Origin of the sequence: Tractidigestivibacter sp. (genome assembly GCF_050946515.1) — a bacterium.
GTDB lineage: Bacteria > Actinomycetota > Coriobacteriia > Coriobacteriales > Atopobiaceae > Tractidigestivibacter.
In genome coordinates this window covers 1-57492 of record NZ_JBMNUX010000009.1, presented here as the reverse complement: position 1 = coordinate 57492, position 57492 = coordinate 1, and the positions used below count along the sequence as shown (strand labels likewise).

General features: G+C 58.6%; 50 protein-coding genes, 3 tRNA genes and 1 pseudogene (1 of these 54 only partly in view). 37 read left to right on the top strand and 17 right to left on the bottom strand.

Going from position 1 to position 57492, the window contains the following annotated elements; genetic code table 11:
- On the top strand, positions 1 to 794 hold the 3' portion of the coding sequence (gene serS, locus ACOYJL_RS06925) for a serine--tRNA ligase (protein WP_433569491.1). 490 nt of this gene lie to the left of the window's left edge; 794 of the gene's 1284 nt are visible here — the last part of the coding sequence; its start codon lies beyond the left edge, outside the window; its stop codon occupies positions 792 to 794.
- Between the two features lie 146 nt (positions 795 to 940).
- On the opposite strand, the gene ACOYJL_RS06920 is transcribed toward serS, so the two are convergent.
- Complete coding sequence (locus tag ACOYJL_RS06920; RefSeq protein WP_433569490.1) at positions 941 to 1906, bottom strand: patatin-like phospholipase family protein; 966 nt, start codon at positions 1904 to 1906, stop codon at positions 941 to 943.
- 246 nt (positions 1907 to 2152) lie between these two features.
- Here ACOYJL_RS06920 and ACOYJL_RS06915 point away from each other — a divergent pair, with 246 nt between their 5' ends.
- Complete coding sequence (locus tag ACOYJL_RS06915) at positions 2153 to 2467, top strand: hypothetical protein (protein WP_433569489.1); 315 nt, start codon at positions 2153 to 2155, stop codon at positions 2465 to 2467.
- Positions 2468 to 2540: 73 nt separating this feature from the next.
- Here ACOYJL_RS06915 and ACOYJL_RS06910 read toward each other — a convergent pair.
- From ACOYJL_RS06910 to ACOYJL_RS06895, 4 genes are all read right to left on the bottom strand, one after another.
- Positions 2541 to 2617, bottom strand: a tRNA-Arg gene (locus tag ACOYJL_RS06910).
- Positions 2618 to 2830: 213 nt separating this feature from the next.
- A tRNA-Ser gene (locus tag ACOYJL_RS06905) sits at positions 2831 to 2922 on the bottom strand.
- Positions 2923 to 2969: 47 nt separating this feature from the next.
- Entirely contained in the window at positions 2970 to 4001 is a 1032-nt protein-coding gene (gluQRS, locus tag ACOYJL_RS06900; RefSeq protein WP_433569488.1) for a tRNA glutamyl-Q(34) synthetase GluQRS, read from the bottom strand.
- 1 nt (position 4002) lies between these two features.
- Positions 4003 to 4614 (bottom strand): hypothetical protein, encoded by a 612-nt coding sequence (locus ACOYJL_RS06895; RefSeq protein ID WP_433569487.1) that lies wholly within the window; start codon positions 4612 to 4614, stop codon positions 4003 to 4005.
- A gap of 239 nt (positions 4615 to 4853) precedes the next feature.
- Here ACOYJL_RS06895 and ACOYJL_RS06890 point away from each other — a divergent pair, with 239 nt between their 5' ends.
- The 6 genes from ACOYJL_RS06890 (at position 4854) to ACOYJL_RS06865 (ending at position 13581) form a co-directional block, all read left to right on the top strand.
- Entirely contained in the window at positions 4854 to 5570 is a 717-nt protein-coding gene (locus ACOYJL_RS06890) for a hypothetical protein (RefSeq protein ID WP_433569486.1), read from the top strand.
- Between the two features lie 262 nt (positions 5571 to 5832).
- A complete protein-coding gene (nifJ, locus tag ACOYJL_RS06885) occupies positions 5833 to 9369 on the top strand; it encodes a pyruvate:ferredoxin (flavodoxin) oxidoreductase (protein WP_433569485.1) in 3537 nt (1178 codons plus the stop codon).
- A 373-nt stretch (positions 9370 to 9742) separates the two neighbouring features.
- Positions 9743 to 10966 carry a glycosyltransferase family 2 protein gene (locus ACOYJL_RS06880; protein ID WP_433569484.1) on the top strand — a complete coding sequence of 408 codons (1224 nt, stop codon included), beginning with the start codon at positions 9743 to 9745 and terminating at the stop codon, positions 10964 to 10966.
- A complete protein-coding gene (locus ACOYJL_RS06875; protein WP_433569483.1) occupies positions 10963 to 12309 on the top strand; it encodes a sensor histidine kinase in 1347 nt (448 codons plus the stop codon). The genes ACOYJL_RS06880 and ACOYJL_RS06875 overlap by 4 nt, the downstream gene beginning before the upstream one ends.
- Positions 12310 to 12377: 68 nt before the next feature.
- Positions 12378 to 13097, top strand: coding sequence for a LytR/AlgR family response regulator transcription factor (locus ACOYJL_RS06870; RefSeq protein ID WP_433569482.1), 720 nt, complete (start codon positions 12378 to 12380; stop codon positions 13095 to 13097).
- A gap of 13 nt (positions 13098 to 13110) precedes the next feature.
- Positions 13111 to 13581 (top strand): metallophosphoesterase family protein, encoded by a 471-nt coding sequence (locus ACOYJL_RS06865; RefSeq protein ID WP_433569481.1) that lies wholly within the window; start codon positions 13111 to 13113, stop codon positions 13579 to 13581.
- Here ACOYJL_RS06865 and ACOYJL_RS06860 read toward each other — a convergent pair.
- Both ACOYJL_RS06860 and trxA read right to left on the bottom strand, forming a co-directional pair.
- Positions 13578 to 14351, bottom strand: coding sequence for a phosphatase PAP2 family protein (locus tag ACOYJL_RS06860; RefSeq protein WP_433569480.1), 774 nt, complete (start codon positions 14349 to 14351; stop codon positions 13578 to 13580). The genes ACOYJL_RS06865 and ACOYJL_RS06860 overlap by 4 nt on opposite strands.
- A 39-nt stretch (positions 14352 to 14390) precedes the next feature.
- Entirely contained in the window at positions 14391 to 14711 is a 321-nt protein-coding gene (trxA, locus tag ACOYJL_RS06855; protein WP_433569479.1) for a thioredoxin, read from the bottom strand.
- A 130-nt stretch (positions 14712 to 14841) separates the two neighbouring features.
- On the opposite strand from trxA, the gene ACOYJL_RS06850 reads away from it, so the two are divergent.
- Together ACOYJL_RS06850 and pgi are read left to right on the top strand one after the other, a co-directional pair.
- Positions 14842 to 15405 carry a hypothetical protein gene (locus ACOYJL_RS06850; protein ID WP_433569478.1) on the top strand — a complete coding sequence of 188 codons (564 nt, stop codon included), beginning with the start codon at positions 14842 to 14844 and terminating at the stop codon, positions 15403 to 15405.
- Positions 15406 to 15493: 88 nt separating this feature from the next.
- Positions 15494 to 17188 carry a glucose-6-phosphate isomerase gene (pgi, locus tag ACOYJL_RS06845; RefSeq protein WP_433569517.1) on the top strand — a complete coding sequence of 565 codons (1695 nt, stop codon included), beginning with the start codon at positions 15494 to 15496 and terminating at the stop codon, positions 17186 to 17188.
- 166 nt (positions 17189 to 17354) lie between these two features.
- On the opposite strand, the gene ACOYJL_RS06840 is transcribed toward pgi, so the two are convergent.
- Both ACOYJL_RS06840 and ACOYJL_RS06835 read right to left on the bottom strand, forming a co-directional pair.
- Positions 17355 to 17903 carry a LemA family protein gene (locus ACOYJL_RS06840; protein ID WP_433569477.1) on the bottom strand — a complete coding sequence of 183 codons (549 nt, stop codon included), beginning with the start codon at positions 17901 to 17903 and terminating at the stop codon, positions 17355 to 17357.
- Between the two features lie 33 nt (positions 17904 to 17936).
- A tRNA-Ser gene (locus ACOYJL_RS06835) sits at positions 17937 to 18025 on the bottom strand.
- A 58-nt stretch (positions 18026 to 18083) separates the two neighbouring features.
- On the opposite strand from ACOYJL_RS06835, the gene tadA reads away from it, so the two are divergent.
- Positions 18084 to 18590, top strand: a complete 507-nt coding sequence (tadA, locus tag ACOYJL_RS06830; protein ID WP_433569476.1) for a tRNA adenosine(34) deaminase TadA — start codon at positions 18084 to 18086, stop codon at positions 18588 to 18590.
- A 65-nt stretch (positions 18591 to 18655) separates the two neighbouring features.
- On the opposite strand, the gene ACOYJL_RS06825 is transcribed toward tadA, so the two are convergent.
- Positions 18656 to 19942: a class I SAM-dependent rRNA methyltransferase gene (locus tag ACOYJL_RS06825; RefSeq protein WP_433569475.1), complete on the bottom strand. Its 1287-nt coding sequence runs from the start codon at positions 19940 to 19942 to the stop codon at positions 18656 to 18658.
- Between the two features lie 181 nt (positions 19943 to 20123).
- Between ACOYJL_RS06825 and deoC the strand changes: the two genes are divergently transcribed.
- The 3 genes from deoC to ACOYJL_RS06810 are packed head-to-tail and all read left to right on the top strand — an operon-like array spanning position 20124 to position 22897.
- The gene (gene deoC / locus ACOYJL_RS06820) at positions 20124 to 20819 is read left to right on the top strand and encodes a deoxyribose-phosphate aldolase (RefSeq protein ID WP_433569474.1); all 696 of its coding nucleotides are present in this window, start codon (positions 20124 to 20126) and stop codon (positions 20817 to 20819) included.
- Between the two features lie 10 nt (positions 20820 to 20829).
- Positions 20830 to 21858, top strand: a complete 1029-nt coding sequence (locus tag ACOYJL_RS06815; RefSeq protein ID WP_433569473.1) for a Gfo/Idh/MocA family oxidoreductase — start codon at positions 20830 to 20832, stop codon at positions 21856 to 21858.
- A gap of 1 nt (position 21859) precedes the next feature.
- A complete protein-coding gene (locus ACOYJL_RS06810) occupies positions 21860 to 22897 on the top strand; it encodes an alcohol dehydrogenase catalytic domain-containing protein (RefSeq protein ID WP_433569472.1) in 1038 nt (345 codons plus the stop codon).
- A gap of 71 nt (positions 22898 to 22968) precedes the next feature.
- On the opposite strand, the gene ACOYJL_RS06805 is transcribed toward ACOYJL_RS06810, so the two are convergent.
- On the bottom strand, positions 22969 to 23706 hold the full coding sequence (locus ACOYJL_RS06805; RefSeq protein WP_433569471.1) for a DeoR/GlpR family DNA-binding transcription regulator: 738 nt from the start codon (positions 23704 to 23706) through the stop codon (positions 22969 to 22971).
- 378 nt (positions 23707 to 24084) lie between these two features.
- Here ACOYJL_RS06805 and ACOYJL_RS06800 point away from each other — a divergent pair, with 378 nt between their 5' ends.
- The 6 genes from ACOYJL_RS06800 to ACOYJL_RS06775 all read left to right on the top strand — a co-directional run bounded on the left by ACOYJL_RS06800 (position 24085) and on the right by ACOYJL_RS06775 (position 30602).
- A complete protein-coding gene (locus tag ACOYJL_RS06800) occupies positions 24085 to 25164 on the top strand; it encodes an ABC transporter ATP-binding protein (protein WP_433569470.1) in 1080 nt (359 codons plus the stop codon).
- Positions 25161 to 26060, top strand: coding sequence for a carbohydrate ABC transporter permease (locus tag ACOYJL_RS06795; RefSeq protein WP_433569469.1), 900 nt, complete (start codon positions 25161 to 25163; stop codon positions 26058 to 26060). The genes ACOYJL_RS06800 and ACOYJL_RS06795 overlap by 4 nt, the downstream gene beginning before the upstream one ends.
- A 15-nt stretch (positions 26061 to 26075) precedes the next feature.
- On the top strand, positions 26076 to 26912 hold the full coding sequence (locus tag ACOYJL_RS06790; RefSeq protein WP_433569468.1) for a carbohydrate ABC transporter permease: 837 nt from the start codon (positions 26076 to 26078) through the stop codon (positions 26910 to 26912).
- A 69-nt stretch (positions 26913 to 26981) separates the two neighbouring features.
- Positions 26982 to 28310: an ABC transporter substrate-binding protein gene (locus ACOYJL_RS06785; RefSeq protein ID WP_433569467.1), complete on the top strand. Its 1329-nt coding sequence runs from the start codon at positions 26982 to 26984 to the stop codon at positions 28308 to 28310.
- Between the two features lie 108 nt (positions 28311 to 28418).
- Complete coding sequence (locus tag ACOYJL_RS06780; RefSeq protein WP_433569466.1) at positions 28419 to 29246, top strand: metallophosphoesterase family protein; 828 nt, start codon at positions 28419 to 28421, stop codon at positions 29244 to 29246.
- Positions 29247 to 29333: 87 nt separating this feature from the next.
- Entirely contained in the window at positions 29334 to 30602 is a 1269-nt protein-coding gene (locus ACOYJL_RS06775) for an ABC transporter substrate-binding protein (RefSeq protein WP_433569465.1), read from the top strand.
- Between the two features lie 94 nt (positions 30603 to 30696).
- On the opposite strand, the gene ACOYJL_RS06770 is transcribed toward ACOYJL_RS06775, so the two are convergent.
- The gene (locus ACOYJL_RS06770) at positions 30697 to 31977 is read right to left on the bottom strand and encodes a DEAD/DEAH box helicase (protein WP_433569464.1); all 1281 of its coding nucleotides are present in this window, start codon (positions 31975 to 31977) and stop codon (positions 30697 to 30699) included.
- Between the two features lie 342 nt (positions 31978 to 32319).
- Here ACOYJL_RS06770 and ACOYJL_RS06765 point away from each other — a divergent pair, with 342 nt between their 5' ends.
- From ACOYJL_RS06765 to ACOYJL_RS06740, 6 genes are all read left to right on the top strand, one after another.
- Entirely contained in the window at positions 32320 to 33285 is a 966-nt protein-coding gene (locus ACOYJL_RS06765) for a homoserine O-succinyltransferase (protein ID WP_433569463.1), read from the top strand.
- Between the two features lie 62 nt (positions 33286 to 33347).
- Entirely contained in the window at positions 33348 to 33818 is a 471-nt protein-coding gene (locus tag ACOYJL_RS06760; protein WP_433569462.1) for an XRE family transcriptional regulator, read from the top strand.
- 76 nt (positions 33819 to 33894) lie between these two features.
- Entirely contained in the window at positions 33895 to 35058 is a 1164-nt protein-coding gene (locus ACOYJL_RS06755; RefSeq protein ID WP_433569461.1) for a serine/threonine protein kinase, read from the top strand.
- A 74-nt stretch (positions 35059 to 35132) separates the two neighbouring features.
- On the top strand, positions 35133 to 35546 hold the full coding sequence (locus tag ACOYJL_RS06750) for a hypothetical protein (RefSeq protein WP_433569460.1): 414 nt from the start codon (positions 35133 to 35135) through the stop codon (positions 35544 to 35546).
- A gap of 101 nt (positions 35547 to 35647) precedes the next feature.
- Entirely contained in the window at positions 35648 to 36319 is a 672-nt protein-coding gene (locus ACOYJL_RS06745; RefSeq protein WP_433569459.1) for an Ltp family lipoprotein, read from the top strand.
- Between the two features lie 59 nt (positions 36320 to 36378).
- The gene (locus ACOYJL_RS06740; protein ID WP_433569458.1) at positions 36379 to 36726 is read left to right on the top strand and encodes a hypothetical protein; all 348 of its coding nucleotides are present in this window, start codon (positions 36379 to 36381) and stop codon (positions 36724 to 36726) included.
- Between the two features lie 85 nt (positions 36727 to 36811).
- On the opposite strand, the gene ACOYJL_RS06735 is transcribed toward ACOYJL_RS06740, so the two are convergent.
- Genes ACOYJL_RS06735 through ACOYJL_RS06720 form a run of 4 tightly spaced genes read right to left on the bottom strand, consistent with a single transcriptional unit; the run spans position 36812 to position 40124 of the window.
- Positions 36812 to 37423, bottom strand: coding sequence for a pentapeptide repeat-containing protein (locus ACOYJL_RS06735; protein WP_433569457.1), 612 nt, complete (start codon positions 37421 to 37423; stop codon positions 36812 to 36814).
- A gap of 3 nt (positions 37424 to 37426) precedes the next feature.
- Positions 37427 to 37987, bottom strand: coding sequence for a phosphodiesterase (gene yfcE, locus ACOYJL_RS06730; RefSeq protein ID WP_433569456.1), 561 nt, complete (start codon positions 37985 to 37987; stop codon positions 37427 to 37429).
- Positions 37988 to 38043: 56 nt separating this feature from the next.
- A complete protein-coding gene (locus ACOYJL_RS06725) occupies positions 38044 to 39420 on the bottom strand; it encodes a GHKL domain-containing protein (RefSeq protein ID WP_433569455.1) in 1377 nt (458 codons plus the stop codon).
- Complete coding sequence (locus ACOYJL_RS06720; protein WP_433569454.1) at positions 39417 to 40124, bottom strand: LytR/AlgR family response regulator transcription factor; 708 nt, start codon at positions 40122 to 40124, stop codon at positions 39417 to 39419. The genes ACOYJL_RS06725 and ACOYJL_RS06720 overlap by 4 nt, the downstream gene beginning before the upstream one ends.
- Positions 40125 to 40320: 196 nt before the next feature.
- On the opposite strand from ACOYJL_RS06720, the gene ACOYJL_RS06715 reads away from it, so the two are divergent.
- From ACOYJL_RS06715 to ACOYJL_RS06665, 11 genes are all read left to right on the top strand, one after another.
- On the top strand, positions 40321 to 40590 hold the full coding sequence (locus tag ACOYJL_RS06715) for a hypothetical protein (protein WP_433569453.1): 270 nt from the start codon (positions 40321 to 40323) through the stop codon (positions 40588 to 40590).
- A 1-nt stretch (position 40591) separates the two neighbouring features.
- The gene (locus ACOYJL_RS06710; protein WP_433569452.1) at positions 40592 to 43648 is read left to right on the top strand and encodes a glycoside hydrolase family 3 N-terminal domain-containing protein; all 3057 of its coding nucleotides are present in this window, start codon (positions 40592 to 40594) and stop codon (positions 43646 to 43648) included.
- Between the two features lie 583 nt (positions 43649 to 44231).
- Entirely contained in the window at positions 44232 to 46154 is a 1923-nt protein-coding gene (dnaK, locus tag ACOYJL_RS06705) for a molecular chaperone DnaK (protein ID WP_433569451.1), read from the top strand.
- Between the two features lie 41 nt (positions 46155 to 46195).
- Positions 46196 to 47077, top strand: coding sequence for a nucleotide exchange factor GrpE (gene grpE, locus ACOYJL_RS06700; protein WP_433569450.1), 882 nt, complete (start codon positions 46196 to 46198; stop codon positions 47075 to 47077).
- A gap of 75 nt (positions 47078 to 47152) precedes the next feature.
- Positions 47153 to 48097: a DnaJ C-terminal domain-containing protein gene (locus tag ACOYJL_RS06695; RefSeq protein ID WP_433569449.1), complete on the top strand. Its 945-nt coding sequence runs from the start codon at positions 47153 to 47155 to the stop codon at positions 48095 to 48097.
- Complete coding sequence (locus ACOYJL_RS06690; protein ID WP_433569448.1) at positions 48087 to 48545, top strand: heat shock protein transcriptional repressor HspR; 459 nt, start codon at positions 48087 to 48089, stop codon at positions 48543 to 48545. The genes ACOYJL_RS06695 and ACOYJL_RS06690 overlap by 11 nt, the downstream gene beginning before the upstream one ends.
- Positions 48546 to 48749: 204 nt before the next feature.
- On the top strand, positions 48750 to 49811 hold the full coding sequence (locus tag ACOYJL_RS06685; RefSeq protein ID WP_433569447.1) for a helix-turn-helix transcriptional regulator: 1062 nt from the start codon (positions 48750 to 48752) through the stop codon (positions 49809 to 49811).
- A 294-nt stretch (positions 49812 to 50105) separates the two neighbouring features.
- Positions 50106 to 51128: an SPFH domain-containing protein gene (locus ACOYJL_RS06680; protein ID WP_433569446.1), complete on the top strand. Its 1023-nt coding sequence runs from the start codon at positions 50106 to 50108 to the stop codon at positions 51126 to 51128.
- Positions 51129 to 51524: 396 nt separating this feature from the next.
- On the top strand, positions 51525 to 52559 hold the full coding sequence (locus ACOYJL_RS06675) for a lysostaphin resistance A-like protein (RefSeq protein WP_433569445.1): 1035 nt from the start codon (positions 51525 to 51527) through the stop codon (positions 52557 to 52559).
- A gap of 199 nt (positions 52560 to 52758) precedes the next feature.
- On the top strand, positions 52759 to 55458 hold the full coding sequence (gene clpB / locus ACOYJL_RS06670; RefSeq protein WP_433569444.1) for an ATP-dependent chaperone ClpB: 2700 nt from the start codon (positions 52759 to 52761) through the stop codon (positions 55456 to 55458).
- Between the two features lie 456 nt (positions 55459 to 55914).
- Complete coding sequence (locus tag ACOYJL_RS06665) at positions 55915 to 57321, top strand: IS3 family transposase (RefSeq protein WP_433569443.1); 1407 nt, start codon at positions 55915 to 55917, stop codon at positions 57319 to 57321.
- On the opposite strand, the pseudogene ACOYJL_RS06660 reads toward ACOYJL_RS06665, so the two are convergent.
- Positions 57258 to 57492, bottom strand: a pseudogene (locus tag ACOYJL_RS06660) (hypothetical protein); the annotation flags it as partial. The gene ACOYJL_RS06665 and the pseudogene ACOYJL_RS06660 sit on opposite strands and share 64 nt — an antisense overlap.

Sequence of the window (57492 nt, the reverse complement as noted above, 5' to 3'; positions counted from 1 at the left end):
GCTTCTATCTGCTTGGTGGCGCAGGCGCCCTTATGGAGCGCGCCCTCATCAACTTCTTTATCGACACGCACGTGAAGGCCGGGTTCAAGGAGTGGTGGCCGCCTGTCATCACCAACTACGAAAGCCTCTTTGGCACTGGCCAGCTGCCTAAGTTTGACGAAGACCTCTATCATGTCAGCGGTGGAATGTACCTGATTCCCACGGCCGAGGTCATGCTCACCAACATCCATCGCGACGAGATTCTCGATGGCTCGCAGCTGCCGCTTTGGTACTGCGCCTACACGCCATGCTTCCGCGAGGAGGCCGGTTCTGCCGGCCGTGACACGCGAGGCATCATCCGCGTTCATGAGTTCGACAAGGTCGAGATGGTAAAGTTTGCCACCCCCGAGGACTCCATGAACCAGCTCGAGAGCATGGTTGCCGAGGCTGAGAGGTGCCTGCAGCTGCTCGGGCTGCCCTATCACGTGGTAACGCTGTGCACTGGCGATATCGGCTTCTCTGCCACCAAGTGCTACGACCTCGAGGTGTGGCTCCCGAGCTACAACAACTACAAGGAGATCTCTTCCTGCTCCAACTGCTGGGATTTCCAGGCCCGTCGTGCGAACATCCGCTACAAGGACCCCTCGTTCAAGGGTACGCGCTTCGTGCACACACTCAACGGCTCCGGTCTTGCCGTTGGTCGAACCATGGCCGCCATCATGGAGAACTACCAGAACGCTGATGGCTCCATCACGGTGCCCGAGGTTCTTCGCCCCTACATGCGCGACATGGAGGTCATAAAGCCCATCAAGTAGCACTGGCTCACTGGCTAGCTCCTTGAGCGGAGCACAGCGTCTACAGCTTCTTCGATTGGTTTTGCAATTGCCGCGGGTGGCCAGCGATTTCGCTGACCGCCCGCTTTTCTTGTCCGGCTGTCGCCGTATGCCGGCACAAGCTCTGGTTAGAACGAGCGACCACTCGGGCCCTCGCCCTCAAGCACGGGGCGAAGCATCTTTGAGAAGGCATCGATGGCCGCGCGTCGGACGGCGCCAAGTGGCGTGGGCTTAGCCACAGACCAATCTATGGGGTGCTCACGCAGCATCTCTCGCGCTTCCGCGATGACCTGCTGACCAGTTCCCGCCTGGAAGGCGTCCTCTCCCGAAACGGGAAGGTTGACATAAACGTCGGCCACTTGCGAATAGATCCGATCGAGCTGATTGGCGCCACAGTTCATCGTGCGGTGAGCGATGGCGAGTGGCGTCACGTCCGGAAGAGGCTCCATTGAGCGGATCATTCCCACGCCTACGACGGCATCAACCGAGGAGCGATCAAAGAGCGCGGTTGGCAGGTTCATGCGGCTCCCGCCATCCATAAAGGTGCGACCGCGATACGTGGTGGGCGAGATAACCAGCGGATAGGAAGCGGATGCGACCACGCATTTTGCAACGTCAAGGTCATCGCCGACAATGCAGTCCCAGCCACCATTGGAGTTCCCAAAGAGATCGGGGTCATTCGTAAAAACGCAGAGGTCGCCAGAGATAAGGTCGACGGCGACAAAGGCTGCGGGCATCACAAGGTCCCCGAACGTTTTTACGCCCACGTCTTCGAGGACGTTTCTTGCGTACTTCTCGAGAATTGACGAATCGAGAATGCCGTTGCCGGTCAGCATGTTGATGACCTTGAGGCGTAGGTTCTTGAGGGTGCCGTCCTCTACAACTTGGCGGTCAAGCTTGATGAGCTCCTCACAGATCTTTGATGCGGAGACTCCAGAGGCAACGAGCGCAGCCACCATTGAGCCCATCGACGTGCCCGCCGTGGCCCCAACCTTGATGTCGTTTTTCTCCATGTCCTCAATAACGGCAACTTCGGCATACGATCGAAATCCTCCGCCGCAGAAGGCAACGCCCACTCCGTTAACCTTGCTCATGGCTCCTCCGTTCAAAAGGTCGCGTGCAGTCATTAGAGTAACGCGCTTCCGGTCCGAGGCAATTGTCTCTGGCCCTGCCGTTTGCCGACTTGCCGAACCGTTTGGGGAAAAACAGAACATATGTTCTATACCATGGGCAATGAGCTGTATCCTGTAGCTGAATAAAATCATCGGTCAGGGAGGTGCGCAATCATGACAGTGCTTAGTCGTCGGGTTATCCGTCGTGAAGAAGGCGGTAATGATGTATTGGTGCTCACCGCATGGGATGAGGGCGACGGTTCCCATACTGTTTGCGAGGAGGTGGAGGGTCCGTCGGCGGAGCTTGCCTACGAAGAGCCCAGCCATTCTCTCTGCGTTACGTTTCCCAGCCAGACGGCAGAGCTCATGGCAAAGCATCTTGACCGCGACAATAAGATGACCTGGGGGTTGCCGTGGGCTGAAGCGCTTCTCGGAAATGGCGACTATTGCCTGGCAGATCTTATGGATTTCTGCGATGCGGCGGAGCTTTCGTACTCCTACAAGTCTGAAGGGCCAAAGTCTGGCTTGAGCTATCGTCCGTAAGGCAGATGGGGAGGGAGAGAAGCCCGTTTTATAGCAAAACAGCCCAGACATAAGTCTAGGCTGTGATCTTGCGTGGTGCGGCGTATAGGATTCGAACCTATGACGCCCTGATTCGTAGTCAGGTCCTCTATCCAGCTGAGGTAACGCCGCATTGCGACAATCCATAATACTCATCAGAACGGAAGAGTCAAGGAAAAATTGCCTTCACGATTTCGTCATATTCTGCGACGCTAGCGGATTGACGCGGCCAGTCCTGTCCATGCCTGCAGGACAAAATGAGGGGCGAACATCGGATAACTCCGAGCTCGCCCCTCTCATTTCCACGCGACCGCCGCGGGATAACCTGGGCAGTGCGGAACAATCTGGCGGAGAGCTGGGGATTCGAACCCCAGATAGAGCTTGCGCCCTATACTCGCTTAGCAGGCGAGCACCTTCGGCCTCTCGGTCAGCTCTCCGAACGTCATGCCAGAGCATCATACTCCACAATGTCGGTCCGTCACAACTATGCTTTTTCTCTTACTGCAGAAAAACTTCCGTAAAGGCCATTTCTTCTCAACAGCCCATCATCAACAACTATGTCATCGAGGTTAGATCGAATCTTGCTCCATGAGAATCGCTCTACGAGTTCGTCGGGAGATGCGTTCTCTCCTGGTTCGGCAAGCCCAACAAGAGAGGCCAGCATGCCAATTATTCTCTGGGGACTGACTCCTCGTTCTCGAATGACGCCAAGGTCAAGGTCGCTATCCCGCTTTGAGAGGCGCCTTCCGTCTGGCGCCATCAGGAGGGGGACGTGCCCGTATGTAGGGGAGGGATATCCAAGCAGTCGCTGCAAATACATCTGCCGAGCAACCGATCCCAAGAGGTCGCGACCGCGAACAACCTGCGTCACGCCCATGAGGGCGTCATCCACAACCACGGCAAGCTGGTAGGCGACGACGCCATCGCTTCTGCGTACCAGAAAGTCCCCGCACTCCTTGGCAAGCACCTCGCGCCGCTCGCCAAAGGCAAGATCGACGAAGCTGATAGCCCCTGCCGGGTCGTCGGCATCTGGCACCATCAGGCGAGTGGCTGGAGGTCGCACGGCAGAGCGTCGACGTATCTCTTCCGCTGAAAGTCCACGGCAGGTGCCTGCATACACGTAGGTTCCGTCCGAGGCGTGCGGCGCCGTAGCCGCATGCAGCTCTGAGCGGGTGCAGAAGCAGGGGTACGTAAGTCCAAGGTCGCTCAGATGCTTGATGGCGTCGGAATAGATTTCGCCACGCTTGCTCTGGTAATACGGACCCTCGGCCCATCCAAGACCCAGCCAATCCAGGTCGCTCATCAGGAGGTCGGAGGCAGCGGGGTTTTGCGCGCGAGGATCGAGGTCCTCAATGCGCAACACTATGCGGCCCCCTTCGCTCTGGGCAGAGAGCCAGGCGAGAAGGGCGGAAAAAACGTTGCCTAGGTGCATGCGTCCGGACGGGGTGGGGGCAAAGCGTCCTGTCGGGGGGCGCTTGTCGCCTGCACCAAACGAGGGGGTGGGGGTGCCGGCCATGTTAGAAGCGCTCCGAATAGATATAGACGTTGAACCTACCGTTTGCTCCGCCGCGCGTCGCAAGGGCGTGCGTCGCGGCGCGCGCAAGGCCCTTATGGTCGTAGAACGAGTAGTCGCAGTCGTCGTCGGTTAGCAGGAAATAGCCGCGCGCGCCCAAGCTGCGCAAGTACGTGCGATCCATCTCGAGCATGCGCCCACCGGCTCCCTGGCCTTGCGTGGCAGGATCGAGCGCCAGGAGCTTGATGACCGCGTCGGTCTCGGGCCGGCCGGATTCCAAATACTCGGCGGTCAAGCGCTCCTCAGCTTGGGTAACGCCGCCGTCGCCTGGGTTGGTGCCCGTCGCAACGCGAAGCTTTTTCTGACGCTTGCGCCATGTCGCCGCATCGGAAGGCTCGTTCCCCGACATGCCGCAAAGTGTTGCGCCGACAAGCGTTCCGTCCTTCTCGGCGACGATGCGGTAGCTTGCTTCGGCAAGGTAGCCTGCAAGATCTGCCGCCGCGGCGGCCGCGCACACCTCCGGCGTGCCCATGCGATACCAAAGCGATTGCGAGAGCCGCGCCAGCGGTTCGAAATCGCTTGTCATGAACGGGCGAAACGTGATTGCGCTTGCCAAGGAACTGTCCTTTCATGCTTGCTTGCGGGTACGAACTGATAAGCCACGGACGGGCGTGCTTCTAGGCACCGTAGCACTAGCCTCAAAGCGTTTTGCCGGTCTGCCATCGTATGTGAACCTCAGGTGAACGCGCTTTAGAGCGCAGCCGCTCGCGGCAATTTGCCTACCGTTCGCGAATTGATTTTTTCAGACTGAGGAAGGATACAATTGTTGGCCCAAGAACCACGGAAGGGGAGAGCATGAGCCGGAATGAAAACGGCGCAAAGCCCAGCGAGGGCGAGGATGCCAAGGGTGAGAACACGGGCAAGAAGGAAGAGTTTGTTCTGGGGAATCCCGAGCTCGTGTTGCGCTGGCGTTTGGCCTCGAAGACGCTTCCCCTTGAAAACCGCCACCTACGCGCGCTTTCTCGGAGAACAGTGATGGGTCGTCCCGTGACGTCGCAGCTCATCGGCTGGGCGAAGCAGCATATTGAGTGGACGCTCTTTGACGGTGCGGCCGAGAATCCCGACGGGGTCCTCATGATTGTTCTGGACGACAAGGGCCAAGCAGTCATGACGGTGGGTCCTTATGAGCCGATTGAGCAGCCAACGCTTGCCGTTTTGGCTGCTCGTGCGCAGGATGCGCTCTCGGAGGCGAGAAAGACGGGCGTTGCTCCCGAGACGCTTTGTGTTTCTCGCGATAATCATCTGGTGATGGGCATCGACCGAGACGCGAATGTCTCTGGTGCCGCGAGCCTCATCAGCGACCTTGCCTCGACGGTCGGCCTTTCCGTTGAATATGACGGGGAGCTGGTGAGCCGGGCTCTTACGGGTGCTATCGATTTTGATGAAGCGTTTCTCGTTTCCGACGAGCACGGAGTCGTGTGTGCGAGCGACGCGGGCGGGCAGCTTGGAGAGCGCTTCGCCCAGGGCTACCAAAAGCTTCTTGACTCGGTCGACAAGCGTCATCGCAGGTAGGCGGCGAGAGTCATCGAGTGGGGATCCTTGTCTGGGAACGATTCCAATAAACCCTAGCTAGAAGGGGGTATTTTCGCTTACTTTCTAGCCAGAGAATGGCGCATGCAATTGTTTTGAAAGAAGGCAGTTGCGGTATTATGACTTCGATTGGGTATGCGCAAGGCGCGTATCCATCGTTTGGTCCCCAAGGCTAGTCTTGGGGATGCAAGTTCTCGGCATTACCGGTTCTATTGGTGAACCGCATCGCTAAGAAGGAGAGGATATGGCGAGAAAGTTCAAGTCAATGGACGGCAACGAGGCCGCGGCATACGTGTCGTACGCCTTCACTGAGGTGGCGGGCATTTACCCGATCACGCCGTCCAGCCCTATGGCCGACCACGTCGACCAGTGGGCAGCGCAGGGCATGAAGAACATCTTCGGATCGCCCGTCAAGGTGGTTGAGATGGAGTCCGAGGGCGGCGCCTCTGGTACCGTTCACGGCTCGCTTGGTGCTGGTGCCCTTACCACCACCTACACCGCTTCTCAGGGCCTGCTCCTTATGATCCCGAACATGTACAAGATTGCGGCAGAGGGTCTGCCCGCAGTCTTCCATGTGAGCGCCCGTACGGTTGCTACCCAGGCGCTGAACATCTTCGGTGATCACTCTGACGTCATGGCCTGCCGCCAGACCGGCTTCGCCATGCTCGCCGAGGGCAACGTCCAGGAGGTCATGGACCTCGCCCCCGTTGCTCACCTTTCTGCTATTGAGGGCAAGGTGCCGTTCCTGAACTTCTTCGACGGCTTCCGTACCTCTCACGAGATTCAGAAGGTCGCCGTCTGGGACTTCAAGGATCTTGCCGACATGCTCGACATGGACGCTGTCCAGGCGTTCCGCGACCATGCGCTCAACCCTGAGCACCCGCATGCCCGCGGCTCTCACGAGAACGGAGACGTCTTCTTCCAGCACCGCGAGGCCTGCAACAAGGCGTACGAGGCGCTGCCTGCCGTCGTCCAGGGCTACATGGACAAGATCAACGCCAAGCTTGGCACCAGCTATCACCTGTTTGACTACTATGGCGCCGACGACGCTGACCGCGTGGTCGTCTGCATGGGCTCCTTCTGCGACACCCTCGAGGAGGTCATCGACTACCTGAACGCTCACGGCGAGAAGGTCGGCCTCGTCAAGGTCCGCCTGTATCGCCCGTTCTCCGTCAAGGACTTTGTTGCTGCTCTTCCTGCTTCCGTCAAGAAGATCGCCGTCCTCGACCGCACCAAGGAGCCGGGCTCCATCGGCGAGCCTCTCTACGAGGACGTCGTTGCCGCTCTGTACGAGGCCGGTCGCTCTGACCTCATCGTCACCGGCGGTCGTTATGGCCTCGGCTCGAAGGACGAGCCGCCCGCGGCTGCGTTCTCCGTTTACGAGGAGCTCAAGAAGGACGAGCCCAAGCGCGAGTTCACCATCGGCATCGTGGACGACGTTACTGGCCTCTCCCTGCCCATGGACCCCGATGCGCCCAACACCTCTGCGGAGGGCACTATCGAGTGCAAGTTCTGGGGTCTCGGCGGCGACGGCACGGTTGGCGCCAACAAGAACTCCATCAAGATCATCGGCGACCACACCGACAAGTACGTTCAGGCATACTTCCAGTACGACTCCAAGAAGACTGGCGGCGTGACGATCTCTCACCTGCGCTTCGGCGATAAGCCCATCCGCTCGCCCTACTACGTCACCAAGGCCGACTTTGTCGCTTGCCACAACCCCAGCTACATCATCAAGGGCTTCAAGATGGTCCGCGACGTCAAGCCGGGCGGCACCTTCCTCGTGAACTGCCAGTGGTCTGACGAAGAGTTCTCCGAGCACATGCCCGCGAGCGCAAAGCGCTACATCGCCAAGAACAACATCAACGTCTACCTGATTGACGCTATCGACCTTGCCGCAAAGGTGGGCATGGGCAAGCGCACCAACACCGTGCTTCAGTCCGCCTTCTTTGCGCTCGCCAAGGTCCTGCCCGAGGCTGACGCTATCCAGTACATGAAGGACGCCGCCACCAAGTCCTACATGAAGAAGGGCCAGGCAATCGTCGACGCCAACCACAAGGCAATCGACGCTGGCGCCACCGCGTTCCGCAAGTTTGACGTTCCTGCCGACTGGGCTACCGCCGAGGATGCCCCCAAGCAGATTTCCATCGAGGGCCGCGAGGCCATCGTCAAGCAGGTCAAGGAGCTCCTCAACCCCATCGACATGATGGACGGCGACTCCCTGCCCGTCTCTGCCTTCATGGATCACGCTGACGGTCAGTGGGAGCTCGGCGCCTCTGCTTACGAGAAGCGCGGCGTCGCCGTTATGGTGCCGCACTGGGACGAGACCAAGTGCATCCAGTGCAACCAGTGCGCGTTCGTGTGCCCGCACGCCACGATTCGCCCGATCGTTATGAACGCTGACGAGCAGGCTGCCGCTCCTGCCAACATGCGCCGCATCAAGGCCATGGGCAAGGGCATGGATGGCCTCACCTTTACGATGGCCGTCTCCCCGCTCGACTGCATGGGCTGCACCAACTGCGTGAAGGTCTGCCCGAAGGGCGCCCTCACCATGGTTCCTCAGGCCGACGAGTCCGACCAGGCCGAGGTCTGGGACTACGCCGTCAACAAGGTCTCCGAGAAGAAGGAGCTCGTTGGCGCCAACGTTAAGGCCAGCCAGTTCGCCAAGCCGCTGCTCGAGTTCTCCGGCTCCTGCGCCGGCTGCGCCGAGACCAGCTATGCTCGCCTCGTGACGCAGGTCTGCGGCGACCGCATGTTCATCTCTAACGCCACCGGCTGCTCCTCCATCTGGGGCAACCCCGCTGCCACCTCGCCCTACACGGTCAACGCCGAGGGCCATGGTCCCGCGTGGAACAACTCCCTGTTCGAGGACAACGCCGAGCACGGCCTTGGCCTCGCCCTTGGCTATCAGGCAGTCCAGAACAACCTCGTCGAGCGTACCGAGGCCATGCTTGAGGCCGGAAACGTCTCCGACGACTTCAAGGCTGCCGCTGAGAAGTGGATTGAGTCCCGCAAGGATCCTGAGGCCAGCAAGCTCGCCGCTGCCGAGTTTGTTGCCGAGCTCGAGAAGAACGGCTCCGACGAGGCCAAGGCAATCCTGGCCAACAAGAGCTACCTCACCAAGAAGAGCTTCTGGATCTTCGGCGGCGACGGCTGGGCCTACGACATCGGCTTCGGCGGCCTTGACCACGTCCTCGCTTCTGGCAACGACGTGAACGTCTTCGTCTTCGACACCGAGGTCTACTCCAACACCGGCGGCCAGGCCTCAAAGGCTTCTAACATCGGCCAGGTTGCCCAGTTTGCTGCAGCTGGCAAGACCACCAAGAAGAAGAGCCTTGCCGAGATTGAGATGAGCTACGGCTACGTCTACGTGGCGCAGGTTGCCATGGGCGCCAACCCGCAGCAGACCCTCAAGGCCATCCACGAGGCCGAGGCCTACGATGGTCCTTCGCTGATCATCGGCTACAGCCCCTGCGAGATGCACTCCATCAAGAAGGGCGGTATGCAGAACTGCCAGATGGAGATGAAGCGTGCCGTGGATTGCGGCTACTGGAACCTCTTCCGCTTCAACCCCGCTGCTGGCGATGGCAAGAAGTTCACGCTCGACTCCAAGGAGCCGAAGGGCGGCTATCAGGACTTCCTGATGAACGAGGCTCGCTACGCGTCCCTCACCCGCTCGTTCCCCGAGCGTGCAAAGACGCTCTTCGCCGAGAACGAGGAGGCCGCAATGGCTCGCTATGCGCACCTGCTCAAGCTCAAGGATATGTACGCCTCTGAGTAAGCTTCTGCTGCACAGGTAGCACTACAGAAGGGCTCCGACTTTGGTCGGGGCCCTTTTTCTGACGCCCGATTCTAGGCTCCATATGCTCAACTGACCAGTGGGCTTCAACATCCGGGAAAGTGCAACGTTTTATTAGTGGGGTCGCTGCTGGGGGTTGCCTTATCGACAGAATGCCCAACTCTTCGAACCGACATATCCAATGCCACAGAACCTTGCCCCTAGTGAGTTAGTATGTATTGAGATTGAGGGCCGCACATTGGTGCGTGGGTATTGGGAGGTCATCGTGTCTGCCAGCAATTTGCGCTTTTCCTGCAAGTCGCCGATTCTCTGTTTGACTCTCCCCATTTGCAGGCGCTAGGCGATTGGTGCACCAATGAACCCAGTCATCGTAATTCCCTCGTATTGGACCGACGGGGCAGACAAAAAGGACCCTCGCGCGCCGGGGGCGTACGACTATGCAACGCCGGTCACCAAGCCCCTTCCAGAGCTCGAGAATTGTCTGAGCTCGCTTGAGAATGTTCGTGGCGTGCTGCGTGTCATCGTGCTTGTCGTTGCTCCCCACTCTTGCGAGGATTCTGCGCGGGCGCGCGTAAACAGCATTTGTCGCTCGCATCCAGCACTCAATGCAATGGCAATCGGCAGCCTTGAGGGCGAGTGCGTCGTTCGACAGATTGCGCGGATTTCTGGCAAGGGGGGCGGAGACACCACGTCTATGCGTGGCTATGGCGCCATCCGCAATATGGGTCTTGCGCTTGCCTGCATATTCGGGCATGACTCCATCGTCTTTATGGACGACGATGAGGTTGCCCTTTCTCCGGATTTTCTTATTGACGCAATATATGGTCTTGGGGCCTACACGCGCCAGGACCTGCGCATTCTCGCAAAGAGCGGCTATTACGTACGTCCAGACGGCTCTCCTTATGCGAAGGTCGACACGTCGTGGAGCGAGCGTCACTGGACCAAGCATGAAAGTTTTAACGACCTGATGCGCCGCTACCTGACGGCGCCGACGCGCATCGTTCGTTCCAACTACCTCTGTGGGGGATGCTGCGCGCTTCATGCTGCGGCATTCACCAAGGTGCCGTTTGACCCCTACATCACGCGCGGAGAAGACCTCGACTATCTTCTCAATCTGCGCTACCACGGGCTTGACGTCTGGTTTGACAACGTGCTCTCCGTGCGCATGCAGCCTCCCGAGGAGATGGCGCCGACGCCCTCAATCTTCATGCAGGACGTCTATCGCTGGTTTTATGAATATCGCAAGCTCGAATTTATGAACACCCGCCGCGAGCTGCGCCAAGTCACCCCTGAATCGCTGATGCCCTATCCAGGACCATGGCTCTCTAGTCGGGCTCGCTCCAACGTGCGCAGCACTGCATTCCGGCGCTTCCTGGCCACAGACGAGCACGGCGAGTACTTCTCGATACTAACCAGGGGAATTGGCTCAGCCGATGCCTATGCGAAGGCAAACGCTTCTCGTTATTTGTCGTTTGCGGCTTCCTGGGAGGATGTCGCGGCGGGGCTCTGGGACGATCGCTATTTGCAGTCCGAGATACTGAAGTCTGCCTCCGTTGCCCTCAGGAGGTCGAACGCATGAGCATCAAGCAGCAAATCAGACCCGTGCTGAATCGTACGAACGTCATTCTCGGCATCTTTGCCGTGCTGCTCTTGATGCTGCTGGCATGGGGCATCGTAACAGGTAATATCGTGGCGGCAACTCTGTCCGGCGCGGGGCTGGCGCTTGTGATTGTTGCGTTCGGGACCGTCAACCTTGTGCCCGACAACATGCAGGCTCAGGCAACGGAGCGCACCCTCAGTATTGCCTCGGAAACGCTCAAGACCTGCCGAAATGGCTTGACGCCCGAGGCGGCCGAGAAGATCTGCTCCCTTCTCTTGCCCGAAACGGACGCAGTGGGCATTGCCGTCACTGACACCAAGACCGTGCTTGCCTACCAAGGCGTCTATGAGGTTTCGTATCCTGCCGGCTCCCCAAACAGCCCGACGACGCTCGAAGTTCTTGAAAGCAAGCGTATGGAGACGTTCGTCTCAATGGACGAGAGCAATCAGAGCGTGAAGCGCTCGGGCATCACAAGAAAGGATGGCGCCACTGCCTTTGGCATTGTGACGCCGCTTCTTGTGCAGGACAAGCCCGTTGGAACCATCAAGCTGTATTACCGATCGGGAACCGATATCGATCGCACGCAGCTGGCCATTGCCAAGGGGCTCGGCGAGCTTCTCTCCACGCAGCTCTCTTCCTATGAGCTTGACCGCCAGGCAGAGCTTACGGCTCGTGCCGAAGTCAAGGCGCTTCAAGCGCAGATAAACCCACACTTCCTCTTCAACACTCTCAATACCATCGCATCGCTTACGCGTACCAACCCCACAAAGGCGCGCGACTTGCTTCGCGAGTTTGCCGTCTTCTACCGTCGCTCCCTTGAGAATTCCGAGTCATCGCTGATTCCGCTCTCAAGCGAGCTCGAGCAGACTCGTCGCTATCTGCTGATTGAGAAGGCGCGCTTTGGCGAAGACCGTATCATCGAGCACGAATACGTCGAGGAGGGGTGCAGCAGCCTTATGGTGCCGGCATTCCTCGTGCAGCCAATCGTGGAGAACTCCGTGCGACATGCCATGCGAGAGGAAGGTCCGCTGCACATTGACATTCACGTGGCAACCGATGGTGACGACGTGCTGGTGGCCGTGGCGGACGACGGTCTTGGAATGACGCAGGAGGCGGCAGACAGGCTGCTTGAGGCTGCCACAAAGCCATCATCCGGTCAGGGCGGAACGGGTATCGCGCTGAAGAACGTAGCCGACCGCATCGAGCGCTTCTTTGGCGAAGGCTCCGGCGTTGAAATCGTTTCAAAGCCAGGAGAGGGAACCTGCGTCACGCTGCGCCTTGGCGGCGCCGTGTTTGCGCTTCACAACGAAGATTCTGAGTAAGTTACAATAGCAAACGGAAAGAATAGGTCTGAGAAGAAAAAGCAGCTGCGAAAGGTGGGTTCTTTCTAATGCGCGCAATGATCGTTGACGACGAGGAGCCGGCGCGTTCCGAGCTCAAGTATCTTTTGCAAGAAACGGGCAGGGTCGAATCCATTACCGAGGCCTCAAGCGTTCGTGAAGCAATTGAGAGTTTGATGGACAGCCGCCCGGACGTCATCTTTTTGGACATCTCCATGCCCAAGACCAATGGCATGCAGCTTGCCGAGGCCCTCCACAAGATTAAAACGCCGCCCGCTGTTGTGTTCGTTACGGCGTACAGCGAATACGCGCTTGAGGCCTTCGACGTGAATGCGATTGATTATTTGATGAAGCCCGTCGAGACCAAGCGCCTCATTCAAGCACTTGACAAGGTGCAGGAGCGCATCAAGCCGCAGCCCAAGAACTTCAGCTTTACCGAGCGCATCCCCGTGGTCAAGAATGGTCGCAAGCTCTTTATCTCTCCCGACCAGATTCGCTATATCGAGGCCAAGGACGACTATTCATGCATCTACACCGGCGAGACCGAGCGCTACTTGTCTACGATTTCTCTGGCAAAGCTTGAGCAACGACTTGAGCCCCATGGCTTCTTCCGAGTACACCGCGGCTATATCGTGAACCTTAACTACGTTGAGGGCTACGACCCGCTTCCGTCTGGCATTCTCCAGCTGTGCATCAAGGGCATCAATGGGAAGATGATTCCCGTTGCTCGCCGCAAGACCGTCGCCGTCAAGCGCCTGCTTGGCAACTAAGGCATCCCTGCGCATGAGCGAAAAACGATACGACATCGTGTCGGACACCCATGGCTATCTGTCGCCCGAGCTGCTAGAGCAGCTCGTGGGTGCCGACACGATCGTGCATGCAGGAGACATCTGCTCCGAGAGCGACTATCGCAGGCTTGAGCGCATAGCCCCGGTGCAGATGTGTCTGGGCAATAACGATTTTGCCTGCGACTATGGTCCCGAAGTCCGCCGCCGCAAGATTTTTTACGCAAGTGGCATGCGCTGGCAGGTGTGCCACTATCGCGAGCGCCTAGACCTTGTGACCTGCGATATCGCCATTTGTGGTCACACGCATCGCCCCTATGTAGAGTACGACCGCAAAAACGGTACATGGATCATGAACCCTGGCAGCCCAACGCATCCTCGCGGAGCTGCAGGTCCAACGATGGGACGTATCATTTGCGACGATGGCCGCGTGCTTTCGGCGGAAATTATCAAACTTGCGAAGGACTAGCGGTCATTGAAGCGCGGGCTGTCTTGAGCCTTGATGGGCTCGGGCATGCGCATAAGTGGCGGGACCACCACTCGGGTGTAGAAGACGAGCCAGAGAAATGACACGCAGAATCCCGCAAGCACGTCAGATGCGTAGTGAACGCCTAGGTAAATGCGGCTGACGCCAATGCAAAGAATGATGATCGAGAAGAAGATTGACCAACCGTACCTCTGCACCCGGTCATGCTCGTAGTGCCAAATCATCCACACGATAAGCCCGAAGAATGCCATCGAAATCATCGAGTGGCCAGAGGGGAAGCTATAGCCCGTCTCGGCAACAAGACGAAACCCGTCAGGTCTGGGGCGCTGGATGAGATTCTTCAGAAGCTGGTTGAGCGCTAGGGCGCAGACAACGTTGATCGCAACGCAATAGCCGGGGCGCCTGCCGGGGGCGAAGGCGGCAAGTATGGCTGCCATCACTATGACAACGATGGGCGAACCCAAAGACGAGAAGCCCTCCATGAGCGGCGTCAGCGCATCTGAGCGCAGCGTCACAACAAAGAGCTGGTATGCATAGGTGTCCAAGCGCATGATGTCGCCGGTTAGGACATCCTCAAGAAGACCGCCAAAAATTGTCAGCGCAATAATGATGGCAACGAGCACCTTGTTTTTCTTGAGCGAAGAGAGCAAATCGGAGAAGAACGCGCCCTTATCCAAGGCGCCGGCATTCTTGCTGTCGCCGGCGCCTTTGCTCTTGTCATTGCTGTTTTCGCTGCTCTTCTCTGCTGCCACAGGCACGCTCCCTGAAGGTCTTTCCACGGTATGGATTGACTATAGGTAAGGTGCCAGCTCCTTTACGAGCGCATCCTTAGGCATGCTGCCAACCATCGTGTGAACCACTTGTCCGTTCTTAAACAGCATAAGCGTTGGAATCGATACGATGCGGTAGCGCGTTGCAAGATCTGGCTGCTCGTCCACATTGCACTTGTAAACGGTCATCTTGTCAGACATCTCATCCGAGACCTGCTCGACGATGGGTCCGAGGGCGCGGCATGGTCCGCACCACGACGCCCAAAAGTCCACCAAAACCGGCTTGTCAGAACTTGAGATGACGCTATCGAACTTCTCTGTTGTAATAGGTGCGCTTGCCATGATTTCCTCCTCCTTGACGGCTCCATAATCGCCGTGTATTGCGAGTTGCTGGGCTTATACCCCGAATTACACTTAGAGAACGGCAGGTAGAAAAATGTTACCCGTGTAATCACATGTCGAGGGGCGAGCAATGGCAACAGAACGTGACGAGCGAAGGTCGGTATACGTCGAGAAGACGAGGCATGAGCTTGAGGAGCTGGCTCAACGGGGCGTTCGGATGGGCGGCAATGCGTTTTCTTCTATCTTGCTTGCAAAAGGGGACCTGACTGCCGACGAGCTTGCAGGAGCCGAGCCCTTCTCGGGACGCGATGGCGTGGCCTTGCGCAAGTCGCTCGAGCGACTGGGATATGGTCCCGAGGAGTGGTGCTGGGCGCTCCTTGGCCAAGGCGGTGAGGCGCCGGGGCTGTCTCTTGATTCGGAGCTTGTGCGCCTGACGCTGACTGCGCTTGACCCTGCAACGCTGGTCTTGTGCGACGAGGTCGCGGCAAGCGCGGTGCGCAATGCCTATGCAGACGACCTTGTTGAGCTGCAGGACCTTGAGGAGGCAATGCTCGCGCCTGGCTATGTGGTACGTATTCGCGGAGTCCGCGTGCTGAACCTTGGGGGGTTTGAAGCAGCGCTCGACGATTCGCGTCAGAAGCAGGTCATGTGGGCGCGGCTGAAAGAAATTCCCGCATTGGGCGAGCCTTTCTAAACCCACGTGAAGCAAGGGTTTCACTTCGCGGTATCCTATACAAAGCAATGGAAACATAGTGTCTGTTTCTAGTGACGAGGAGCACATCATGTCCGACATTCCGGCACCGATTGACCCTACGAAGACCGACGCTTGGGCGGCTCTCCAGAAGCACTATGACGAGCTCAATGCCGAGGGCATCAGCTTGAAGAAGTGGTTTGCTGATGACCCCACGCGTGTCGACCGTTATTCCTTCGACGTCAACGACCTGCACTTTGATCTTTCCAAGAACCTGGTTGACGACAAGGCCCTCGAGCTGCTTGTCCAGCTTGCGCGCGAGGTCAAGGTCGAGGAGCGTCGCGACGCAATGTATAAGGGCGTCCACATCAACACTACCGAGGACCGCGCCGTTTTGCATACCGCTCTGCGTCGACCGGCGTCCGAGAAGGGCACGCTCATTGTGGACGGGCAGGACGTTGTCGCTGACGTGCACGAGGTTCTCGACCGCATGTACGCCTTTGCCGAGCGTGTTCGCTCCGGCGAGTGGAAGGGCGTTACGGGCAAGCGCATCGAGCACGTGATGAGCATCGGCATTGGTGGGTCCGACCTTGGCCCGGTCATGATCTACGAGGCGCTGAAGCCCTATGCTGACGCTGGCATCGACTGCCGCTACACCTCCAACATCGATCCCAACGACATGGCCGAGAAGGTCAAGGGTCTCGACCCCGAGACCACGCTCGTCATCATCGTGTCCAAGACCTTCACTACGCTGGAAACCCTTACCAATGCGCGCGAAGCCAAGACCTGGCTGCTTGACACGCTGCAGAAGCAGGGGGCCATCGACGGCTCCGACGAGTCCAAGGCGGAGGCCATCCGCAAGCACTTTGTGGCCGTGTCCACCAACCTCAAGCTCGTGGAGGAGTTTGGCATCGACCCCGAGAATGCTTTTGGATTCTGGAGCTGGGTCGGCGGCCGCTACTCTGTCGACTCCGCCGTCGGCCTGTCGCTGATCATCGCCTTTGGTCCCAAGCGCTTTGAGGAGCTGCTCTCCGGATTCCATGACATGGATGTGTACTTCCAGGACACGCCGCTCGAGAAGAACGTCGTGGCCCTCATGGGCATGATCAACGTCTGGTATAACAACTTCTTTGGCTTTGACACGCATGCCGTGCTGCCCTACGACCAGTACCTGCATCGTTTCCCTGCTTACTTGCAGCAGCTCACGATGGAGTCCAATGGCAAGTCCACGCGCTGGGATGGCACGCCCGTTACCTGCGCTACGGGCGAGATCTTCTGGGGCGAGCCTGGCACCAACGGCCAGCACGCCTTCTACCAGCTGATCCACCAGGGCACGCACAAGGTCCCCGCGGACTTCATTGCCTTCGTGAATACGCCCAACCCCACCAAGGATGGCGATCAGGACGTCCATGAGCTCTTCTTGGGCAACTTCCTCGCGCAGACCAAGGCGCTTGCATTTGGAAAGACGGCCGACGAGGTGCGTGCCGAGGGCACAGCCGAGTGGATGGTGCCCGCCCGCGTCTTCGAGGGCAACCGCCCGACAACGTCGATCCTTGGCGAGGCACTCACTCCGCACGCGCTTGGAGAGCTTATTGCGCTGTACGAGCACATCACCTTTGTTGAGGGCACCGTATGGGGGCTCGACTCCTACGATCAGTGGGGCGTCGAGCTTGGCAAGCAGCTTGCAAAGCAGATCACGCCGGCCTTCCATGACGACGCGGCGCTTGCGGAGCAGGATGCCAGCACCAAGGCGCTTATCGCCTACTACCGCGCTCACCGCGAGTAGCTACGCGTTATTTGCCTAGCCGCGTGACAACACTCCCCGGTCGCTGTTGCGACCGGGGAGTGTTTTATGGCGCATTGCGGTGTCGCGCTCTAGGCTGCTGCCAGCTTGTGTGACTCATCGTGCGAGCGACAAGGTCCGCATGTCCTGACCGCATGAGATTGTGTTGTTAGAACTTGACGTCTGGCGACTGCCGGGTCTCCTCGTCGGCCTGGAAGCCTTGGCGCTCCTTGAACTTTGATCCGGCAACGATATTGCCTGGGAACGTCTCGATGGCGTTGTTGTACTCAAGCACGCAATCGTTGAAGCTCATGCGGGCATAGCTGATCTTGTTCTCGGTGTCGGCAAGGTCGGACTGAAGTTGCTGAAAGTTGGCGTTTGCTTTCAGGTCGGGATAGGCCTCGGAAACGGCGAACAGGCTCTTGAGGGTATCAGTTAGAACGTTGGAAGCGGACATCTTTTCTTCGGGGGTCTTTGCGTTCGCCACGGCAGCGCGAGCCTGCGTGACGGCCTCGAGCGTGGCTGACTCGTGGGCGGCGTAGCCCTTGACGGTCTCGACAAGGTTGGGAATGAGGTCATTTCTGCGCTGAAGCTGCGCGTCGATGGTTTGCCAAGCGTTGTCGCAGCGGTTGTCTTTCCGGACAATGCCGTTGTAGATAGAGATGAACCAAATCACGAGGGCAATTACGATTACGAGAACAATGATGAGCGCAACCATAGCGTTCCTTTCTACGGGAACTGAGAGGCAATATGGCGGAGGGGGAGGGATTCGAACCCTCGGTACGCTAAGCGCACGACGGTTTTCAAGACCGCTGCATTCAACCACTCTGCCACCCCTCCGGCAGTGCGTGGATATATCCTAGCGCAAAGACGCCCGGATACGAAACGAGGAGACCACATGAGTGACGGCCTGTCGAGAAATGAGCACATCGCAAGCGAGAAGAGCGTCTTCGCGACTGACGAGCGCTTTATGCGAATGGCGCTCGAGGAGGCCCGCTTGGCGGCAGACGAGGGGGAAGTTCCCATTGGTGCTGTTGTCGTATGCGACGGAAAGGTTATTTCTCGGGCACACAACAGGCGCGAAAATGACCTGGACCCCTCGGCCCATGCAGAATTTTCCGCAATGACTGCTGCGTCAAAGGCGCTTGGACGTTGGCGGCTTTCAGGCTGTACGGTCTATGTGACCGTTGAGCCATGCCTCATGTGCGCCGGTCTGATGGTGAACGCTCGCATCGACCGTTGCGTCTACGGCGCGCCGGATCCCAAGGGCGGGGCTCTTGGAACGCTTTACGACGTGAGCTGCGACCCGCGCCTTAACCACGAATTCGCCGTCTCTTCTGGCGTTTTGGCGGACGAGGCGGCTGATTTGCTGCGCTCGTTCTTCCGAGAAAGACGCAAGAAGTAGGGCATTGCGAAATTGTCAGACGCCGCAGACTACGGCGATGCCGCCGAGGGCGGGACGTTCGAAGCCTACACGACTTGGAAGATGAAGAAGTCGAGGTAGTGCGTCTCGGGCACGCCCCACAGGATAGGATGGTCCGGTGCTTGCTGGCGCTCTTCGATCTGCTTGAGCTGCACGTTTGCGTCGTGTGCGGCTTCAGCAATCGCAGCAGCAAGGCGGTCGCGGGTCATAAAGTGACTGCAGCTGCAAGTTGCAAGGTAGCCGCCGCGCGGAAGAAGCCTGAGCGCATCGTAGTTAATCTGCCGATAGCCATGAGCGGCGTGATCGATGGTGCTGCGACTCTTTGTGAAAGCAGGCGGGTCAAGCACGATAAGGTCGAAGGGCCCGCCCTCCTCGCGCAGGCGCGCGCGGTCCTTCGCAAGCTCGGGAAGATATTCGAGTACGTTTGCACAGGTAAAGCTCATGAGGTTGCCCAGGCCGTTCAGACGCGCATTCTCGCGAGCAAGGTCGATGGCGGTCTGGCTTACGTCCACGCAGCGCACGCTTTTTGCGCCGCCGGCGGCGGCATTCAACCCAAATGGGCCAACGTGGCAGAAGCAGTCAAGCACGCGTCTGCTTGAAGCGAGCTGCCGAACTGCTCGGCGATTGTACTTTTGATCAAGGAAAAAGCCTGTCTTCTGGCTATTCTCGAGGTCAAGGTCAAAGACAATGCCATTCTCGCGAACCATGACACGCGCGCTGTCAGGAATCGTCTCCCCTCCGTCCCACCAGCCTTTGTGCTGGTCAAGACCCTCTTTCTGTCGGGCAGGAGAATCGCCGCGCTCGTAGATGCCTCGTATGCTCTGCCCGTCTGCGCGAAGCGTGTCAAGGAGCAGCGGATAAAGCGTGGGGCGCAGCCGCTCCATGCCCACTGTGCCTACCTGCGCTACCAGAACGTCTTCGTAGCGGTCGACGATCAGCCCGGGAAAGCCGTCAGCCTCCGAGAAGATTACGCGACAACAATTGGTATCGGGCTCGCAGCCAGGAAGCGCGCGATTCCCCATGGTCGCCTTTCGATAGTCCCACGCCCACTGGAGCTTGCGGGCCCAAAACGCCTCATCAAAGCGGTCATTGGCATTGCGGCTTACAATCCGCACGCGAATCTTGCTCTTCTCGGAGAGAAGCCCTGCCCCCTGCCAGGTCCCATTCTCCTCAAAGACGTCAACAACGTCCCCGTTTGTGGCCTGTCGGCCATCGGTTGGCGCGGGCTCCATGCGCAGGACCTCGCCTTCAAAGACCCATGGGTGCCCCGCCTTGAGCGAACGTGCCGCCTTGCGCGTGACAATAACTTGTGGATATGGACGTAGCTGCTTCATGGCGTCTCCGATAGCTTTGCGGATGAGGAACTGCTCGCGATTTCACACCTGATTGTGGGGCTTTGTCGCCAAGCCGGCAACAGCAAAAGCATTTGTATGATTATGTATTTTCGAAACGAAAAAATAGCAGTACAATCCCTATATGCAACGGACAACTAGCCTCACATAACTGGAGGAAGTCATGAATTTGACAAAAGAGCAGTTCGCATCGATGGTCGACCACACCAATCTTCACGCTGACGCCACGAGGGCCGACTTTGAGCGCCTGTGCCGCGAGGCCGTTCAGTATGGCTTCAAGTCCGTTGCCATCAATTCATATCCTGTGAGTATGTGCCGCAAGTTTTTGGAGGGCACCCCAGTGCTGACAGGGGCCGCGCTCAGCTTCCCCCTTGGCCAGACGTCCATCGACATGAAGGTCGCCGAAGCAAAGGACGCCATCGCCAATGGGGCGCAGGAGTTTGACTACGTCGAGAACGTCGGTCGCGTTCGCGAGCATGACTATGCGTATATCGAGGAGGAGATGTCGCGCATGGTTGAGGTTGCCCGCAACGCGGGCATTACCTGCAAGGTGATTCTTGAGACCTGCTACCTTACCGATCAGGAAATCGTCGAAGTTTGCAAGGTTGCCCGTCGCGTGAAGCCTGACTTCGTGAAGACGTCCACCGGCTTTGGAACGGCAGGAGCGAAGGTCGAGCACGTTCGCCTGATGAAGCAGACCGTAGGCGACGAGGTGCAGGTCAAGGCAGCAGGAGGCATTCGCGACGCCAAGACTGCCATCGCGATGGTCGAGGCCGGAGCCACGCGCATCGGCTGCTCGGCTGGCATCAAGATCTATAACGAGCTGGCTGCGATGGAGCAGGCAAAAGACCTGGCGTAGGGGGTAGCCAATGACCCAAGACAAGCGGCTGGGCGTCTGCGTTATCGGCTGCGGGCGCGCCGGCATGATTCATGCAAGAAATTATGCGGGCGGCGTTCGTGGCGCGCGCCTCGTGGCGCTTTGCGACTCTTCGGCAGACAACCTGAGGGCCGCAGCGAGCGAGCTGGGCGTAGAGAAAACCTACTCTGACTATCGCGACGTGATGGCCGATCCCGACGTCGACGCGGTCGTGGTGGTGACGCCCACGGGAATGCACTGCCATGTGGTGAAGGCTGCTGCAAAAGCGGGCAAGCACGTGTTTTGCGAGAAGCCCATGGCCACCTCTGCCGCAGAGTGCGACGAGATGATTTCCGTGTGCAAGAATGCTGGCGTCAAGCTGCAGATTGGCTTCATGCGGCGCTTTGACAAAAGCTTTCGCCACGCAAAAGAAGTTATCGACTCTGGTCAAATTGGTGATGTGACTCTCATAAAAAGTTTGACTCACGGACCGAGCGAGCCCAAAGAGTGGATGTTTGACATATCTCGCAGCAGCGGCCCCATTGGGGAGGTCAATAGCCACGACTTTGACACGCTTCGCTGGTATGCCGACTCGGAGGTGAAGACGATTCATGCCATCGGACACAACTTCCGCTCGCCCGAGCGCGCGGAGGAGTACCCGGACTACTACGACACCGTCGCCGTGCTTCTCGAATTCGAAAACGGCGTGATTGGCATGGTCGATGGCGCCCAGTACGTGCAGTATGGCTACGATGCTCGCGCAGAGGTGCTGGGGACAAAGGGCAACGTCTGCGTTGGCGCGCAAAACGCCGACAGTGTCGTTGTCGCGCGCGCAGGCATGACGCTCTCCTCGGCGGCCATGCCCTCGTGGAGGACGCTCTTCCGGGATGCGTACGCTGAGGAGGCAAGGTCATTCGTCCGTTGCGTCCTTGATGACGTCGAACCGGAGGTGACGGGGTACGACGGCAAGATGGCGCTCATTTTGGTGCGAGACGGGCTGCGCTCGTTGCTGGAGCATCGCCCCATAGCGGTGGAGGCATAGCATGAAGGCTGCAGTATTGCGTGGAAAGTTGGACTTGGGCGTAGAAGACGTGCCTATGCCGCACGCCGAGCCAGGCGGACTTCTTGTGCGCGTTCACGCGGCAACGATTTGCGGCTCCGACGTCCGCTCCTACAAGAACGGACGCGCCAATGTCGACCAAGGCCACCCTCTGATTATGGGGCATGAGTTTGCGGGCGACATCGTTGAGGTGGGAGAGGGAACGCACGGTTTTGAGGTTGGGCAGCGCGTCTCTCTTGCCCCAAACTTTGGCTGTGGCACCTGCGATTTGTGCGTTTCTGGTCAGACCAACGCCTGTCATGACTATCGTGCCTTTGGCATCTCAATCCCAGGCGCATTCGCGCACTACGTTGCCATTCCGCACGAAGCAGTCAGGCAGGGCAACGTCTACGTGTTGCGCGATGGCACTTCGTATGAGGAAGCTGCCTTGATCGAGCCGCTCAGCACCGTGCTGAATGGGCAAAAGCGCATGGCGGCGCAGCCTGGCTCCGACGTCCTTGTTATTGGCGCAGGTCCCATTGGCATCATGCACGCTATGGTCGCTCAGCTTTTGGGGGCTGGTCGCGTGTTCATGAACGATCTGAACCACGAGCGGCTCATGCATGCCTGCGAGCTTCTTGGCGACGTCGAGCCAATCGAGGGCGACGTTGCCTCTGAGCTGCACGCTCGCACTGGCTCGGGCGTCGATGCTTGCATTGTTGCCGCATCTTCGCCGATGGCGCAGGCACAGTCACTTGAGTATATGAACACGAACGGAAGGCTGCTCTTCTTTGGCGGACTTCCGACCGGTAGCGAGCGCGTAAGCATCGATGCAAATCTGATTCACTACCGGCAGCTCGCAATTTTTGGCTGCACGGGACAGACGCTTGAGAACTACCGCGCGTCAGCTCGCCTTGTTGAGAGCGGTCGAGTAAAGCTTTCTGAAGTTATCACCGACCGTTGCTCTATTGATGACTTTCCCATGGCTATGGAAGACGCTGCGGCGGGCAAGGGGCTCAAGCGCGCGCTGGTGTTTGAGTAAGAAAGAGGTGCTCCGCTTGGGGTCAACGATGCAGTGGCGGATGGCGCGTTTCGTATAATACGCGAGCACGGCTAGCGTGCCACAATAACGTCCGGCACGCGCTGGCGCAGCTGGGCAAGCGCGGTCTCGCTTGCGCCAGCATCAATCACTAGATGGTCGACCTGCTCGAGAGAGGCAAAGTGCCCGCAGCTCACGTGCCCGAGCTTCGAAGAGTCAACCAATAGAATTGACTCGCGGGAAATCTCGAGCAGCTTCTGCTTTATCCGAGCGGTGTCAACGTCGGGCGTCGTCAGCCCCTGCTCAAAATCCAGAGATGTGGTCGATAGCACGCAAGCATCTGCGCGCAGGTTATTCAGAATGTCCAGGGCCATGGCACCGCAGGCAAAGTGAAAGCCTGAGCGTATTTTTCCTCCTACCGAAATGAGCGAGAAGTCAGAGCGAGCTTCAAGAATGGAAAGCGCCTGGATGTCGGGGCTAATCAGCGTCAGGTTAGCGAGCGGCGAGGCCACCAGCGCCTGGGCAAAGGTCGTCATCGTGGTTCCCGTATCAAGGGCAATGACCTCGCCGCTTTTTACCAGCGGCAGCGCATTCGCCGCGATTGCGGACTTCTCAGCTGCATGCTTGCGCTCGGCGAGAAGAGGCTCTTCGTCAAGGCCCTGCCGTGCAATTGCTCCGCCATGTGTGCGCACCACCAGGCGCTTTCCCTCCAAGTATGAAAGATCGCTTCGCACGGTTGCGGGGGTTACCGAGAATGTGCGCGCAAGTTCTGAAACGCTCGCGCCAGAGTTCTCCACGATTATCTTGAGCATTTGCTGGCGTCGTTGCTGCGCGTAAAGGATTCTTTTGGGCATCTCGGTGCCTGTGCTTTCATAATCGGGCGATTAGACGGCGCTTCCCTACTTGGCGCGTCGGCGGTTGGTTTTACGAGGCAATCATACCCCATGGTCATTTTCGGGCGCAGCGCAGCCAGCGGTCTGGTCCTCTTGCGCGCATCCCGCCCCTGCGTCGGCCGTGCGTCGCCTATCGCGCTGCCGAGCGGTCGTCAAACCTCCAGGAATTACCTTCGCATGACAGAAATCAGTGCCAAAACCGGTGCTCCTGGCTTACGGCACTCTGACTCGGGCAGCCGATACTTCCGACCAGTGGCGCCGAGGGCGCCGTAACAAGGAGAGCTTGAAGGAGGCTTTGTGTCAAGCATCGAACTTCGTCATGTCAAGAAGACCTACGACAACGGTGTCACGGTCATCGAGGACATGAACTTGGTGATTCCGGATGGCAGCTTCACCGTGCTGGTTGGACCGTCAGGCTGCGGAAAGACAACGACGCTGCGCATGATTGCGGGCCTTGAGGAGATTACCGAGGGGGACCTTCTGATTGACGGCGTCCGCATGAACGACGTTGACCCGGGAGACCGTAATATCGCGATGGTCTTCCAAAACTATGCCCTCTACCCCACGATGACCGTGCGGGGCAATATCGAGTTCGGCCTGATTAATGCCAAGGTCCCAAAAGAGGAGCGAGAGCGCAGGATCGAGTATTTCTCTCGCATCGTCGGCTTGACCGAGTACCTCGACCGCAAGCCCTCGCAGCTGTCGGGAGGTCAGCGGCAGCGCGTCGCCCTCGCCCGCGCCATGGTGAAGCACCCCAAGGTCTTCCTGATGGACGAGCCCCTCTCCAACCTCGACGCCAAGCTCCGCGCCCAAATGCGCACCGAGCTCATTGCCTTGCACCAGCGGCTGGGGACCACCTTCGTCTATGTCACGCACGACCAGACCGAGGCCATGAGCATGGCCACCAAGATCGTGCTGATGAACGAGGGCAAGATCCAGCAGGCCGCCGAGCCGCTCACCATATACGGCGACCCCGCCAACAAGTTCGTGGCGCAGTTCATAGGCGTGCCTACCATGAATGTGTTCGAACGTGCGAGCTTGCCCGATCTTGGCTTCTCCGATGACGTCGCGTGGGTGGGCTTCCGTCCGTCGCGAGCCCTCTTTGCGGAGAAGGTTCTTGGCAGCCATCCCAACGGCGAGAAGGCCATGACCGACGCCTACGTTCCCAAGCAGGGAGACCTCGTTTTTGGCGGCACCATTGCCATCCGCGAGATCATGGGGTCCGAGATTATCTATCAAGCCGAGACGGGCTTTGGGAACGTCTCCTTCAAGACGTTTAACCAGCCTCAGGTTGACGTCGGCACGCAGGTAAAGCTCTGTGTCGATCGCTCTTCGCTTTACCTCTTCGGCTCCGATGAGAAGAGGGTGGTTGCATGAGTGGGCGGCAACGCTCTGGCGCCAAGAGCGTCTTCACGATGGCGAAGCCCTACCTCGTGATTGCGCCGGCGCTCATCATCCTCGCCGTCTTCTGGATCTATCCGATCTTCAACATGGGGTATCTCTCGCTTTTCAAGTGGGACCTCATCTCGCCCAAGATGGAGTTCGTTGGACTCGATAACTTCAAGAACCTCTTTTCTGACGCGGCGTTCTGGCAAACGCTTGCCAACACGCTCATCTATACGGTCTTCGTGGTGGGCCTGGGCGTGGGGCTGGGGCTGCTCATCGCCTTGTACCTGCACGAGAACACCAAGACAAACGGCTTTCTCCAGGCCGTGGTGTTCTCGCCCTACGTTGTGAGCCTTGCCTCTGTCGCCCTGCTATGGCTGTGGATCATGAACAAGGACTTCGGTCTTCTCAATAGCATCCTGAACGTCTTTGGCATCGGTCCCGTGGATTGGCTGGGAGACACTAACTTTGCCCTGCCGTCGCTCATTGCTATCTCGGTTTGGAAGAGCGTGGGCTACGACTCGCTGATTCTTGTCTCCGCGCTGCAGGGCATCCCCAAGCACCTCTACGAGGCGGCCCGCTTGGACCATGCCGGAAAATGGGCCACGTTCAGCAAGATTACCTTCCCAATGATTTCTCCCACGATGTTCTTTCTAGTCATCGTTGACGTGATCGCGTCGCTCAAGGTCTTCGAGACCATCCAGATCATGACTGCGGGTGGTCCGCAGAATGCTACCAACACCCTCGTCTACTCGCTCTACGAGTATGGCTTCCAATTCAACAAGGTGGGCACTGCCGCGGCCATCGGCGTGGTTCTTCTCGTAATCATTGCGGTCTTTTCGGTCATCTACTTCAAGCTGCTCGCCAAGCGCGTGCACTATCGATAGGAGAGGGACAGCCCCATGTCATCAGGAAAGTTCGCAGTCACCCCACGTCGCGTCGTTCGCTGGGTTGTCAACGCGCTGCTCGTGCTCGTGTTTGCCTTCCCATTTGTTTGGATGGTGTCTAGCTCGCTCAAGACGCTTGGCGAGACCATGACATTCCCGCCGTCCCTCTTGCCGGCCGACCCCCAGTGGGAAAACTACAGCACGGTCATGACCACCATTCCGTTCTGGCGCTTTTTGCTGAACTCCGTGATCGTCACCTTCTCGGTGCTGGTCTTGCAGGCGCTTACCGTGGTCCCCGCAGCATATGCCTTCTCGCAGTACGACTTCAAAGGCAAGGGCGTGCTCTTTGGTCTTACGCTCATCACCATGATGGTTCCCGCTCAGCTGGTTTTTCTCCCGCTTTTCGTGATGTTCGCGCGCTGGGGGATCATCAACACCTACGCCTCGCTGATTCTTCCGTTTGCGACGAGCGCCTTCAACATCTTCATGTTGCGACAGACCTTCAACCAGATGCCCCGCGAGCTTGTTGAGGCTGCGCGCCTGGACAACGCCAGCGAGTTCCAGATCATCTGGAAGCTCTTCCTCCCCATGGCAAAAGCCACGCTTGTCACTTGCGCGCTGCTCACCTTCATAGCCACGTGGAACGACTACTTCTGGCCGCTTGTGCTTACCACCAACGACACCGTGCGCACGCTGCCCGTGGGCGTCGCCAACATGCGAGCCAGCGAGAACGGCATCAACTACCAGATCCTTATGGCAGCAAACGTGCTGCTTACCCTGCCCATTCTTGTGGTCTACATCTTCGCCAACAAGCACATCATCAAAGCCTTCTCCTATATCGGCGACAAGTAGGTCCGCCTGCCGACTGCCCATCTCACTTGGGTCTCCAAAGGGGAGGCCCGACGACGAAAGGAAGATTCGATGCTGGATTCCTCATCAAACCTGTCACGACGCCAGTTCTTGAAGACCGCCGGTGCCGCCGGGGCAATGGCCACCGCCGCCGGTCTCGCTGGATGCTCTGGCAGCCAATCCTCCTCGGACACCACGAGCTCGGACGGAACCATCGAGCTCACCTACTGGTACTGCTGGACCGACAAGATCAAGGAGAACAACGAGGAGCGCGTTCAGGAGTTCAACGACGGGATTGGCGCGGAGAAGGGCATCCATGTGACCGCCGAGTCCCAGGGCTCCTACGATGACCTCAACTCAAAGCTCAAGACCGCCTTCACTGCAAACGAAGAGCCTGACGTCTGCGTCATGGTCATCAACAGCACGCAGGCCTTTGCGGACGGAGGCATGATCCAGCCAATCGACGACCTCATTGCTGAGGACGACCTCAATGACTTCTGGAGCGGCCTCATGGAGAACTGCTACGCCGACAACACTCTGTACGGCGTGCCTTATCTGCGCTCCACTCCTGTCCTCTACTACAACAAGACCCTCTTCGAGAAGGCCGGGCTTGACCCTGAGACGGCGCCAGAGACTTGGGACGACATGGTTACGGCATCTGACGCGCTCGCCAGCCTCGGAGTGGGCGGCTACGGGTTCTTCTCCTACATCTGGGCCTTCACGGCATTTGCCTACTGCAACAGCGGAACGCTCTTCGGCGACGACCTCTCCGCCACGGAGGCCACCTTCAACGAAACGCCCGCCGTCGACATGGTGCGCTGGTTCAAGGACAACGTTGACAACCATAACTTCTCGTTCTGCGCAGGGTCCAATGGCTCCGACACGTTGAACACCAACGTTGCCAACCAGCAGGTGGGCATGTGGGTGACCTCCACGGCAGACCTCACGAGCCAGCTTTCCTATGCGGAGCAGGGCGGATACGAGATCAACGTGGGCTTCATTCCCAAGAACACCCAGAACAAGGTCCCCACTGGCGGCTGCAACCTGGTCATGACGTCGCGCGTGACCGACGCGCGCCGCGAGGCCGCGGGCGAGTTCATCAACTTCATGACCTCAAAGGACTCCGCAATCAAGAACCACTTGAAGACTGGCTATCTCCTTACGCGCCAGTCCGCCGTGGATGACTCGCGCATTACCGAGGCCTATGCCACGACGCCGCAGTACCAAGTTGCCTTCGACCAGCTGCAGTATGCCGTAGGCGACTACATGAACGCCGGCTATGCCGAGGCCGCAAAGGTCTACACCGACACGATTGACGAGATCATGAGCGGCGATGGCAGCGACATCCAGTCTGCGCTCGACGATGCCAAGTCGCAGGCTGACCCGATTCTCCAAGGCTAGATCCCTCCGCTGGGCCGGTCCTATCCTTCCGGGGTCCTGGCCCTTCTCCACCCGCCCTCCCCGAGCCTGCTCGAGGAGGGCTCTGTCAATCTCGCGTTAGGAGAAGCAATGCGCATAAGATACTTTGCCGACCTTCACTACTCCGAGGACGTTCGAGACATGGCTCTCGACGCAGAGCGAGCTGCTTTCTTCTCATCTGCGCTCGACGCCTTCTCGGCTCCCGGAGCTGACCTGCTCGTTTCGCTTGGAGACGTCTCGACGACCAGCCGTCCGGAAAGCATGCGCCACGTGCATGACGCGCTTGAGAGAGCGCCTTTCCCAGTTCATTACGTCTATGGCAACCATGACACGATGTTCGTCAACGAGGCCCATATGGACCAGATTTTCGGGCGAACTGCCGACTACTCCTTTGACCAGGGGGGAGTCCATTTTGTGGTGATTGACACCACAAAGCCGTTCCCCCGCAGCATCGATGAGTGGGGCGGACACGTCAGCACCAGCCAGCTTGAGTGGCTCGGGTCCGAGGTCCGCTCAGCTCAGGGACGGCCACTTGTCGTGATGGGACACCATGCGCTGAGCGGCACCATGAGCTTCATTGATGACGACATCGAGAAGGCGTACGTGGACAACAGCGACGAGGTGCTCGAGGTGCTTGGCTCGCATGTTGGCGGAGCAGGCATCTATCTTTGTGGCCACACCCACCACAACGCCTATGGCACCCTCGGCGCCTGGCACTTCATCATGCTCGCGGATGTTCCAGCCACAGCCGGATATCTCGAGCTCGATTTCAAGCCTTCCTGCGCGGAGGTTGCCTACCGTCACTTTGACGATGCGGAGGAACACCCCTTCTCTCAGGGACTGCCCCTCTATCAGGCGCACACGCGTACCCATGCTGAGTCTGGCTGCACCTTTGAGAACGTCGTCATCCCCCTATAGCAATCAGCGTCTCGAAGAAAGGACGAGGGCATGCCAAATTCCATTTCTCGGAGAACATTTCTACGCGCTTCTGCCCTAGGCGCAGGCATGATGACCGCTGCAGGTCTTGCCGGCTGCAATTCAAACGGAGGGCAGAGCGATCAGTCGTCGAGCTCTCAGTCTGACGAGACGATTGAACTCACGTATTGGTACTGCTGGACGGGAGCCGTAAAAGAAAACAATGACGAGCGCGTCGAAGAGTTTAACGACTCCGTAGGCAATGAGAAGAACATCCATGTGACCGGTGAGCCCCAGGGCTCTTATGACGACCTCAACGCCAAGCTTAAGACGGCCTTCACAGCCAATGAGGAGCCTGACGTCTGCGTGCTTGGCATCTCCAACACTGCCGCGTTCTATGACTCTGGACTCATCCAGCCCATCGATGACATCATTGCTTCCGATGATCTTGATGACTTCTGGCCCGGTCTCATGGAAAACTGCTATGCCGACAGCAAACTTTGCGGCGTGCCTTATCTGCGCTCGACGCCCATTCTCTACTACAACAAGACTCTTTTTGAAAATGCAGGGCTGGACCCCGAAACTGCTCCTGCGACTTGGGATGACGTTGTGAGTTACTCCGACGCGCTGAAGGATGTGGGCGTTTTCGGTCTGGGGTTCTTCCTAGATGCGTTTGCGCTATCGGGGCTTTTGCGCTGCAACGGCTGCTCTTTCTTTGGCGACGATCTTGACGCGACCGAGGTGGCTTACAACCAGCCTGGTGGCGTTGAGCTCGTCCAATGGCTGCGCGACGGAATCTCCAGTCACAACTTTAGTTATCTTGGCGGAACGAACGGCTCGGACAGTTTGGCGTCAAGCATCGCGGGGCAGCAGGTAGCCATCTGGATGGGGTCGACCGCAGGTCTTACCAACTACCTTACGGTCGCCTCAGACAACGGCTTCGAAGTCGGCTGCGGCTTTATCCCCAAGCACGTTCAAAACCAAGTTCCCACAGGCGGCTGTAACCTCGTCATGACGTCTCGTTTGACCGACGCACGCCGCGAGGCCGCGGGCGAGTTCATCAATTTCATGACCTCCAAGGACTCTGCTGTCAAGAACCATCTCAAGACAGGCTACCTTCTTACACGCAAGTCGGACGTGGATGACGAGCGTATCGTGGAAGCCTACAAGGAGACCCCTCAGTATCAAGTGGCTTTCGACCAGATGGAATATGCAGTCGGCGAATACATGAATGCCGGTTACTCAGAGGCGCTTAAGTACTACACGGATGCCCTCGAGCGGCTGTTTGCGACGGACGACGACATTCAGACCGTGCTCGACGATGCGGCACAACAGTCAGCTGAGGCGCTCGGCATCTAGCTACACGCTACGAGGCGTAACCGGCGGACGGCAAGGACGTTATGTTTTCTCGCGAATTTGCCGAGGGCATGAATCCTGGCGCTTAGCTCTCGATTTAGTAGTGGCGTCCATATCTGCCGCCGCCAAAGCCGCGCCCACGAGACCTAGATCCCGAGAACATTGTGCGCTTTGGCTTGGAGGTTGAGCGATTGGCCGGCGGGATGATGCGCCCGGTGTCATACGGAAAATCAGGAAGGTCCCAGGTGGGGATGAGCTTCTTGGTGAAGTACTCAATCTCGCGAAGGGGGCTTATCTCGTCGGGTGCCACAAACGTATAGGCATGGCCCGTTGCACCCGCACGACCAGTGCGGCCAATGCGGTGCACGTAGTCCTCGGGGTCCATCGGCACGTCAAAGTTCACGACAGCGTCGATGCCCTCGACGTCAATACCGCGGCTCATCACGTCGGTGGCGACAAGCACCTGGCATTTGCCTGCGCGGAACTTCTCAAGAGCGCGCTCGCGTGCCTTTTGGGGGCGGTCGGCGTGCATTACGTCCACCTTTATCCCGGCGTTCTTGAGCGTCTTGCAAACATCGTCCACCCGGTGCTTTGTACGGCAGAATACCAGCACGCGTTCGGGCTTCTGGCCTGCGGCTCCGCCCGTCTGGATAAGTGCCTCAAGAAGCTGCGTCTTCTGTCCCTGAGTGACGGGGCAGAGATGCTCCTCAACGGTGGCGGCGGTTTCGCCAATACGCGCGATTTCGATGTATTCGGGGTCGGTGAGCAGGGCGTCAATGGTGCCCTTGATGCTTGGCGGAATGGTCGCCGAGAAGAGTAGCGTTTGGTGCCTTGCGGGTAGCGCATGCATGATGCGGCGCACGCTCGGCCAAAAGCCCATGTCGAGCATGCGGTCTGCCTCGTCGAGCACGAGCACGTGCACCTGCGCGAGGCTTACATGGTCGTGCTCCATGAGGTCAAGCAGGCGACCGGGTGTGGCAACAAGCAAGTCGCAACCGCGCCCAAGTTGCTTTATCTGGCGGTCGAACTTCTCGCCGCCCATCACGATTACCGCACGAAGGCCGCAGCGCTTGCTGACGACGGAAACTACGTCCTCAATCTGGGCGGCAAGCTCGCGCGTTGGGGTGACAACCAAGGCGAAGGGACCGCGGGCGCCTTCGCTTGCTGACTCGCGGTCGTGCTGAATGAGCTGCAGCGTCGGCAGCGCAAAGGCTGCGGTCTTGCCCGTTCCCGTCTGGGCCGAGGCAACAACGTCGCGCCCTTCAAGCACAACGGGGATTGCCTGCTTTTGGACAGGGGTCGGCTCTGTGAAGCCAAGGTCATCGACCCCGGCGAGAATTTGCTCGTTTAGCCCGAGCTCGGCAAATTGTGTATTCATATCTCCACAGTATGCGGCAACAACGCCGGCATTACCAGAAAAAGGCGACGTATGGGTGCTGCCTGCAAGTTTGCAACACGTTTTTCATGCGTTTTCATGCCTCCTGGCCGCTGTATGCCCACGTTCCCGGAACCCGCAATCGTATGTAGCATCGAATTTTTTACGGGATATACTGGGTAAGTCTGAGTGCGGACGCGCCTTCGGGCTGCATGGTGAAAGAGGGAACTTCTCGATGAGCTGGCATAGCGCACATCTGTCGCTATTGGTGCTGCGAATGCGGTAGCGCGCAGTTTTTGCGCGCGCCCCTTGTCTTGCACATCCAGAGATCGGAGTAACCCAGCTATGCCTATCAATATTCCCGACGGTCTGCCCGCGAAGGAAATACTTCATCACGAGCGCATCTTTGCATTGGAAGAAGAGGTCGCCGAGCACCAGGAAATTCGCCCGCTTAATGTGGCAATCCTGAACCTGATGCCCACAAAGATTGAGACCGAGACGCAGATCCTACGCCTGATTTCCAAGTCTCCGCTGCAAGTTAGTTGCGACTTTATGCGCGTTTCTACGCACAAATCTACGCACGTCTCAGCCGATCACCTAGTGAAGTTCTACGACACTTTTGATAACTTCAAGGACAAGAACTACGACGGCTTGATTATCACCGGCGCCCCTGTGGAGCAGATGGCTTTCGAGGACGTCGACTACTGGGATGAGCTCTGCCAGATTATCGACTGGAGCCAAGAGCACGTCTTCTCGACCATGTATCTGTGCTGGGGCGCTCTAGCCGGTCTCTACCACCTCTACGGCATTCCCAAGCGTCAGCTGGGTGCAAAGCTCTTTGGCGTGTTTCCTCAGCGCCTTTGTGATGAGTACAACTTTCTGACGAATGGCTTTGACGAGGTGCACTACATGCCGCACTCCCGTCACGCCGCTATTGACACCAACGAGCTCGCCAAGCATAAGGAGCTGCACGTTCTCTCCGAAGGGTTTGCCACTGGACCTGCCATTATTGCTACGCGTGACTTTCATGAGATCTACGTGACGGGTCACTTTGAGTACGGTCGTGATACGCTTGCCGACGAGTTCTGGAGAGACTTCCATAAGGGTCTGCCCATTCGCGTTCCCGAGAACTACTTCCCGGACGACGACCCCGAAAAGCAGCCCATCTTTACGTGGCGCGCGCATGCAAACCTGTTGTATCGAAATTGGCTCAACTGGGTCTATCAGATGACTCCGTATGATCCGAACCAGATTCCCAGCGCTATTGCGTCGCTTCGTTCGAGCACTGACGAAGCTATGGATAAGTTCTGACGGCTTTTCAGCGATGTTTGTTTAAACATAGCTGAATTTTGGTGCATACTATCCGTATGGAAATGCCCGAGAACACACAGCCTGAAGACGCCGAGAGCCTGCAGCTGCCTGAGCACCTCACAGAAGAGCTGCTCATGCGGCTCCTAGAGAGCTCTTCTCCTGACGAGTATCTCGAGGAGGGCAACTTTGAGGAAAGAACGCTTTCCCAATACCTCAATGACCTTCTCGACCAGGGGGATTTGCGCAAGTCTGAGGTCATCAGGGCTTCTGGCGTAAGCCCCACGTTTTGCTATCAGGTGTTTCAGGGTACGCGCATGCCCGGTCGAGACAACGCAATCATGATTGCGTTCGGGTTGGGCTGCTCGCTCGTTGAAACGCAACGGCTCTTACGGTTAGCAGGAGTCTCCGAGCTATGGTCACGCAATCGACGGGATGCAATCATCATCTTCTGCATCGAGCATGGTAAGTCTCGTGAGCAGTGCGACGACGAGCTGTGGCGCCTGGGCGAGGAGACCTTGCTCGATGGCGAGTAGAACAAGCCCACGACGGGACCCTCTCGACCAAGACGAGCAGCTCCTGAAGACCCTCGAGCACGATGAGAGCTATCAAGTGGTGCGCGTGCTCTCCAAAAGCGAGCGCGGCTCGACCGAGCTTGTTCTGCAGAACGGCTTGAATCGGCTGCTCGTGCGCAAGCGTATGCGACGCGAGCTTGCCAGCGTGGAAGCCTGGGAGCGCATTCCGACCATACAGAGCCCCTGCCTGCCTAAGATATATGACACGTATGCGCTGCCTGACCAGCTCGTTGTTGTACGCGATTACGTGGCAGGGTCTTCAGTGCGTGATGAAGTGACCAGAAAAGGTGCCATGTCACCAGCCCGCGCCTGCGAAATTGCGCGAGACGTGTGCCATGCCGCCGCTGCGCTTCATGCTGTTGGCGTCATCCACCGCGACATTACCCCCGGTAATGTCATCTGCTCTTCTCAAGGTGCCGTGCTGATTGACCTCGGCATTGCGCGGACGCATGCGGAAAATGCCATGAATGATACGACGCGGCTCGGTACCTGGGGATTTGCTGCGCCTGAACAGTTTGGCTTCGCACAGACAGACGCGCGATCCGACGTGTACTCCATCGGCCGCCTTCTTGGCTACATGCTTACCGCCGTGACTCCTGCGTCGGACGAGTATCGCTCTGCTTTGGGAAGCGACGATGTGCCAGCAGAACTTCGGAGAATCGTGCAAAAGGCATGCTCATTTGAGCCCAGCAGCAGATATGCCAGCGCAAACGAGCTGATGACGGCCTTGACGGCGGCCTTGCTTTGCCTGGAGCCGGCCGGTAGCCCCATGAGGCAACAGGAGCCTTCAAATGAGCGCCATCAGAGTGCCTTTCAGAGACGAGTCGAGCTTCCGATGCCCTCGGCGTTTATCAAGGCCCTTGAAAAGGCGAGCCTTCCCCGCAGAGTCGCTTCGATTGCGGTACTGGCCCTCTCTGTTCTCTTGTCTGCATTGTTCGTTATTGCCGGGGTCGTTACCTTTGGCGATGCGCTCCGGGGTGAATATGAAGTTGAGCCTATGCTCATGATGTTTGTCACAAGTGTCGCGATAGCGATTCTCTGTTGGGCTTGTGCCTGCGCGCTTGTTCGAGCGGGCGGATATGCGCAAAGTGGGGCTGCCGCCAAGCTTTTTGTGACAGCAATCCGTATAGTGATCCTATATCTCTGCGCTTGGATTGCCGCCGCGGTCATCTCTGGCGTCCGCGGTGTACTTGTTATCTAATGTTTATATTCTTTTCAGCTATCGGCTAATGAATTGAAAGCCACTCCCTGCAAGGATGTCTTAGGGAGGACATTATGGGAGCTGACGCTTGGAAAAAGATTTCGCACGGAACGGACTTGGATACATTGCTCAAGTCCTCTGATTTTGATGACGAGACTTTTTCCGAGTGGGTTGGGATGCGCGTCGAGCAGAATGGCTCTCGTCGCAGCCAAGTGGTGCGCGACAGTCGTCTCAACACAACCTTTGCCTACCAGATTATTGCTGGCGAGCGTCACGCTTCGCGTGACAAGCTTTTGCAGCTTGCTTTCGGTTTGCACTTGGATGTTGCCGACACTTGCGATCTGCTCGAACGCGGGGGATCCAATCGCTTGCGTCAAGACAGAAGAAGAGACGCAATCATTGCCTATGCCCTCTTTCATCATTTGGACGTGGAAGCATGCGACGACCTGCTCTGGAAGCACGGAGAAAAAACGATTCTTCCGCGTTAACCTCTTTCAGAATATTTTTAACAGTGAGCTAATGACTCGCCATCCAGCCCCTCCTAGCATCTTTGAGCACATTGGTACTGCCGAGGGGAAGGATTGGATTAATGAAAAAGCTTGCTCAAACTGCAGTCGCGCTCTCGCTCGTCTGCGTCCTCGGATTCTCACTCTTCGGCTGTGGCGGGTCGTCAAGCTCTGATGACACGACGACCTCAACAGAGTCAGAGACAGAAACGACGGATGCTACGGATACTACGAATTCCTCTAGTTCCGCTGGCGAGTCTGAGAGTGGAGAGAGTGTCGAGGAGTCCCAAGAGGCTGACATTCCAACTGACTATCTTTCCGCGCTTTCACAGGCTGAGACGTATGCCAACAGCATGTATATGTCCAAGCAAGGAGTCTATGACCAGCTGACTTCGGAATATGGCGGACAGTTTTCTGCTGAGGCCGCCCAGTACGCTATCGACAACGTGCAGGCCGACTGGAACGCTAACGCGCTCGAGAAGGCCGGCGAGTACTCAGACACCATGCACATGTCCAAGCAGGGCATCTATGACCAGCTGACCTCCGAGTATGGCGAGCAATTCACCGCAGACGAGGCCCAGTACGCAATTGACAACGTGCAAGCTGACTGGAACGCCAATGCGCTCGCAAAGGCGGAGGAATATCAGTCGACAATGAATATGTCACCCAGTGCCATCTATGACCAGCTGATATCCGACTATGGGGAGAAGTTTACGCCCGAAGAGGCGCAGTACGCCATCGATAACCTCTCGTAGTCTTCTGGATGCACTTTTCATTGGCGAATTGCGCATCGAGTTTAAGATTGGGGATTGTTATGAAGAAAAAAATCAACGTCTGCCTACTCATTGCGCTGATTCTGGGGGTCCTGTATCTCCTTTACAGCGCATATTACTGGGGAGGAGCTAACGCCGGCTCTTCAACAAGCAGCGAGCAGGCTGGGGCGGCCCTTGCAACGGTTATGGTGATGCCATCCCTCGTAATTGTGCTCATTGCCGTTATCTTTAACGCGCTCGGGCTGTTTATGAGAAAAGCGGCCTTTGCCTTGGTGGCAGGCATCCTTTACGCAGTTGGAATGGTGCTCTTCATCCCGTACTTCATGTTCGTCATTGTCGAGATGATTCTTTCTTTTGTGGCATACGCGCAGATGAAGAAAGACAAGTAAGTAAAACCATTGGCAACAGGGAGGGGCGGACCGTTCGGGGGATACTGGTTTCGCCCCTCCTTGCGCTACGCGAGAGCATCCGTCACTAGTAATTGGCGATTTTCACGCCAAGCATGCCGACAAGGTCAATTGCCTGCTCGGGAGAAATGACCGCGCCACGGAGTTCTTGAAAGCCGGAGGTGAGGCGAAGCCCCGCGAGGTCGTTGCCCGACAGATCAATTCCTGCGAGCTTCGTTTGATAGAGCTCCGCGCGCGTAAGGTTGCAATCTCCAAGAGAAAGCTTCCGAAGCTTGAGCTTTGAAAGAGCGGCTTCGGAAAGGTCACATGAGAGAAAGCTGACGCTCTCGAGCTTGCTGCCGACAAGATTGGCCAACTTGCAGTTGCAGTCGTCGAGTCTGACCCTCTTAAGATAGCTTTCGAAAAGGTTTGCCCCCACCAGCTTGCACCCCTCAAGCCTGCAGCCATACCAATAGCTGTTTTCAAGCGCTGCGCCAGAGAAGTCGCAGCCCGCAAATGTGCAGCCGGTGAAGCTCGCACGGCGAATGTTCGTGCCAGAGAACAAGCAATGACTGAACGTCACGTCAGAAAATTCCGCGTGACCAAGCTCAATCCCTGAAACGTTCTCGTTTGAAAACGCAAGGTCAGATATTATCCCGTCTTCGTCGGCGACAGCAGCAACCTCGTCCTCAATGCGCACGAGCTAGCCCTCCATTACGACATGTGAGAAGTGCCCACTCTCGTAGATGCCATAGCTATGCGTGCCGTCCTTTGGAATGCCAACGCTGCCAGGATTAAATGCGGTGATGCCAGGGTGCTCGTCGAGGGGCTGGTTCACCTTTTTATGCGTATGACCATACACAACTGCCGCCCCATCGGGCAGTGGTGGCATGCGGTATACGGAGTTGTGGATTCCTGGGCCCCAAACGTGCCCGTGCGTCAGGAAAAGCGTCATGCCTGCTCCGCTATTGGCATCCGGATCGTAGAGCTCGCTGTAATCGGCCATGCAGGGAAACGCGAGCACCATTTGGTCAACCTCGGCCTCGCAATTGCCGCGGACGGCCATGATCTGGTCGGAGATGGAATTCAGCATTTCGATGACGCGCTTGGGAGCGTAATCATCGGGCAGATCGTTGCGAGGGCCATGATAGAGCAGATCGCCAAGCAAGATGACGCGATCGGGGCTCTCTTTGTCAATGGCGCTCATGAGGCGTTCGCACCAATCTGCGGCACCGTGGATGTCGGACGCAATGAGGAGCTTCATGTTTCCTCCCTCGTTTGAATATCCTCATGATTGTAGCGAACGCGCAGTGCCCGTCCTTATGCCTTTAGGGGAATCATGGCATCCAGCTTGAACGTGCTGCCGTGAGTGCTCAGCGTCAGTGTCCCACCGTGACGCTCGACAATGGCGCGCATCGAGCGCGTTCCAAAGCCATGGCTGCTCTTATCGTCCTTGGTTGTTCTCGGCAGCCCATCGGCAAATTCCAGCGTTCCCGCATAGTAGTTCTCAACATGGATTAGCGCCAGTTCTCCCACGCGGCGCACGGTAAGCGAGATGCTTCTGAGGTCTGGATCGTCCAGCGCGCGAACCGCTTCCATAGCGTTGTCCAGCGCGTTTCCAAAGAGCGAGTACACTTCGGCTGGGGTGAGTACAGACAGCGCCGCTCCATCGGCAATCACGCTGAGCGATATCCCCTCGCGCTCACAGAGCAGGCTCTTTTCGGTCAGGATGGTGTCGAGGGCCTCGTTTCCGGTTTCAACGTGCGAGTCGTAGACGGCGACCTCGCGTTCAACATCGGCAAGAAAGTCCTGATTAACTGTCGTATCGCCAGTTGCCAGCTGCCTAATTTGATGTCTGATGTCATGGCACTTCACGTTAATGGCGTCGATGTTCTCGCGCGAGAGCTGGTATTGGCGCTCGCGCTCGGCTGCCATGCGCTGGTTTTCAAGCAGCTCAAGCTCAAGGCTCCGGCGGCTGAGCATCTCAAACTGGACGAACAGCACAAAGCAGCATACCGTACCGTGAACGGCGCGCAGGGCTACGAGCGTGACCAGGCTCGCCACGTCGTTCAGTGACTTGATGACTACGTCGAAAGAGATCACCACAAGGATAACGAGCATCAATACCGCAGCCATCCCGCGGTCTTCAACGTCGCCAAGGCCGTCCGACCTCACGCGAGCGATGAACGCGACGTAAGCGATTGCATACACCGCGAGCAGCGGTATCACCGAAAACGCGAGAAGGAGCCAGGCGTTCGCCCCATCAAGCCCGCCTTGCGAAGTCCCTATAGGTATTCCTAGGCCTTTCGAGAAAACGGTTATGAGCAGCTGCGTCGTTCCGCTTGCTAGGTTCTGGATGGTGTAGCCGGCGCCCGCGCAGAACAGCGCCTGCCAGATCGACGTCTCGTAGAGCGTCATCACCACAGGAACGAGACATACAAGAATTGCGATCGAGCTTGCCAAGGTATAGACAAGCTCGAGGGCCTCGGGGCTGCTTGAGTCGAGAATCATCAGGTAGATGGCTGGGCACAGGACAAGGACGATCGCCAAGGCTAGCGCAAGGACTAACGCAGCGCGCCGACCAAAGTCGCCTCGCCGTGGTCGCGTCGACGCAATCATGAGGACAGGTATCAGCACCTCAGCCAAGGGCACCAATGTCGTCCCGACGGCGAGGGAGATCAGATAAAGCATCGTCATCCAGCACCGCCACCCAGATAGCGTGAGATTTCCTCGAGGCAACGGCGCTTGTTTGCTCGGCTGATATAGCAGACGCTCTTGTCGGACATCGTGACGGCTGCTTCATGCACGCCACGAACATGTGCCATGTTGATGATGCATCCCGATGAGATGCGCAGAAAAGGTGCGCCGCCAAGCATCTTCTCGGTTTCCGAGAGGCTTCCCCGCGCAACGACCGTGCGCCCGCCCGAGAGCTCGTAGTTCACGTTGTGACCGCGCACCCAAACGCGCACGAGGTCAGAGGCGGAAAATAGGCATATCCCGTCGCGGGCATGCACGGTGATTGTGCGGTCGGACTGACGGCGCATCACCTCCATGGCGCGGTCCATGCGCAGCGAGAAGCTTCCATAGGTAAATGGCTTCACGATGAAGTCCAGCGCATTCACCTGGTATCCTCGCACGGCATACTGCGCGAGGTTCGTTACAAAAATGATGGGCGTCTTCGTGTCGAACTTGCGTATTTCCTCGGCGTCCTCCATCCCATTCTCAACACCAAGGTCGATGTCCATGAAGATGAGGTCAAACGCCGGACGGTCAAGGTCGATTGTGTTTCTCATCCACCCAATCTGGAACTGCTCGTCATGCTCCTTGCCGTAGCGTTCGATTGCGTTGCGCAGCGCCGTGGCGGCGTCGAGCTCGTCCTCGACAATCAGAATTCGATACATCGGCCCCCCTCTCTGTTGAACACACCTTAGCAACTGCGGTGGCATCGCGCTGGAAGACATCGGCAATCACGACCGATTTTGCCTGAGGGCGCACCAAACGTGCCGTATTCGGGAGAGGCCCCCAATTTGTCATAGCGTGCAACCAGAGGAAATGCGCGAGGTCATGGTCGACTTCGCAACACGAAGGGAGAAGCACATGAGGAAGGCACGGGGGAAGGGCGATCCGGGCGAGAAGCCCGCAAAGCTCAAGATGTCAAACACCAAGTTCAAGGTGCTGCTGATCATCCCGATGGTAATCATTGCGCTGGTGGCAGTGCTTGCCACCGTGGTGACTGACGTCCTCAGCACGACACTCGACACCTACGTGGGAGCGGGCGAGACCTACGTGGAGACGCCCGATGACAGGACCGACTGGGATTCCACCTACTACGACACCGAGGTCACGACCATCGAGAGGGGTGAGTAGCATGCGCAATGCGAGCATGACGAGGCGCCAGCTCTTTGGCGCGACGGGTACGCTAGCCGCCGGGGCTGCCGCGACGGGGCTTCTCGCCACTACGACGGGCTGCTCTTCGGCGGGGATGACCAGAACCGAGGTTGCGCGTCCCGACGCCGAGCAGGCAAAGGAAGCGGGCTACGCGGTTGCGGCACAGATTCAGGACGAGGGCACGGTGCTGCTCAAGAACTCCGGCGTGCTGCCGCTGGCTAAGGGTTCGACGGTCATGCCGTTTGGTCGTGCCTACCTTGAACCAATCTATGGCCAGCTCACCTCGGGAGGTTCTGCAAAATGGAGCGTCAATCCCGTGACGCCCGAGCAGGGTCTCTCTGATTTCACAATTGATAACGCCGCGGTCGATGTCATGCGTGCCGCAGGCGATCCCGAGGCGCTCGAGGAAGCGGAGGGTACTTCAGCTGCTGGTGCAGCGGGTTCCTTGCTTGGCGGCGATTGCCGAATCTATGAGTATGATCCTTCAATCTATGATGATGTTGCCGAGAATCCAGATGCTACGGGAATCGTGTTCGTCACGCGTGCTGGTCAGGAGGGTCAGGACCAGAAGATGGACGCCTACTCGGACGGCACGCCTCACTACCTGGCGCTCTCCGAAAACGAGCGCGGCGCCATTGCGGCCGCCAAGCGCATCTGCGGCGCCGTGGTCGTGGTAATTGTCGGCTCGGCTCCGATGGAGGTTGCAGATTTGATGTCTGGCGACCTCGAGGTCGACGGCCTCATCCACTACGGACACCCGAGCGAGCGCGGATTCTCGGAGTTCTCTGCACTGCTCGATGGCGAGGTCAATCCCAGTGGCCGCACGGTTGACACCTGGTCTGCCGACTTCACCGCTGATCCCTCCTATGTGAGCGTGGACCTTCACACCTACGACAACCTGTCCATCACGTCTGAAAGCCCCACTGAGGGCGGTACGTTCATGCGCACCTTCAATGAGTACCAGGAAGGCATGTACATGGGCTATCGCTACTACGAGACGGCCGCCCTGGTGGATTCGAGCTTTTCTTACGACGACGCCGTCGTGTTCCCGTTTGGCTTTGGCCTCTCGTACACGACCTTTTCGCAGACGCTCGACTCCGTGTCGGCCGACGATGAGTATGTCACCGTACGCGTGACCGTGACCAACACCGGATCCGCCGCGGGAAAGGACGTCGTGCAGGTGTACGCGAGCTCGCCCTATACCGAGCTTGACCAGACAGAGGGCATTGAGAAGCCCGCGTGCCAGCTCATCGACTTTGCCAAGACCGACCTGCTGCAGCCGGGACAGAGCCAGACCCTTGAGCTGGAATTTGATCGCGAAGACTTGGCTTCGTATTGCTACACGCACGAGAACCCCACTGGAACCACGGGCTGTTATGTGCTTGAGGCCGGCGATTACGTGGTGAGCCTTCGGGAGAACAGCCACACGGTAATTGACCAGGCAACGGTTACGCAGGACGAGACGTTTTGGTTTGACGGCTCCGACAGCGAGCACATTCGCCGCTCAGAGCGTGATGCGCAGTCGCCGCTGGACGACGCTGGCAATCCCATCGAGGATACGAGCATAGACTACGTGGCCGCTTCTAACCGCTTCCAGGCAAGTACGGACTACATGCACGCCCAGTCGCGGATTCTCTCTCGCTCCGACTGGGCTGGCACCAAGCCCGTCTACGAGGAGACCAAGTCCATCGACGACGAGTTTGCCAAGGATCAAGACCTGTTTGTGACGTTTGATCCCCAGACAGACGCGCGCTTTGGCAACGTCGAAGGGAGCGTCGTGTACGCTGCCGAGCAGCCCACCTCCGGTGCGAAGAACGGACTTGTTGTGGCTGACCTGCGCGGTCGAGAATATGACGACCCCATGTGGGACGCGCTGCTCGACGAGATTGACTGGGATGCGGACAGGAAGTGCATCATCCGTAACTTCTCTGGCGATGCGTATCTGACCGCGCCGATTGACTCAATTGGACTTCCTGGCACCGTCGATATGGATGGCGGCAATGGTCTTAAGGTGCACGGCAACGACAACGGTTATGACATGACCAAGAGCTGCTCGTATGGCTATGAACCGCTCGTCGCCTCAACGTGGAACAAGGACCTTGTCTATCAGCTGGGGCATGCCATCGGGACCGAAGGCTTGGCGCACGGCATCAACGGCTGGTACTCGCCTGGTCTTAACCTGCACCGCTCGCTCTTCTCGGGTCGCGTCTTTGAGTACTACTCCGAGGACCCAGTTCTGACAGGCAAGATTGCCGAGCGCGTGGTTTCTGGCGCGGGCGACATGGGACTGTATTGCTACCTCAAGCACTTTGCGCTCAACGATACCGAGACGGGGCGCTCGCACCTCATCTGCACGTGGTGCGACGAGCAGACCATGCGCGAGCTCTATCTGCGACCTTTTGAGATTGCCCTAAAGGAAGCACGCAAGACCGTGCGCTTTACCTCGGACGACGCAGGCACGGTCTCTGAAAAGGTCATGCGGGCGGGCACGGCGGTCATGGCCACGCAGACCTGCATCGGAACCATGATTGGCCATTGCAACTATGCGCTGCTGCACGAATTGCTGCGCGAGGAGTGGGGCTTCAAGGGCATGGTGATTTCGGACTACTGGGTCTGGAACGGGGATAACCATCGTGACCTGGCCTTGCGTGCGGGCTGCGACACCTATCTCAGCATGGACATGTCTGTCATGTGGTCCATCTCCGACTATGACAGCGCTACGGCACGCACCTGCATGCGCCGTGCGATTCACAACCTTGCCTTTGCCGTTGCAAACTCCTCTGCGATGCAGAGCATTGTTCCTGGTGCGGTGCAGGAGCAGGAGGAGTCGCCATGGCGCGTTGCCGTTCATGGTCTGGATATTGTTGCGGCGGCGCTGGTGGCAGGTGGTATTGCGCTGATTCATCGTCGCTCGAAGAAGGAGCTTGAGCATCCTGAGCTCTACAAGCGCGGCAAGCGAGCGCAGAAGAAGCTTGAGAAGCGGCTTGCCAAGAAGGGTGCGAAGGAACAGGAAGACTCTGAAGCGAAGGAAGGGTAGCCTACAAGCGCGCTAGTACAGTGACGGGAGGGTGCGCGCAGATTCGCGCGCACCCTCCTGTTCTAAAGTCGACTTAGTTACACAATTTCGCCGATTTTTGCACCGAAGCGCGCCTAGTCACACTGGTGCGCGGGCGTCACTCGAGTAGTGGTGCTGCAATTGAAAGTTTTATATATGCGTCTACCTGTGGCTTTGTTGTTCCACATTGGGCGGTCACCTTAGGGTCTCGCCAAAGTCTAGTGTAACTAAGGGTACTTCGGTGCACGCGAGCCCCTCGTTTGTGTAACTAGGTGGCTTTCGATGCATGGTTTTGGCTTTGGTCAGCTTGCGGGAGCGTAGGAGAGACAACGAACGGTGCAATAGCGTGCGGGGGCGCAGCTCTGCTGCGCCCCCGCACGCTCTATATTGCGCCTAGACGTTCCTTCGCGCACCCTTGCGCCAACACGCGATAAAAAATCTCATATATGGAGACTTAGATAATGTATAAACTCGACTCATAGGGGGCATAAGAGACAACGAACACGAACCAACACGCCTCACTCAGCATCCGCTTGAGCGGCGCGCAACGAAAGGACCAGATACTATGAGCAAGATTCTAGGCATCGACCTGGGCACCACTAACTCGGCAATGGCAGTCCTCGAAGGCGGAGAGCCCACCATTATTGTTAACGCCGAGGGCGACCGTACTACCCCGTCTGTTGTCGGCTTCCGTAAGGATGGCGACCGCATCGTAGGCAAGGCCGCAAAGAACCAGGCAGTCACCAACCCCGGCAACACCGTTTATTCCATCAAGCGTTTCATGGGCCGCAAGTACGGAGAGGTCACTTCTGAGCTGAAGACCGTCCCGTACAAGGTTAAGCCCGGCACTGGCGAGCGCGCTGTCGTCGAGATTGACGGCGAGGACTTCACGCCCGAGCAGATCAGCGCAATGATCCTGAGCAAGATGAAGGCTGACGCCGAGAAGTACCTTGGCGAGCCCGTCACCGACGCCGTTATCACCGTCCCTGCGTACTTCAACGACGCCCAGCGTCAGGCAACAAAGGACGCAGGCAAGATTGCTGGCCTGAACGTCAAGCGTATCGTCAACGAGCCTACAGCCGCAGCGCTGGCTTATGGTCTCGACAAGAAGGGTACCGACCAGAAGGTCCTGGTCTTCGACCTTGGCGGCGGCACCTTCGATGTCTCGCTTCTTGACCTTGCTGACGGCGTGGTAGAGGTTCTGGCCACCAACGGCGACAACCACCTGGGCGGAGACGATTGGGACCAGCGCGTCATCGATTGGATGGCAGACAAGTTCCAGCAGGACAACGGCATCGACCTGCGCAAGGACCCCATGGCCCTGCAGCGCCTCAAGGAAGCTGCCGAGAACGCTAAAAAGGAGCTCTCCTCCGCTCAGCAGGCAGAGATCAACCTGCCGTTCATCACGGCTGACGCAACCGGCCCGAAGCACCTCAACTACACCCTCACGCGCGCCGAGTTCGAGCGCATCACGCGCGACCTGCTCGACCGCTGCAAGGCACCTGTGACCAAGGCGCTGAGGGATGCTAACCTGCAGATCAGCCAGGTTGACGAGGTCATTCTCGTCGGCGGCTCCAGCCGTATGCCCGCTGTCCAGGAGCTCGTCAAGCAGATGACGGGCAAGCAGCCCAACATGTCCGTGAACCCGGACGAGGTTGTTGCCGACGGCGCAGCTGTCCAGGGCGGCGTCCTTACCGGCGACGTTTCCGGCATCCTGCTGCTCGACGTTACTCCTCTGTCCCTGGGCGTTGAGACCATGGGCGGCGTCATGACCAAGATGATTGACCGCAACACCACGATCCCGACCTCCAAGACCGAGGTCTACTCCACGGCCGCCGACAACCAGACGTCCGTCGAAATCAACGTCCTGCAGGGCGAGCGCGAGATGGCTGCCGACAACAAGTCGCTCGGCAAGTTCAACCTGACCGGCATCCCCGCTGCTCCTCGTGGCGTGCCTCAGATTGAGGTTACCTTCGATATTGACGCCAACGGCATCGTGAAGGTTACCGCTAAGGACAAGGCTACCGGCAAGTCGCAGCAGATCACGATTTCCGGCTCCACCGCGCTTTCCGACGAAGAGGTCGACCGCATGGTCAAGGACGCCGAGGCTCACGCCGAGGAGGATAAGAAGCACAAGGACGAGATCGAGATTCGCAACCAGACCGACTCTCTGTGCTACTCCACCGAGCAGACGCTGAAGGACCTTGGCGACAAGGTGCCTGCAGATATGAAGTCTCAGGTTGAGTCCGCGGTTGCTGACGCTAAGAAGGCGCTTGAGGGCAACGACATCGACGCAATCAAGAGCGCTGGCGACCATCTGCAGGAGGTTGGTCACAAGCTTGCCGAGGTTGTCTACTCCAACACCGAGGCAGAGACCTCCACTGGCTCCGCCGACCAGTCCAACTCCAGCAGCTCTAACGGCGGCGACGACGTTGTGGACGCTGACTACGAAGTTGTCGACGACGACGACAAGGAGAACAACAACTAGCGCTGGCTCCATATGCAGCGATAACTGAGGGGGCGGCCGCCGTGGTCGCTCCCTCCAGTAAACGTGAGGAGGGTGACGTGAAGGTGCCGGTAGAGGACGTTAACGATAAGAAAGACGCAAAGACCGAGGACTCCGAGGCAAAGAAGAACGAGGCTCCTGCCGCCGCTCAGCCCAGCGCCGTCGATGACATTGATCCCGATGATGACGCGGCTATGCGCGAGGCAGCAAAGCGCGCGGCCGAGGAAGTTCTCCAACAGGAGGCAGCCGAGGACGCCAAGAAGGCAAAGAACGAGCGAGACGAGCTGAAGAAGCAGGTAGATGACCTGACCGACCAGATCGAGAAGGCCAAGAAAGAAGCTTCCGACGCAACGGAGCGCATGATGCGCCTGCAGGCAGACTGGGATAACTATCGTCGCCGCACGGCGCAGGAGCGCTTGGACGAGCGCGAGCGCGCGGCGGAGAAGCTCGTCTGCAATCTTCTCCCCGTGATTGACGACATGGAGCGCGCGATTGACCACGCCTCTGCAGTCGATTCAAAGAGCGATCAGTTTACGCAGTTCGTAAGCGGCGTCTCGGCGGTCCATGACAAGATGGTGTCGATTCTGGGCAAGGAGGGCGTCGAGGTCATCGACCCCGTGGGCGAAGCCTTTGACCCACTCGAGCAGCAGGCCGTTGGTCGCTCAGAGGACAGCGAAGCCTACGAAGATACCGTTGCTCAGGTATATCAGAAGGGCTACCGTATGGGCGGCAAGGTCATTCGTACCGCCATGGTGACGGTGACGTATGGCGGTCCCAAGCGCCCTGCTGAAAAGCCAGACGCAAAGGATGATGCGGACAAGAAGTCCGACAAGGCGTCTGACGCCAAGCCCGAGGGCGCGGATGCAACCGGTGACTCCGGTGGCGACGCTAAGAGCGATAAGTGAGGTCGGGCGCCCGGGCCAGGTGGTCCGGGCGCGCGTGTGTGACAACAGTTCTAGAGAGGGGGCTCGTGCAATACCATGGCCACAAATAAAAAGACGTATTACGACATATTGGGCGTGAAGCGCGACGCCACCCAAGAGGAAATCAGGAAGGCCTTCCGCAAGCTTGCGGCTAAGTACCATCCCGACGCCGGCGGAGATGAGAAGAAGTTCAAGGAAATCTCCGAGGCTTATACCACGCTGTCCGACCCTAAGAAGCGTAAGGAATACGACCAGCTGCTGCTCTTTGGCGGCATTCCTGGCGCGGACGCTGGCGGCTCTGGTCGTCGCGGCTACACCACATATTCCTCGAATATGGGCGACGTTGATTGGTCTGACATCTTTAGCGGAATGGGCGGATGGGCTGACATCTTTAACGGCATGGGTGGAGGTCGCCAGCAGGCGTCGCGCCCGATGCGCGGCTCGGACCTCACGATGCAGATTGACGTGACGGCCGACGAGGCGTTTCGCGGTTCGACGCGCAAGGTGTCTTACCAAGTTCCCTCTACGGGAGAGCGCCAAAGCCTTACGGTAAAGATTCCCGCCGGTGCCGTCGATGGCGGAAAGCTGCGCTATCGCGGACGTGGGGAGTATGGTGCCAATGGCGGCGAGCGCGGCGACCTTGTCATTACCACCAGGGTCGAGGAGCACCCGCTGTTCAAGCGTGATGGCGCTGACGTCCGTATGGAACTTCCGGTTAGCATGTACGAAGCTGCTTTGGGCGCTACGATTGATGTGCCCACGCCTGACGGCACTGAGGTAAGGCTCAAGATTCCTGCCGGCACGCAAAGCGGTAAGACCTTCAGGTTTAAGAATCTTGGCGCTCCTAACGTAAAGCGCAAGGGTACGCGTGGCAACCTGTATGTGACCGTGGACGTTAAGGTGCCTACGACCATGGGCAAAAAGGAGCGCGACGCGCTGACAGCCCTCCGTGACGCCGACCGTCGCAATTATAGAAAGGACGTCGAGAGCTATGGCCACTAGTGGCACTCTCAATAACGGAGGATCCGGTCAGGGTTCCGACAGGGATAAGCCGCTCTACATGATCAGCGTTGCGGCCGAGCTCACTGGCATGCATCCGCAAACGCTTCGCGTATACGAGCAGAAGGGTCTTGTCACTCCTGGGCGCTCGCGTGGTAACACGCGCCTGTACAGTCAGGCTGACATCGATCGGCTGAACTTAATTTCGAAGCTGACCGACGAGGGCATTAACCTTGCTGGCGTCGTCCGCATCATGGACATGCGCGAGCGCGCGCAGGAGAAGGACAAAGAGATCGACGAGCTACGCGCTCGCGTGCGTGAACTTGAGGACGAAGTCCATGAGTTCCGGATGCGCGAGAAGATTACGGCATTGGCTCGCTACGATGGCCAAAGTCCCGAGCAGGTCATGCGAAACCTTTTGGGTGATGGAAACGACGACCCCGCCAATTGAGGCGGGGTCGTTTTTTTGTTTTTGAATTCGATTCCGCTTCTCGGCTACATGCAGCTGTGTGCCTTCTACCTGCGAAGGCAACTGCTGGGCGCCTTTCAGTTGCCTTACAATTGCAGCCGCGGGTTGGTAGTAGGCTACTGGGATAACCCCTAGGGTAAGAGTCGCCGGCAGAGGAAAGGCCCCGACCCTTCAAAGGAGAACGCTATGAGCTTCCGCGACAACCTCCAGCACCTTCGTGCCACCCGAAACATGACCCAGGAGCAGCTCGCCATGCTGCTCGGTGTCTCCCGTCAGTCCGTCACAAAGTGGGAGGCCGAGAAGAGCTACCCCGAGATGGACAAGCTCATCAAGATCTGTGAGCTTTTTGACGTCACGCTCGATGATCTGGTGAAGGGCGATCTCACCAACGTCGAGCCCGCGCCCGAGACTCAGAGGATGCCTGACGGTCCTGCCACCGACGTCATTGGCTACGACGAGCATGCCCAGAGATATGCTCGGGGGCTCTCTCTCGGAGTTGGCTCCATCATTGCGGGTGTCGGGCTTGCGCAGATTGTCTCCGCGGTCTGTCTTGCGGCTGGGCTCTCTGGAAGCGTTGCTGATACCATGCAGCTTGTGATGATTGTGGCGGGAGTCGCCGCGGGTCTCATGTTCCTGCTCCCCTCGACGTCCGACCATGCGCGCTTCAAGCGCGTGCACCCCTATGTTATGGACTTCTACACCGAGGAGGAGCACCGCGCTCATGCTCACAAGCAGACGATGCTGACCGCTGTGGGCATCGTCGTCATCCTTGCAGGCGTCGTGGTCGCATCGCTTGGCGACACGGGAATCAGCGTGAGCCTGATGGCTGGTCCCGAGGACTACGGGCTGTCCATCAGCATCGGAGAGAGTGTCTTTAACGGCTGCTTCCTGCTGCTTGTGGCCATTGGCGTCGGCATCATCGTCTGGGCGCAGACGCGCCATGGACTTGCAGACGTTGTCGCGTACAACGTCGATGCTGCCGAGGAGCTTACGGAGGAGAATATCGAGTTTGGCGACTATGACGAGAAGACCCTCGAGCATGTTCGCTCCATCAAGAGCCATAAGCGCCTCAACAGGGTGAAGGGCGGCCTTGACGGAATCATCATTCTGGTGGGGTCTATCGTTGGGCTTGTCATGCTCTTTATGGGTCTCGAGCTCTTTTGGGTTGCCTGGATTGTCGGCGGAATTCTCTGCTTCATTTCCGACCTCATGGTCGATCTTGTGTGGCAGGCACGCGGTAGGGCATAGGCGCAGCACTCGTGTGAGGTGGAAGAAGACCGTTCGAAGCCCAGCGCTCTTTGAGTAGTCTCTTCTTGACGGGCGCTGCGCTGAATGCTGGTCTCTGAGACGCCTCTGGCATTCAAACATTCCGCTCTGGAAGTTGAGCGGCGACGATTGCCGGCAAACGGTGGCTCTTGTAAGGTCTCGGCAAAGAAACTCGAACGCTCATTTACATATCTGTTCGAATATATCATGGTGAACTCGTATAGAGACCAAGTTCCCCCCGGTTCAAGAATGGAGTCATGCGAGAAAGGAACGGTCATGACCACGGAGAGGGTAATCAAGGCCAAGTCAGGCTGGGCGATGCTCGTGGTTAATGTTCTTATCTACTTAATCTCCGTATTTGGCATCGTATGGGGCATCATTATGCTCGCTACCGCAGATAGCGCAGGAATAGAGCCACCGGTTATGGCGAACATCATTACGATTGGGGGCTTCGTGCTTCTTTTCGTTGCTATTTTGATTTCCGTTGGCTTCATTGCGCTGCAGCCAGGTGAGGCAAAGGTCTGCCTGCTTTTCGGCAATTACATTGGCACCATTCGTGACTCTGGCTTCTTCTGGGCGAACCCTTTCTACAGCCGAAACCTTGGCGAGCAGGGTTCGGACGTCGAGACAAGCGTCGCTGCGCTCGAGGAGCTTTCCAAGGGCTCTGTCACTAAGCTGCCGGCCCAGTCGAATGCCATCTCAACAAAAATCTCCGTCCGCGCACGTACTCATAATGGCGAGCGCATCAAGGTGAACGACAAGCAGGGTAACCCCATCGAGATTGCCACTGTCGTGGTATGGCACGTGGCCGACACGGCAAAAGCTCTCTTTGACGTGGATAATTACCTTTCTTATGTAGCCATGCAAACCGAGACAGCCCTTCGCCATGTTGCGAGTATCTATGCCTACGATCACATGGAGGACGACGATTCATCCAACACCACCATCACGTTGCGTTCCAACATCGAGGAGGTCTCGGCGAGTCTGCGCGAAGAGCTTGGTCGCCGTCTTAGCCCTGCCGGCGTTGAGGTGGATGACGCACGTCTTACGCATCTAGCATATGCCCCTGAGATTGCGCCCGCGATGCTGCGCCGCCAGCAGGCTGAGGCCATAATCGCCGCGCGCAAGAAGATCGTCGAGGGTGCGGTCTCTATGGTGGACATGGCTCTTTCCGAGCTATCCGACGGCGGCGTTGTGGAGTTCGATGACGACCGCAAAGCGGCAATGGCGTCAAACCTCATGGTGGTGCTTTGCGGAGAGTCCGAGGCCCAGCCCGTCGTGAATACCAGCTCGCTCTGACAACATGACCTCTCGGGTAAGAAATGTCCAACGTGAGCTGGTCGAGGTCTGGGACGCAATCAAGCGTCGGACTGAAGATTATTTGCGCTGCGCCCGATTGCGCTGCAGAGATTCTTCGGTTGTAGGTCTTTTTTAAGGGTTGAGCTAAGTATCACCTCGTAGGTGCCATTTGTTTACCTGCTGCTTTAGCGAATGTTAACCGCTTCGTACTCGACGCTCTTGTCAAAAAAGACCTACAACCGAAGATTTTCTGCAGGGGCTAATGGCAGGACGATTGACAACGGCCTTCTGCGATGGCGCCGAGGATTCCCAACAGGCGGGAAGCTGTAGCTTACGTGTGCCGAATATCGAGTGGGTATGCTAATGAAAGACGTTCGGCGACAGAACGGAGCATATATGAACGAGAACAAGCTGAGCGCTGGGAAGATCGCGCGGCTGGTCGGAAACTATGCCTGGGCTCTCGGCATGCTGTTTATCGGCAGCTTTTTCGGTGGTCTTGTCTCCGTCTTTCTTGGGGTCTTCATCTACGGGTTCATGACAGGCGAAGATTCGACACCGATGATCTTGGCGCTCTCCATGAGCGACACTTCGATGCTGGGCATCGATGGCTACGCGGCCTCTGGCACGAGCGCTCTCTATTCTGCCGTGATGTACTTCACGGACATTGGCATTTGGATTGTCGCTTTGCTCTACCTGCGCTTCAGCAAGACTTCGCGCCCGATTCTGAAGACCTTGACTCACAGCACTGCAGGCAATACTTGGGCAAACCTTGGTCTTGGTCTGCTTGTGGGTTTTGCTATGAACGCACTGTGCGTACTGGTTGCTCTAGGCTCTGGCAGCTTCAGCCTTTCGTTTGTCGGCTTCAATCTCGTTGGCGTGCTGCTGCTTTTTGTCGTCGTGTTCGTCCAATCCTCCGCTGAGGAGCTGCTCTGCCGCTGCTATCTTTACCAGAAGACCTTGCGCACGACCGGTAGCCATGTTGCCACCATCGCGATTACGTCGATAGCGTTCGGTTTGCTTCATATCTTTAACAACGGCGTCACAGTGCTTGCCATCGTGAACGTCATACTGGTGGGCGTGCTCTTTGGTCTTATGGTGTGGAAGCTCGACAGCCCATGGATGGCGTTCGCGGCTCATACTGCCTGGAACTTTACCCAGAACATCCTTTTCGGTCTTCCCAACAGCGGAAATACTGTCCCGTTCGCGATTTTTGGCATCACGTCCGGTACGACTCCCACGTCCGGCTTTGCCTATGATTCGGTCTTTGGCGTTGAGGGATCAGGCATCGCCACGATTGTGCTATTGGCGGGCTGTGCTCTCGTCTGGTTCATTGGGAACAAGCGCAACAACAAGCCGACCGACATTTGGGTGGGGGAGCCTAACGAGCAGAATTCGCAAGCAGAAAGCCTGCCGCAGGCGCCGACGGTCTAGGTCGCCCTACGTTTGCATGTTCCCGCGATGCCCCTGTAGGCTGTGATTGCCCCGACTTGCGCGCCATCATATACGAAAATCTATAACATAGACACTTAGATTTCTGTATAAGACTACCCATAAGGTGGGAATACTCCTTGTTGATAGACAAGAATCCGCCACTCTCCGGAGCAGCGCGGAAATACGAGGAGTGATGCATATGAGGCTAGACAAGTGGGCAGTTACAGCCCAGGAAGCGCTGCAGTCGTCGGTATCGATAGCTGCAGACGCGCAGGCAGGGCAGGTTGAGCCCATCCACCTGCTGAAGGCACTGCTTTCCGCTGGCGATAGCAACCTTAAGTCGATCGTTGAGCGCGTCGGCGCGGATGCCTCTCAGGTTGAGACGCAAGTTGACATGGCTATCGCCAACGCACCTAAGGTTACGGGCGACATGTCGCAGATGGGCATGAGCAACGATCTTATTGGGGTTGGCAATGCGGCAGAAAAGCTTGCCAGCAAGCTAGGGGATGCGTACGTCACGTCGCAGCACCTTTTGTGCGCCCTTGCTGACGAGAAGGGCGAGGCGGGAAGTATCCTGAAGTCCGCCGGTCTTACCAGCAAGCGCCTTGAGGAGGCTTATCAGGACCTTCGCGGCGACGAACGCGTTACCAGCCAGGATTCCAACATGGAGTTTAAGGCGCTAGAAAAGTACGGCCGCAACGTGACCGACCTCGCGCGCCAGGGCAAGCTCGACCCGGTCATCGGCCGTGTCGAGGAGATTCGCCGCACCATCCAGGTGCTGAGCCGCCGCACGAAGAACAACCCCGTGCTTATCGGCGAGCCTGGCGTCGGCAAGACCGCAATCGTCGAGGGGCTGGCCGAGCGCATCGTGGCCGGAGACGTGCCCTCAACCATCAAGGACAAGGACATCATCGAGCTCGACATGAGTGCGCTGATCGCTGGCGCCAAGTACCGCGGCGAGTTCGAGGACCGCCTGAAGGCCGTGCTCAAGGAAGTCGAGAAGTCCGACGGGCGCATCATCCTGTTCATCGACGAGCTGCATACCATTGTGGGTGCAGGCGCGACCGAGGGCTCCATGGACGCTGGCAACATCCTGAAGCCGGCGCTCGCCCGCGGTGAGCTGCACGCCATTGGCGCTACGACGCTCGACGAATATCAAAAGTACATCGAGAAGGACCAGGCGCTGGCCCGTCGTTTCCAGACGGTCTACGTGAGCGAGCCCTCCGTTGAGGAGACCATCTCGATCCTGCGTGGCCTGAAGGACAAGTACGAGCAGCATCACCGCGTCCGCATCACCGACGCTGCGCTTGTCTCGGCAGCCGACCTGTCCAACCGCTACATCTCCGACCGCTTCCTGCCCGACAAGGCCATTGACCTCGTGGACGAGGCAGCCAGCCGCCTGCGCATGGAGCTCGACTCCATGCCCGCCGACATCGACGCCGTTGATCGCCAGCTCACGCAGATGCAGATCGAGGAGCAGGCCCTCATGAAGGAGGAGGACGACGCATCGCGGGAGCGTCTTGAGACGCTGCGCAAGGAGATTGCCACCACGCGCGAGAAGCTCGACGGCATGAAGGCAAACTGGCAAAACGAGAAGAGCGCCATCGACCGCGTGCAGGACCTCAAGAGCCAGATTGAGGATGCGAAGGCCGAGATGGAGCGCGTGACGCGCAACGGCGACCTCGCTCGTGCCTCTGAGCTGCGCTATTCCACAATTCCGTCGCTGCAGAAGCAGTATGACGAGGCCGAGAAGGCCCTCTCCGCCAAGCAGGAGGAGGGTGGGCTTCTCAAGGAGGAGGTCACCTCGGAGGAGATCGCCGAGGTTGTCTCCGCGTGGACTGGCGTGCCCGTTGCCAAGATGATGCAGGGCGAGATCGACAAGCTCAAGAACCTCGAGGGCGAGCTGCACAAGCGCGTCGTGGGACAGGATGAGGCCGTCAGCGCTGTGGCCGCCGCCGTGCGGCGCAGCCGTGCGGGACTTTCCGATCCCAACAGGCCCATCGGCAGCTTCTTCTTCCTCGGACCCACCGGCGTGGGCAAGACCGAGCTCGCAAAGGCGCTGGCAGAGTGCCTGTTCGACGATGAGCGCGCACTTGTCCGCATCGACATGTCCGAGTACATGGAAAAGTTCTCGGTCCAGCGCCTCATCGGTGCGCCTCCTGGATACGTGGGCTACGACGAGGGTGGCCAGCTGACCGAGGCCGTGCGTCGGCGTCCGTACAGCGTGATCCTGCTCGACGAGATGGAGAAGGCTCACCCCGACGTCTTCAACATCCTGCTGCAGGTGCTCGATGACGGGCGGCTTACTGACGGCCAGGGTCGCGTGGTCAGCTTCAAGAACACGATCATCATCATGACCTCCAATGTGGGTAGCCAGTACATTGCCAGCGCGGGTCCGACGAGCGATCCCGAGGAGGTGCAGCGCCAGGTAAATGAGGCTCTGCGCCAGACGTTCAAGCCTGAGTTCCTCAACAGGATCGACGATGTGGTGGTGTTCCACCCGCTTGGCCTGGATGAAACCGAGAAGATCGTCGACATCCAGCTCAAGGACGTCCGCGAGCGGCTTGCCAAGGAGCGCATCGAGCTTGAGATTACCGACGGAGCCAAGCAGTCGCTGGCCATCGACGGCCTCGACCCGGTCTATGGCGCGCGTCCGCTGAAGCGCCTGATCCAGCGGCAGGTTGTCGATAACGTGGCCAACCTGATCATCGATGGCCAGGTCCGCGAGGGCGACACGGTGAAGGTCGACGTCGACGACTCGGAGCGCATCTTCGCGGCTCGCGACGATGCCGCCAGCGAAAGGAGTCGGCAGCGCGCTGCCGAGGCAGTGGCAGCTGAGTCCTCGGCTACGAGTGACCTCGACGACGATAGCCCCGTCGAGCCGGATTCGGTGGAGTAAGCCTGCCGCTTCCTCTTGCGAAAACGACGCCAACTGAACAACGGACACGCCAGCGGTTTGGGTGAGCGCGCATCTGCGGAAACGCGCTTCGCCCCCGCTGGCGTGTCCGATTTTTTCGCTGCGAGGGGGCCAGGCGGGCTGGCAACACGAACGGGCAACAACCGTATGGCCTCGACGCCACGGCTAAGTTGCGCCGAAGTGCCCTTAGTGCGACGTTCGCGCTCCTTTTTGCGCCGAACTGCCCTTAGTGCGACGTGGTTTTCCGCCGCGTTGGCAGACATCAAGAACGCAATGATTATCCCGGCGATGCCAACTGGGGTGATATTGGTGTGAATGCATAAAACTGACGTGCGCATCGCGTGGGTCCGCGAGACGCGTCGCACTAACGGAGTGCGGCAGAATCCTGGACCACCCTGACCGTCGATCCTATCATTGCGACCGAAGGAGGGTGTGCGCATGTACAAGAAGGAGGAGAGGGAGCGCTTCCTCGCCGAGCTGAGGGACTCCGGGATGCCCGTCGCGGCGTTCGCCCGGCTCCCGGGCAAGCCCGGCAGGAGGACCCTCGTGGACTGGATCGCGCAGGCCGAGGCCGGCGAGCTCGACGTCCCGGAGAGCACCGTCCCGGGGCGCTGCGAGCACGTCAGGCACGCCCGCTACCCCGAGGCGACGAGGAGGGAGGCCCTCAGGCTGCTCGCGAGGGGGGCGCGCCCCTGCGACGTCGCGCGCAGGCTCGGGATCTCGTCCGGCAGCGTCGTGAGCTCCTGGGCGAGGAGGGCGGAGGCCGCGGCCGGCGCGCCCCCCGCGCGGCCGCCCAGGCCGACGAGGGCCGAGCTCGAGGCCGAGGTCGAGGAGCTCCGCGCGCAGGTCTCGGTGCTCAGAGAGATGGTGCGCGACCCAAAAGCAGGCGACCCGGCGAGACTCTCGAACAGGCGGAAGGCAGAGCTAGGCGAGAGGCTGAGGAGGGGCTTCGGGCTCTCCCTGCGCCAGGTCCTCTCGGCCCTGGGGATCTCGAAGAGCTCCTACGAGTACGCGAGGAGGGCGGCGGAGCGTGACGCCGGGCGCGCCGAGGAGGTCGGGCGCAGGGCGAGGGGCGCCTTCGAGTCCAGCGGGCGCACCTACGGCTACCGGCGCGTCTGGGCCGCGGTCAACGCGGACGGCGGCGGGCGCGTCTCCCAGCGCGAGGTGCGCGCCGCGATGAGGGCGGGCGGCATGGTCGCGCGCAGGACCAGGCGCCGGGCGCGCTACAGCTCCTACGCCGGCGAGCCGGACGAGCGGCCCGCCAACCTGCCGCTGTCGGCCGACGGCCGCTCCCACGACTTCTCCGCGCCGGCGCCGGACAGGATGGTCGTGACCGACGTCACCGAGTTCAGGGTCGGCGGCGGGCGCAAGGTCTACCTGTCGCCGGTCGTGGACTGCTTCGACGGCATGCCCGTGTCGTGGTCGGCGTCGACGTCGCCGGACGCGGGGCTGTGCGTGTCCTCGCTGCGCTCCTACCTCTCCCAGCTCCCCGGGGGGCACGGCCCGGTCGTCGTCCACACCGACGGCGGCTGCCAGTACCGCTCCGGCGCCTGGAAGGCGCTCTGCGCGGAGCGCGGGGCGACGCGCTCGATGTCGCGGAAGGGCCGCTGCGGGGACAACGCCAGGGCCGAGGGCTTCTTCGGCACGCTCAAGGAGGAGTTCTACAACGGCAGGGACTGGTCGGGCGTGGGCCCGGAGGAGTTCGTCGAGGACCTCGGCCGCTTCATCGGGTGGTACCGCTCGGGCCGGCTCAAGCGCTTCGGCGGGGGCGCGGGCTCTGGCTACGAGACGATCGCGGGCAGGCGCCGGAGGCTCGGGTACGCGACGTACGGGAACGTGCCATAGTCGACGGAGTCGGGCGGTCCAGCTCTGCCGCCGCACTCCCTAAGGGGGTTGCAGCACCACGGGCAGCGAAAGGGGCAGCCCTTGAGAAACGCCACCGTGCGGATGCCGCCCCCGTCATGGAGCGAGAAGCGCTGGATGTTGGCGACAAGCCCGGTGGGCTCGGCGCCGTCT

Excerpts from the sequence above, each read along its gene's own strand:
- ACOYJL_RS06920 (WP_433569490.1), bottom strand. The coding sequence starts at position 1,906 with ATGAGCAAGGTTAACGGAGTGGGCGTTGCCTTCTGCGGCGGAGGATTT.
- gluQRS (WP_433569488.1), bottom strand. The coding sequence starts at position 4,001 with ATGGCCGGCACCCCCACCCCCTCGTTTGGTGCAGGCGACAAGCGCCCC.
- ACOYJL_RS06890 (WP_433569486.1), top strand. The coding sequence starts at position 4,854 with ATGAGCCGGAATGAAAACGGCGCAAAGCCCAGCGAGGGCGAGGATGCC.
- nifJ (WP_433569485.1), top strand. The coding sequence starts at position 5,833 with ATGGCGAGAAAGTTCAAGTCAATGGACGGCAACGAGGCCGCGGCATAC.
- ACOYJL_RS06880 (WP_433569484.1), top strand. The coding sequence starts at position 9,743 with ATGAACCCAGTCATCGTAATTCCCTCGTATTGGACCGACGGGGCAGAC.
- ACOYJL_RS06875 (WP_433569483.1), top strand. The coding sequence starts at position 10,963 with ATGAGCATCAAGCAGCAAATCAGACCCGTGCTGAATCGTACGAACGTC.
- ACOYJL_RS06870 (WP_433569482.1), top strand. The coding sequence starts at position 12,378 with ATGCGCGCAATGATCGTTGACGACGAGGAGCCGGCGCGTTCCGAGCTC.
- ACOYJL_RS06865 (WP_433569481.1), top strand. The coding sequence starts at position 13,111 with ATGAGCGAAAAACGATACGACATCGTGTCGGACACCCATGGCTATCTG.
- trxA (WP_433569479.1), bottom strand. The coding sequence starts at position 14,711 with ATGGCAAGCGCACCTATTACAACAGAGAAGTTCGATAGCGTCATCTCA.
- ACOYJL_RS06850 (WP_433569478.1), top strand. The coding sequence starts at position 14,842 with ATGGCAACAGAACGTGACGAGCGAAGGTCGGTATACGTCGAGAAGACG.
- pgi (WP_433569517.1), top strand. The coding sequence starts at position 15,494 with ATGTCCGACATTCCGGCACCGATTGACCCTACGAAGACCGACGCTTGG.
- ACOYJL_RS06840 (WP_433569477.1), bottom strand. The coding sequence starts at position 17,903 with ATGGTTGCGCTCATCATTGTTCTCGTAATCGTAATTGCCCTCGTGATT.
- tadA (WP_433569476.1), top strand. The coding sequence starts at position 18,084 with ATGAGTGACGGCCTGTCGAGAAATGAGCACATCGCAAGCGAGAAGAGC.
- ACOYJL_RS06825 (WP_433569475.1), bottom strand. The coding sequence starts at position 19,942 with ATGAAGCAGCTACGTCCATATCCACAAGTTATTGTCACGCGCAAGGCG.
- deoC (WP_433569474.1), top strand. The coding sequence starts at position 20,124 with ATGAATTTGACAAAAGAGCAGTTCGCATCGATGGTCGACCACACCAAT.
- ACOYJL_RS06815 (WP_433569473.1), top strand. The coding sequence starts at position 20,830 with ATGACCCAAGACAAGCGGCTGGGCGTCTGCGTTATCGGCTGCGGGCGC.
- ACOYJL_RS06810 (WP_433569472.1), top strand. The coding sequence starts at position 21,860 with ATGAAGGCTGCAGTATTGCGTGGAAAGTTGGACTTGGGCGTAGAAGAC.
- ACOYJL_RS06805 (WP_433569471.1), bottom strand. The coding sequence starts at position 23,706 with ATGCTCAAGATAATCGTGGAGAACTCTGGCGCGAGCGTTTCAGAACTT.
- ACOYJL_RS06795 (WP_433569469.1), top strand. The coding sequence starts at position 25,161 with ATGAGTGGGCGGCAACGCTCTGGCGCCAAGAGCGTCTTCACGATGGCG.
- ACOYJL_RS06790 (WP_433569468.1), top strand. The coding sequence starts at position 26,076 with ATGTCATCAGGAAAGTTCGCAGTCACCCCACGTCGCGTCGTTCGCTGG.
- ACOYJL_RS06785 (WP_433569467.1), top strand. The coding sequence starts at position 26,982 with ATGCTGGATTCCTCATCAAACCTGTCACGACGCCAGTTCTTGAAGACC.
- ACOYJL_RS06780 (WP_433569466.1), top strand. The coding sequence starts at position 28,419 with ATGCGCATAAGATACTTTGCCGACCTTCACTACTCCGAGGACGTTCGA.
- ACOYJL_RS06775 (WP_433569465.1), top strand. The coding sequence starts at position 29,334 with ATGATGACCGCTGCAGGTCTTGCCGGCTGCAATTCAAACGGAGGGCAG.
- ACOYJL_RS06770 (WP_433569464.1), bottom strand. The coding sequence starts at position 31,977 with ATGAATACACAATTTGCCGAGCTCGGGCTAAACGAGCAAATTCTCGCC.
- ACOYJL_RS06765 (WP_433569463.1), top strand. The coding sequence starts at position 32,320 with ATGCCTATCAATATTCCCGACGGTCTGCCCGCGAAGGAAATACTTCAT.
- ACOYJL_RS06760 (WP_433569462.1), top strand. The coding sequence starts at position 33,348 with ATGCCCGAGAACACACAGCCTGAAGACGCCGAGAGCCTGCAGCTGCCT.
- ACOYJL_RS06750 (WP_433569460.1), top strand. The coding sequence starts at position 35,133 with ATGGGAGCTGACGCTTGGAAAAAGATTTCGCACGGAACGGACTTGGAT.
- ACOYJL_RS06745 (WP_433569459.1), top strand. The coding sequence starts at position 35,648 with ATGAAAAAGCTTGCTCAAACTGCAGTCGCGCTCTCGCTCGTCTGCGTC.
- ACOYJL_RS06740 (WP_433569458.1), top strand. The coding sequence starts at position 36,379 with ATGAAGAAAAAAATCAACGTCTGCCTACTCATTGCGCTGATTCTGGGG.
- yfcE (WP_433569456.1), bottom strand. The coding sequence starts at position 37,987 with ATGAAGCTCCTCATTGCGTCCGACATCCACGGTGCCGCAGATTGGTGC.
- ACOYJL_RS06725 (WP_433569455.1), bottom strand. The coding sequence starts at position 39,420 with ATGACGATGCTTTATCTGATCTCCCTCGCCGTCGGGACGACATTGGTG.
- ACOYJL_RS06720 (WP_433569454.1), bottom strand. The coding sequence starts at position 40,124 with ATGTATCGAATTCTGATTGTCGAGGACGAGCTCGACGCCGCCACGGCG.
- ACOYJL_RS06715 (WP_433569453.1), top strand. The coding sequence starts at position 40,321 with ATGAGGAAGGCACGGGGGAAGGGCGATCCGGGCGAGAAGCCCGCAAAG.
- ACOYJL_RS06710 (WP_433569452.1), top strand. The coding sequence starts at position 40,592 with ATGCGCAATGCGAGCATGACGAGGCGCCAGCTCTTTGGCGCGACGGGT.
- dnaK (WP_433569451.1), top strand. The coding sequence starts at position 44,232 with ATGAGCAAGATTCTAGGCATCGACCTGGGCACCACTAACTCGGCAATG.
- ACOYJL_RS06695 (WP_433569449.1), top strand. The coding sequence starts at position 47,153 with ATGGCCACAAATAAAAAGACGTATTACGACATATTGGGCGTGAAGCGC.
- ACOYJL_RS06690 (WP_433569448.1), top strand. The coding sequence starts at position 48,087 with ATGGCCACTAGTGGCACTCTCAATAACGGAGGATCCGGTCAGGGTTCC.
- ACOYJL_RS06685 (WP_433569447.1), top strand. The coding sequence starts at position 48,750 with ATGAGCTTCCGCGACAACCTCCAGCACCTTCGTGCCACCCGAAACATG.
- ACOYJL_RS06680 (WP_433569446.1), top strand. The coding sequence starts at position 50,106 with ATGACCACGGAGAGGGTAATCAAGGCCAAGTCAGGCTGGGCGATGCTC.
- ACOYJL_RS06675 (WP_433569445.1), top strand. The coding sequence starts at position 51,525 with ATGAACGAGAACAAGCTGAGCGCTGGGAAGATCGCGCGGCTGGTCGGA.
- clpB (WP_433569444.1), top strand. The coding sequence starts at position 52,759 with ATGAGGCTAGACAAGTGGGCAGTTACAGCCCAGGAAGCGCTGCAGTCG.
- ACOYJL_RS06665 (WP_433569443.1), top strand. The coding sequence starts at position 55,915 with ATGTACAAGAAGGAGGAGAGGGAGCGCTTCCTCGCCGAGCTGAGGGAC.